General features: G+C 69.8%; 59 protein-coding genes and 1 pseudogene (1 of these 60 only partly in view). 32 read left to right on the top strand and 28 right to left on the bottom strand.

Annotated features, from left to right (window positions below):
* The 4 genes from serS to LP52_RS18155 form a co-directional block, all read right to left on the bottom strand.
* Nucleotides 1-532, bottom strand: the start of a protein-coding gene (gene serS / locus LP52_RS18170; protein ID WP_040275236.1) for a serine--tRNA ligase. Its footprint begins 761 nt before the window's first position; 532 of the gene's 1,293 nt are visible here — the first part of the coding sequence; it begins with the start codon at nt 530-532; the stop codon falls past the left edge of the window.
* Nucleotides 533-661: 129 nt separating this feature from the next.
* Nucleotides 662-1,588, bottom strand: coding sequence for an aminoglycoside phosphotransferase family protein (locus LP52_RS18165; RefSeq protein ID WP_040275235.1), 927 nt, complete (start codon nt 1,586-1,588; stop codon nt 662-664).
* On the bottom strand, nt 1,588-2,763 hold the full coding sequence (locus tag LP52_RS18160; RefSeq protein WP_202966137.1) for a methionine adenosyltransferase: 1,176 nt from the start codon (nt 2,761-2,763) through the stop codon (nt 1,588-1,590). The genes LP52_RS18165 and LP52_RS18160 overlap by 1 nt, the downstream gene beginning before the upstream one ends.
* A 95-nt stretch (nt 2,764-2,858) precedes the next feature.
* Entirely contained in the window at nt 2,859-3,755 is an 897-nt protein-coding gene (locus LP52_RS18155; protein WP_157036379.1) for a phosphotransferase, read from the bottom strand.
* Nucleotides 3,756-4,292: 537 nt separating this feature from the next.
* Here LP52_RS18155 and LP52_RS27400 point away from each other — a divergent pair.
* The 3 genes from LP52_RS27400 (at nt 4,293) to LP52_RS18145 (ending at nt 5,802) form a co-directional block, all read left to right on the top strand.
* Nucleotides 4,293-4,520, top strand: coding sequence for a hypothetical protein (locus LP52_RS27400; protein ID WP_157036378.1), 228 nt, complete (start codon nt 4,293-4,295; stop codon nt 4,518-4,520).
* A 182-nt stretch (nt 4,521-4,702) separates the two neighbouring features.
* Nucleotides 4,703-5,203, top strand: a complete 501-nt coding sequence (locus LP52_RS18150; RefSeq protein WP_040275232.1) for a hypothetical protein — start codon at nt 4,703-4,705, stop codon at nt 5,201-5,203.
* Nucleotides 5,200-5,802 carry a hypothetical protein gene (locus LP52_RS18145; RefSeq protein ID WP_157036377.1) on the top strand — a complete coding sequence of 201 codons (603 nt, stop codon included), beginning with the start codon at nt 5,200-5,202 and terminating at the stop codon, nt 5,800-5,802. The genes LP52_RS18150 and LP52_RS18145 overlap by 4 nt, the downstream gene beginning before the upstream one ends.
* A gap of 434 nt (nt 5,803-6,236) precedes the next feature.
* On the opposite strand, the gene LP52_RS27395 is transcribed toward LP52_RS18145, so the two are convergent.
* Nucleotides 6,237-6,965 carry a hypothetical protein gene (locus LP52_RS27395; protein WP_169775383.1) on the bottom strand — a complete coding sequence of 243 codons (729 nt, stop codon included), beginning with the start codon at nt 6,963-6,965 and terminating at the stop codon, nt 6,237-6,239.
* 99 nt (nt 6,966-7,064) lie between these two features.
* On the opposite strand from LP52_RS27395, the pseudogene LP52_RS29110 reads away from it, so the two are divergent.
* Nucleotides 7,065-7,475: pseudogene (locus LP52_RS29110) on the top strand (phage terminase small subunit); the annotation flags it as partial.
* Nucleotides 7,476-7,774: 299 nt separating this feature from the next.
* Nucleotides 7,775-8,794, top strand: a complete 1,020-nt coding sequence (locus LP52_RS18130; protein ID WP_238580975.1) for a phosphotransferase family protein — start codon at nt 7,775-7,777, stop codon at nt 8,792-8,794.
* Between the two features lie 25 nt (nt 8,795-8,819).
* Here the strand turns inward: LP52_RS18130 and LP52_RS25880 are convergent, their stop codons facing one another.
* The 13 genes from LP52_RS25880 to LP52_RS18065 all read right to left on the bottom strand — a co-directional run bounded on the left by LP52_RS25880 (nt 8,820) and on the right by LP52_RS18065 (nt 24,194).
* Complete coding sequence (locus LP52_RS25880) at nt 8,820-9,605, bottom strand: class I SAM-dependent methyltransferase (RefSeq protein ID WP_052809998.1); 786 nt, start codon at nt 9,603-9,605, stop codon at nt 8,820-8,822.
* Nucleotides 9,602-10,870 carry an ATP-grasp domain-containing protein gene (locus tag LP52_RS18120; protein ID WP_040275227.1) on the bottom strand — a complete coding sequence of 423 codons (1,269 nt, stop codon included), beginning with the start codon at nt 10,868-10,870 and terminating at the stop codon, nt 9,602-9,604. Before LP52_RS18120 ends, LP52_RS25880 begins: the two co-directional genes overlap by 4 nt.
* Complete coding sequence (locus tag LP52_RS18115; protein ID WP_040275226.1) at nt 10,867-12,009, bottom strand: hypothetical protein; 1,143 nt, start codon at nt 12,007-12,009, stop codon at nt 10,867-10,869. Before LP52_RS18115 ends, LP52_RS18120 begins: the two co-directional genes overlap by 4 nt.
* 11 nt (nt 12,010-12,020) lie before the next feature.
* A complete protein-coding gene (locus tag LP52_RS18110; RefSeq protein ID WP_040275224.1) occupies nt 12,021-12,992 on the bottom strand; it encodes an aspartyl/asparaginyl beta-hydroxylase domain-containing protein in 972 nt (323 codons plus the stop codon).
* A 16-nt stretch (nt 12,993-13,008) separates the two neighbouring features.
* On the bottom strand, nt 13,009-14,379 hold the full coding sequence (locus LP52_RS27810) for a preATP grasp domain-containing protein (protein ID WP_040275223.1): 1,371 nt from the start codon (nt 14,377-14,379) through the stop codon (nt 13,009-13,011).
* On the bottom strand, nt 14,376-15,494 hold the full coding sequence (locus tag LP52_RS18100; protein WP_052809996.1) for a cytochrome P450: 1,119 nt from the start codon (nt 15,492-15,494) through the stop codon (nt 14,376-14,378). The genes LP52_RS27810 and LP52_RS18100 overlap by 4 nt, the downstream gene beginning before the upstream one ends.
* Before the next feature lie 229 nt (nt 15,495-15,723).
* On the bottom strand, nt 15,724-17,664 hold the full coding sequence (locus tag LP52_RS18095) for an ABC transporter ATP-binding protein (RefSeq protein ID WP_040275221.1): 1,941 nt from the start codon (nt 17,662-17,664) through the stop codon (nt 15,724-15,726).
* 55 nt (nt 17,665-17,719) lie between these two features.
* Nucleotides 17,720-18,529 (bottom strand): endonuclease/exonuclease/phosphatase family protein, encoded by an 810-nt coding sequence (locus tag LP52_RS18090; RefSeq protein WP_169775382.1) that lies wholly within the window; start codon nt 18,527-18,529, stop codon nt 17,720-17,722.
* Nucleotides 18,530-18,605: 76 nt separating this feature from the next.
* Complete coding sequence (locus tag LP52_RS18085) at nt 18,606-19,436, bottom strand: SAM-dependent methyltransferase (RefSeq protein WP_040275219.1); 831 nt, start codon at nt 19,434-19,436, stop codon at nt 18,606-18,608.
* Between the two features lie 133 nt (nt 19,437-19,569).
* Nucleotides 19,570-20,688 (bottom strand): cytochrome P450, encoded by a 1,119-nt coding sequence (locus LP52_RS18080; protein ID WP_157036375.1) that lies wholly within the window; start codon nt 20,686-20,688, stop codon nt 19,570-19,572.
* Nucleotides 20,670-22,010: a cytochrome P450 family protein gene (locus LP52_RS18075; RefSeq protein ID WP_052809994.1), complete on the bottom strand. Its 1,341-nt coding sequence runs from the start codon at nt 22,008-22,010 to the stop codon at nt 20,670-20,672. Before LP52_RS18075 ends, LP52_RS18080 begins: the two co-directional genes overlap by 19 nt.
* Before the next feature lie 75 nt (nt 22,011-22,085).
* Nucleotides 22,086-22,637 (bottom strand): hypothetical protein, encoded by a 552-nt coding sequence (locus LP52_RS18070; RefSeq protein ID WP_040275218.1) that lies wholly within the window; start codon nt 22,635-22,637, stop codon nt 22,086-22,088.
* Nucleotides 22,638-22,985: 348 nt separating this feature from the next.
* Entirely contained in the window at nt 22,986-24,194 is a 1,209-nt protein-coding gene (locus LP52_RS18065; RefSeq protein ID WP_052809993.1) for a helix-turn-helix domain-containing protein, read from the bottom strand.
* Nucleotides 24,195-24,277: 83 nt separating this feature from the next.
* Here LP52_RS18065 and LP52_RS18060 point away from each other — a divergent pair, with 83 nt between their 5' ends.
* The gene (locus tag LP52_RS18060; protein WP_040275217.1) at nt 24,278-25,000 is read left to right on the top strand and encodes an HAD family hydrolase; all 723 of its coding nucleotides are present in this window, start codon (nt 24,278-24,280) and stop codon (nt 24,998-25,000) included.
* A gap of 71 nt (nt 25,001-25,071) precedes the next feature.
* On the opposite strand, the gene LP52_RS26750 is transcribed toward LP52_RS18060, so the two are convergent.
* Nucleotides 25,072-25,281, bottom strand: a complete 210-nt coding sequence (locus tag LP52_RS26750; RefSeq protein WP_084723299.1) for a DUF397 domain-containing protein — start codon at nt 25,279-25,281, stop codon at nt 25,072-25,074.
* Nucleotides 25,278-26,147 carry a helix-turn-helix domain-containing protein gene (locus LP52_RS18055; protein ID WP_238580974.1) on the bottom strand — a complete coding sequence of 290 codons (870 nt, stop codon included), beginning with the start codon at nt 26,145-26,147 and terminating at the stop codon, nt 25,278-25,280. The genes LP52_RS26750 and LP52_RS18055 overlap by 4 nt, the downstream gene beginning before the upstream one ends.
* Before the next feature lie 246 nt (nt 26,148-26,393).
* On the opposite strand from LP52_RS18055, the gene LP52_RS25875 reads away from it, so the two are divergent.
* From LP52_RS25875 to LP52_RS17925, 26 genes are all read left to right on the top strand, one after another.
* A complete protein-coding gene (locus LP52_RS25875; protein ID WP_052809992.1) occupies nt 26,394-26,975 on the top strand; it encodes an ATP-binding protein in 582 nt (193 codons plus the stop codon).
* A complete protein-coding gene (locus LP52_RS27805) occupies nt 26,972-27,382 on the top strand; it encodes a hypothetical protein (protein ID WP_169775381.1) in 411 nt (136 codons plus the stop codon). Before LP52_RS25875 ends, LP52_RS27805 begins: the two co-directional genes overlap by 4 nt.
* Nucleotides 27,379-27,621, top strand: a complete 243-nt coding sequence (locus LP52_RS18045) for a hypothetical protein (RefSeq protein WP_238580973.1) — start codon at nt 27,379-27,381, stop codon at nt 27,619-27,621. Before LP52_RS27805 ends, LP52_RS18045 begins: the two co-directional genes overlap by 4 nt.
* 541 nt (nt 27,622-28,162) lie before the next feature.
* Nucleotides 28,163-28,711 carry a P-loop NTPase family protein gene (locus LP52_RS18035; RefSeq protein WP_040275215.1) on the top strand — a complete coding sequence of 183 codons (549 nt, stop codon included), beginning with the start codon at nt 28,163-28,165 and terminating at the stop codon, nt 28,709-28,711.
* A gap of 290 nt (nt 28,712-29,001) precedes the next feature.
* The gene (locus LP52_RS18030) at nt 29,002-29,529 is read left to right on the top strand and encodes a hypothetical protein (RefSeq protein WP_157036374.1); all 528 of its coding nucleotides are present in this window, start codon (nt 29,002-29,004) and stop codon (nt 29,527-29,529) included.
* Nucleotides 29,530-29,564: 35 nt separating this feature from the next.
* Nucleotides 29,565-30,347: a hypothetical protein gene (locus LP52_RS28465; protein WP_238580972.1), complete on the top strand. Its 783-nt coding sequence runs from the start codon at nt 29,565-29,567 to the stop codon at nt 30,345-30,347.
* A gap of 24 nt (nt 30,348-30,371) precedes the next feature.
* Nucleotides 30,372-31,091, top strand: a complete 720-nt coding sequence (locus tag LP52_RS18020) for an SAF domain-containing protein (RefSeq protein WP_040275212.1) — start codon at nt 30,372-30,374, stop codon at nt 31,089-31,091.
* On the top strand, nt 31,091-31,834 hold the full coding sequence (locus tag LP52_RS27390) for a hypothetical protein (protein ID WP_052809991.1): 744 nt from the start codon (nt 31,091-31,093) through the stop codon (nt 31,832-31,834). Before LP52_RS18020 ends, LP52_RS27390 begins: the two co-directional genes overlap by 1 nt.
* Entirely contained in the window at nt 31,831-33,180 is a 1,350-nt protein-coding gene (locus LP52_RS18010) for a CpaF family protein (protein ID WP_052809990.1), read from the top strand. Before LP52_RS27390 ends, LP52_RS18010 begins: the two co-directional genes overlap by 4 nt.
* On the top strand, nt 33,177-34,028 hold the full coding sequence (locus tag LP52_RS18005) for a type II secretion system F family protein (RefSeq protein WP_040275211.1): 852 nt from the start codon (nt 33,177-33,179) through the stop codon (nt 34,026-34,028). Before LP52_RS18010 ends, LP52_RS18005 begins: the two co-directional genes overlap by 4 nt.
* On the top strand, nt 34,025-34,912 hold the full coding sequence (locus LP52_RS18000; protein WP_084723298.1) for a type II secretion system F family protein: 888 nt from the start codon (nt 34,025-34,027) through the stop codon (nt 34,910-34,912). The genes LP52_RS18005 and LP52_RS18000 overlap by 4 nt, the downstream gene beginning before the upstream one ends.
* Before the next feature lie 41 nt (nt 34,913-34,953).
* A complete protein-coding gene (locus LP52_RS17995; protein ID WP_040275209.1) occupies nt 34,954-35,142 on the top strand; it encodes a hypothetical protein in 189 nt (62 codons plus the stop codon).
* 2 nt (nt 35,143-35,144) lie between these two features.
* Nucleotides 35,145-35,546 (top strand): TadE/TadG family type IV pilus assembly protein, encoded by a 402-nt coding sequence (locus LP52_RS17990; RefSeq protein WP_052809989.1) that lies wholly within the window; start codon nt 35,145-35,147, stop codon nt 35,544-35,546.
* On the top strand, nt 35,543-35,953 hold the full coding sequence (locus LP52_RS17985) for a TadE/TadG family type IV pilus assembly protein (RefSeq protein WP_040275208.1): 411 nt from the start codon (nt 35,543-35,545) through the stop codon (nt 35,951-35,953). Before LP52_RS17990 ends, LP52_RS17985 begins: the two co-directional genes overlap by 4 nt.
* Nucleotides 35,950-36,351, top strand: coding sequence for a pilus assembly protein TadG-related protein (locus tag LP52_RS17980; protein WP_040275206.1), 402 nt, complete (start codon nt 35,950-35,952; stop codon nt 36,349-36,351). The genes LP52_RS17985 and LP52_RS17980 overlap by 4 nt, the downstream gene beginning before the upstream one ends.
* Before the next feature lie 48 nt (nt 36,352-36,399).
* Nucleotides 36,400-38,823 (top strand): OmpA family protein, encoded by a 2,424-nt coding sequence (locus tag LP52_RS17975; RefSeq protein ID WP_157036373.1) that lies wholly within the window; start codon nt 36,400-36,402, stop codon nt 38,821-38,823.
* Between the two features lie 712 nt (nt 38,824-39,535).
* A complete protein-coding gene (locus LP52_RS17970) occupies nt 39,536-39,835 on the top strand; it encodes a hypothetical protein (RefSeq protein ID WP_040275202.1) in 300 nt (99 codons plus the stop codon).
* A gap of 106 nt (nt 39,836-39,941) precedes the next feature.
* Entirely contained in the window at nt 39,942-40,304 is a 363-nt protein-coding gene (locus LP52_RS17965) for a hypothetical protein (RefSeq protein ID WP_040275201.1), read from the top strand.
* A gap of 97 nt (nt 40,305-40,401) precedes the next feature.
* Nucleotides 40,402-40,680 (top strand): hypothetical protein, encoded by a 279-nt coding sequence (locus LP52_RS17960; RefSeq protein ID WP_040275200.1) that lies wholly within the window; start codon nt 40,402-40,404, stop codon nt 40,678-40,680.
* Nucleotides 40,681-40,738: 58 nt separating this feature from the next.
* Complete coding sequence (locus tag LP52_RS17955) at nt 40,739-41,008, top strand: hypothetical protein (protein ID WP_040275198.1); 270 nt, start codon at nt 40,739-40,741, stop codon at nt 41,006-41,008.
* 116 nt (nt 41,009-41,124) lie between these two features.
* On the top strand, nt 41,125-42,342 hold the full coding sequence (locus tag LP52_RS17950) for a DNA polymerase III subunit beta (protein WP_040275197.1): 1,218 nt from the start codon (nt 41,125-41,127) through the stop codon (nt 42,340-42,342).
* Nucleotides 42,343-42,429: 87 nt separating this feature from the next.
* Entirely contained in the window at nt 42,430-43,311 is an 882-nt protein-coding gene (locus LP52_RS17945; protein ID WP_052809988.1) for an ArdC-like ssDNA-binding domain-containing protein, read from the top strand.
* Nucleotides 43,312-43,386: 75 nt separating this feature from the next.
* Nucleotides 43,387-43,719, top strand: coding sequence for a hypothetical protein (locus LP52_RS17940; protein ID WP_040275195.1), 333 nt, complete (start codon nt 43,387-43,389; stop codon nt 43,717-43,719).
* A gap of 76 nt (nt 43,720-43,795) precedes the next feature.
* Entirely contained in the window at nt 43,796-44,311 is a 516-nt protein-coding gene (locus LP52_RS17935) for a hypothetical protein (protein ID WP_040275194.1), read from the top strand.
* 157 nt (nt 44,312-44,468) lie between these two features.
* A complete protein-coding gene (locus LP52_RS17930) occupies nt 44,469-44,666 on the top strand; it encodes a hypothetical protein (protein ID WP_040275191.1) in 198 nt (65 codons plus the stop codon).
* Nucleotides 44,663-45,256, top strand: a complete 594-nt coding sequence (locus LP52_RS17925) for a hypothetical protein (protein WP_040275190.1) — start codon at nt 44,663-44,665, stop codon at nt 45,254-45,256. The genes LP52_RS17930 and LP52_RS17925 overlap by 4 nt, the downstream gene beginning before the upstream one ends.
* Nucleotides 45,257-45,740: 484 nt before the next feature.
* On the opposite strand, the gene LP52_RS17920 is transcribed toward LP52_RS17925, so the two are convergent.
* The 8 genes from LP52_RS17920 to LP52_RS27800 form a co-directional block, all read right to left on the bottom strand.
* Nucleotides 45,741-46,577: an SAM-dependent methyltransferase gene (locus tag LP52_RS17920; RefSeq protein ID WP_040275188.1), complete on the bottom strand. Its 837-nt coding sequence runs from the start codon at nt 46,575-46,577 to the stop codon at nt 45,741-45,743.
* A gap of 146 nt (nt 46,578-46,723) precedes the next feature.
* Nucleotides 46,724-47,791 carry a C40 family peptidase gene (locus LP52_RS17915; RefSeq protein ID WP_040275187.1) on the bottom strand — a complete coding sequence of 356 codons (1,068 nt, stop codon included), beginning with the start codon at nt 47,789-47,791 and terminating at the stop codon, nt 46,724-46,726.
* The gene (locus tag LP52_RS17910; protein ID WP_238580977.1) at nt 47,784-48,671 is read right to left on the bottom strand and encodes a replication-relaxation family protein; all 888 of its coding nucleotides are present in this window, start codon (nt 48,669-48,671) and stop codon (nt 47,784-47,786) included. Before LP52_RS17910 ends, LP52_RS17915 begins: the two co-directional genes overlap by 8 nt.
* A gap of 44 nt (nt 48,672-48,715) precedes the next feature.
* Entirely contained in the window at nt 48,716-51,028 is a 2,313-nt protein-coding gene (locus LP52_RS17905; protein ID WP_052809987.1) for a type IV secretory system conjugative DNA transfer family protein, read from the bottom strand.
* Complete coding sequence (locus tag LP52_RS17900; RefSeq protein WP_052809986.1) at nt 51,025-52,830, bottom strand: VirB4 family type IV secretion system protein; 1,806 nt, start codon at nt 52,828-52,830, stop codon at nt 51,025-51,027. Before LP52_RS17900 ends, LP52_RS17905 begins: the two co-directional genes overlap by 4 nt.
* A 3-nt stretch (nt 52,831-52,833) precedes the next feature.
* Nucleotides 52,834-53,772, bottom strand: a complete 939-nt coding sequence (locus LP52_RS17895; protein ID WP_040275185.1) for a PrgI family protein — start codon at nt 53,770-53,772, stop codon at nt 52,834-52,836.
* Nucleotides 53,772-55,640, bottom strand: coding sequence for a hypothetical protein (locus LP52_RS25870; RefSeq protein ID WP_052809985.1), 1,869 nt, complete (start codon nt 55,638-55,640; stop codon nt 53,772-53,774). Before LP52_RS25870 ends, LP52_RS17895 begins: the two co-directional genes overlap by 1 nt.
* Before the next feature lie 2 nt (nt 55,641-55,642).
* Nucleotides 55,643-55,786, bottom strand: a complete 144-nt coding sequence (locus tag LP52_RS27800; RefSeq protein ID WP_274518825.1) for a hypothetical protein — start codon at nt 55,784-55,786, stop codon at nt 55,643-55,645.
* Nucleotides 55,787-55,797 lie beyond the last annotated feature (11 nt).

The following is a 55,797-nucleotide window of genomic DNA, read 5'->3' as shown; positions in this document are numbered from 1 at the left end:
TGGCCAGGGCGCGTTCCAGCGCGGCGCCGATACCGCGGGCGACGCTGAAGCGGGGGCCGGAGAGCTTGGTGGCGCGGGCGAAGTCGAGGATGCCCATGGCCTCGCCGAGATCGACGTGATCCTTCGCTGCGAAGTCGAAGGCCGGCGGGGTTCCGACCTTGCGCAGTTCGACGGCGAAGTCTTCGGAGTCGCCCTCGGGGGCCGCATCCAGCGGGATGTTGGGGATTTGGAGCAGGAAATCGCGCAGTTCGCGGTCGAGGTCCTCCTGGGCGGTCTCTAGATCCCGGATCTCCTCCTTGAGCCTGCGGGCGCGCTCCTTTAGCTCGCCGGCATCGCCGCCCGAACGGGCGGTCTCGCCGACCTGCTTAGCCACCTGCTTGGATTCGGCGCGCAGTTCGTCGGCGGTGTGGATGCTGTGGTTGCGGCGGGACTGGAGGCTCTCCAATGCAGACAGATCCAGCTTGTAGCCGCGGCGGGCGAGCTTCTGGACGGCGTCTTCACCCATGTCGATCAGCGCGCGGGCATCATGCATCGGATTCGTTCTCCTCCAGTGGTGTGGGCACCGGCCCGACGAGCAGCAGAGCGGTGCGGTCGCTCTCCGACGATAGCGCCGCCGCCGCTGTAGCTTCCGCACAATGGTGGCTGCGGACCTCCCCGGAGCTCACTGCTGTCGCTCTCCGTTCTCCAGCAGCTCCAACACCTCGGCGATGATCGGGGCGCGCGCGTCTTTGGTGTCCACGTAGTAGAGGAGCCCGTCCAGGCACAGCATCCGACACCACGGCAGCAAGTCGGCGGTGTCGATGCCGGCTGTTGTTACCGCCAACTGCAAGCGCTCAATGGTGCCAGCGCCGAGGGTGTAGTAGACGACCCAGAAAGCCCAGTCGAAGACGGCGTCGCCCACCGTCGGCAGCGGATCGATGAACACCGGTTCAGCTCGGTCATCAATGAGGGTGTTCTCCTGATACAGGTCGGCGTGCAGGAGTGTCACACGCTGTTCCTCCTGGCGCACGTATGGCAGCGCTGCCTCGCCGGCCCACAGATGCCAGCGGTATCCATGCTTGCCCGCGAGATCGCGGCGTCGGTGGATGCGCGGGCGGACGACGCCGGCGATGTAGTCGCTGAGTGTGGCGAATTCCGCGAGTTGGTCCTGCAGCCGACCGACGCTGTGCACGCGATGCAGAGCCGCCGCGACCCGCGGAAGCTCACAGCTCTGGGCCGGGCGTGTATTCCCGCCTGGTCGGCCTCCGACCTGGGCCAGGGCGGCCACCGCTATGTCGTCGGCGGTGGCGACGGTGTCCACTGCCGGAGCGTCGTCCCACAAGGCCAGCGCGGCGGTTTCCGCGCGATAGCGGGCGACCTCGGGCCAGGCCTTGAGGACCACCCGCTGGCCATCGGCCGCGGTGCCAGTGGCGATCAGCGAGGCGTGGCCGGCGTCGTGGTAGCCGAGCACAGTCAGACCCCACCGTCGTGCCGCCTTTGCCAGCAGTTCGGGGGCCGCATCCAGCCAGCCGGTGACCGCGCCCCCATAGTGGTTGCGCAGCCGCGTCCGGGCCCCAGCAGGAGCAGGGGGAAGAGAATCCGGGGCCATCAGCTCAGCTCGACTCCGTCGGTGACGAGTTCCTCGGTCAGCGCAGGAAAGCCCTCCAGCATCTCGGTGACCAATGCCTGGATCTTGTCGTGCTGGGCGTGTGCTGAGGCCAAGCGGACGAGGATACGGGGACGGTCCAGGCGCTGGCCGGTGGTACTGACCAGGTGGACTTCGGCGTAGTCGCCGGTCTCCTCATGCAGTCGGCGGGCCAGACGGGTGGCGGCCAGATTGTAGAGCTTACCCACGTGGTAGACGGGGTTCTTGCCGTTGGCGCCTTCGATGTTCATCGGCCGTAGTGGGGTGATCAGTCCGTTCACTCGGTTGCCGCGGCCCACCACGCCTTCGTCGCCGGATTCGATCGAGCTGCCGGTGTAGGTGAGGTAGAGCTCGTCGCGTTCGGGGAGGTCGCGGGCGTTGAGGCGGATGTCGAGGGGGACCTCAGGCATGCGCAGTCGCGCCAGGCGATGGCACTCGGCCAGCACGGCTTCCGTGTTGGCCAGGTAGGCGGCGCGGCTGTCCACGTACGGGGACTTCTGCGGGACGCACAGGACGATGTCGCCCGCGGCCCCGTCGAAGTAGCCCATCACCTTCACGTCGCTGCCGCACCAGGGATGGGCACTGGCGAACCTGCCAGCCTCGGAGAAGGTGTCGGCCAACAGGCGGACCAGACCTTCCATGTCTGCCTCGGGTGCCCAGCCGGTTCCCAGCGAGGTGTCGTTGGCCAGCAGGGTGCGACGCTCGCGCAGATCGTCAGTGCTGCGTGGGGCGAACCACCGTCCGCGCTCACAATCGCCGTCGTCGGTGATGACCGCGCCGGGGCTGGGGTTCTCCGTGATGTTGAAGACGATGCGCAGATGCTGGGCAAGAGCCGGCAGGCGTTCGTCGAAGAATCGGCGCACCACGGATTCGACCAGTTCCTCGACTGCGATGGCCTCGCGCCCGCAGGAGTGGGCCGCACGGCCGTTGACTAGAACGGTCACCGGTGCGGTCATGCGTCCCGAGCCGTAGCGGACCTCGCTGGCGCCGCCGAGCAGCGCCAGTTTGTCGAAGTTGTGGTGCAGCACGGCGCCGAACCGGCGGAGAGTGTGGGCGCTGTAGGTGCGGGAGAGTTCTTCGGCGAGGTGATCGGCGAGGGTGTCGGGATGGCCGCGGCCCTTGCGCTCCACAATGCTCATCAGGCCCGGTTGGGGGACTGCCTTTTCGATGGCAAGGCGACTGGTGCCGAGCCCTGTGTCGACGCGGTGCACTCCTGCTGTTCCTCTCGCCGGGGTCATCGGGGTACACCGCCGTCCCGCGCGGTGACGACGATGTTCAACGCGCGGCGAAGCGCCGATTCGGCGTCGGGGGCGCTGACGATGTTGGAAAGGTCGTGTGCGGTGATCCGCATGAGATCGCCGGGGCGGCGACGGTCGAGCCATAGGGCGATGCGCCACGCCAGAACCGCTGTGGTGGTTGGTAGGCGGGCCAGGACCGAGAAGGGGACAGACTTGCCGGAGTGCGTGTAGGCGAGGTCCCGTAATGCGTGGAAGGCGGCATCGGCGAAGTCGACGGCCGCCGGCCCCCTGGCGCACGCCTCCCAGTCGACAACGGCGACGCGGTCGGGCCCTGCCAAGAAGTGCTCCGGTTTCACATCGCCATGGAGATAGGCGCTTCGGCGCGAGTCGACCGTCCGCAACTCCGCCGCGAGGAAGCTCCACCACGGAAGTAAGCGCGCCTGCGCCGACAGTTGGCCCATGAGGAAGGTGCTGTGCGACCTCCCGGTGCCGTGCTCATCCATCCACCCCTGTCCTGATGCGAAGGGCCTGGTCGCTGAGTCAAGTGACTGGCGCAGCGCAAGAACCCGCTCGACGAACTCCATGAGCTCGTGGGGGTTCCGAAGCGTCCCTGGTAGTCCGGCGACGCGCTCGAAGATCGTCCACGCGCCAGAGGCGTCGGTTCCGGTAGCGATGACCCGCGAGGTTTCGATCCCGAGCGACCGGGCCGCTGTCACTGCATGAGCTTCGCGAAGGCGGCGCTCTCCAGGGACGATCCTCCGGTAAACCTTGAGAAAGCGGGTGCCATCGGCAGACGCACACGTATAGGAGAAGCGCTTGCTGCTCACCGGGATGAAGGACGGGTGCCTGTACGGGATCGGCGCTGGTGAATCGGTAATTCGAAGGCGGTCCATGCGGGTCACCGCCAAACCGACACCCCCGTGTAAAGCCGTATCTCCACTTGAAGCAACCTGGAATCTATATGAATGCCCCAACGTGTGTCTATACGTCCCATGCTGCGCATAAGGCGGAAACCGCACGTCAGGAGGAGCAAGGGCGCAGGGCCAGCGGAATCTTTGGCTGGTGCCCGAGGAGCCGCCCCCGAGGGCAAACCGAGCAGGCGACGCTGACCAGGGATGGATAGAGCTAAACGATCAATGTCAGTTTCGCCCCCTGCGGATGCCCCGTCGCCTTCTCCACCACCACCGGCGGAGAACACACCGTCGCCACCGAAGAACAGGCCTGGCGCGTATTCTGCACCCGCCAGCGCGACATCGACCGGGCGAAACGAAGCGGCTACCGGATGGAACTCGTGACCCACCAACGGTGGGCCGACGAGCTTCTCCACCAGCGCCTGGCCGTCTGCCCTCACCAGGACATCCCATGACCACCGACCCCGACTCAACCCCGCCCACGTCCCCGCCGCGGTTCGAGGCCGGGGCCTGCGTGGAATGCGACCACCCGGCCCGGCTGCACATCAACAGCAGCCCTTCGCCTGCCCCCACCGCACCGACGACGGCCGGGTGTTCGCCCGCGTCACCCCGGGCCGCGTCCCGCCGGACGATGACGGGTTCTACGGATGGCTGCGGTGGCACCTGCCCGACGGGCATATGGAGCTGCTCGAGCCGGACGAGGGCGGCGAGGACGCCGGCCTCGACCTGCTCGACGTGCACCACTGAGCGGCCTGGGCGGTGGCCCCGGTCCGGTCGACGTTCCCGATCCCCGTGGGTTGTCCTGAGCGCGGGTTCCCGAGTCTGTTGCGGCGGGGTGGGGAGGAGTCGGCGAGGTGTGCTTATGTTGTACCTCCGGAGGAGTATCAGGACCTGCAGCGTGAGTGCCTCGGCGAAGGAAGAATGGCGTCATGACCCCCACCGATGACACCCACGACAACCGGCTCGAACTCGCCCTGTCCGGGTTTAATGGAGCCGTCGTCCGCTACAGGGAAGAGGTATCCAAGCACGACGGCACCGATGTAGGTGCGCTTGTCCCCGTCACGGAGGCCCTTTGGTGGGCGATCAGCGTCGATGAGGAGTACCGCAAGGAATACGCCGACTGGTACAAGTCCCGGCGAGACCAGGACCGGGACGGTCGATTGATGCTCGGCGTGCGCTACGCGCGGAACCGGTGTGGCCACCAACGGGCCATAGCGATCAACCGACACAACGGCATGGCATGGCCGGCGCACTGGCCGTCCCGGTGGGGAGCAGTCACCTGGAAGCAGGAACTGCCACCAGCGGATAACCCAAACCAAGAGCACGGCAAGGACGTGTACTGGGAACATCTTGCTGGCCGCGACGTGGGGAACACATTGGTCGCGGTGGAGAACTGGTTCGCCAGGTTCGGGAAGCGGGTGGCGGCGTGAGCGTGTGGGGGACAGTGCCGGACTGGGCAGCAGCGATCGGCACAGTGGGAACGTTCACTGCCGGGCTACTGCTGCTGAGGAAGCAAGGTCACGCGTTGACTTTGCAGAACCGGGTTTTGAAGAAGGAACTTGAGCGGTTCTACGAATCGGAGATCCGAGAGATGCGGGCGCAGGCCGAAACAGTCGCGTTCCACAAGCTTCCTGGCGTCCCCGCGGACGATTACAGACCGTTCCATAGTGCGCGGTTGTTGGGGGACGTGAGGAGCCGGTGGCGCCCCGATCTCGTGTTTGAGCTATCGAACAAGAGCGGCGAGCGAATCAGGGATATCGGAGCGGCGGCCGGGAAGACAGGCGTATTTTGTTTTGTCCGCGACGGAGACACCGAGGTGGGAGAGGGGGCGTCCCGGTACTCCCTCCGGGGCAGGCTGTTCGGTTCTACTGGTGGGATCATCAGGGAGATCTTCCGGAGAACGATGTCTGCGTATATTTCAGGGACGCCAATTGGTTCCTGTGGGGCGTCCATAACGAGGACGGATTGTTTGCTCCGGACGATCCCGATGCGTGATATACGGGTGCATCTGGTGGGGGAGGCTCGGTGAGTGGGCGGGATGTGTCCGTGGTGTCGCTGGTGGTGGGCGACACCGCGGAGCTGGCGGTCGAGGCCGAGGGTCGGGAGTGGACGGCCGGGGCCCGTTGGAGGTGCCGGCGGACATGTTGTGCCGTGCGGCCGGTGTCGGGGTGGAGGGATTGGCGGGGCGGCGGTTCGTGTCGTCGACGGCCGCCCGCCCCACCCCGGAAACCGTTGTCGTCACCCTCGACGACGACCTCCGCCACGCCTACGGGGCGTACGACGCCGGGGAACCCCGCACACGGGGTTTACGCCGACCGCACGTCGCGCGACGCCGACAGGCGGAACTCCTAGAGTTCTACCGCTAACAATCTGGTAGGGCGCGGCGCCGCTTTGGTGGAGCCGCCTCCACCGTCGGCGCGAAGTGGCCACCGTCCCCGCGGTGTCCTTACCCCTCACACAATGTCATGGCCGCTCGGACTCTGTACGGGTTTTGGAGTTCGGGGACGTGCCCAGGCGGATGTAGCGACGCTCTTCGGCCTGGTAGATGGTGTCGCGGGGCGTCTTCCGGCCAGTGACCCAGGTTCCCTTTCTCGTGCTCCTTCGCACGGTCCAAAGCTTCAGCCACCGCCACCTTCCTTTTGCCGTCAAGCGGAGAGGAGCCGGCCACCAGTGCCATCGCCACGTCTCGTATTCTTCAGTGCTTAGGTTCAGACGTTGTCCGTGGTGCCGCAGCGGGCGTCGGGTGGCCCAGAGAACTTCGACATAGCTTTGCTGCTGCTCGGCGTCAGGGATCGCTAAGAGGCAGGTGACCGGCGAGGATCCACGGGTCATGATGTTTTGCTTAAGGTTGCTGCTGCCTTCGAGTAACTCCGCCCCCTTGATCCGGACATGGACGCTGCGCATTAGCGCTGTTCCCTCGGCGAAGACATCGACCATGACTAGTTGCTCATCGCGAGTGCTGATTAACTCCTCCACCCTCACCTTCGAGGATTCGCTCGTCCGTTCCCGCCAGTGGTCGCGGTCGACGTCGAAACGCCACACAGCACGTGGCCTATCGGCCCAGGCGTATCGGACTGCCAGAGCGGCGACTATGAGAGCGACGATCGACGCGACAGACGCTGCCGCATCGATAACGAGCCCCCACCAGTCGAGAGCCGTGGGAGGGGTGGCGGCTTCTTCTGCACGACGCATGAGGTGAACTTAGCGGTAGGAGGTGGTCGCTGTGTCCGGACAGCGCGGACCTGTCCCGAAACGGTCGGCCCAACGCCGCCGCCGTAACAAAGACCACGACGAAACCACCACGGCCGAAACCGACACCCCACTCCCGTCGAGCCCCCGGACGCTGAAGACGAGTGGCACCGGGTCGCCAAGCGCTGGTACGAGGCCCTCGCGCAATCCGGCCAGTCCCGGTTCTAATAACCTTCCGACTGGGCGTTGGCGTGCATGATCGCGGAATCCACGTCCCGCGACCTGTGCCCCCAGGTGGTCGGCACCACCGACGACGGCGAGATCCTGCGGGACGCCATCCCGCTGAAGGGCGCGTCCTTGTCGGCCTACCTAAAAGCGATGACCTCCCTCCTGGTGGGAGAGGGGGACCGGCGGCGCGCCCGCGTGGAGCTGCCACGCGGCAAGACCACAGACGAGGACGAAGAAGCGGCGGTGGTGGCTCTCGATGAGTACCAGCGTCGCTTCACCAGCTAGCCGCCTCGACATCATGCCTACCGGGTTGCCCCAGTACACGTTGGGGTGGCACGTCATCGCCCACGCCACCAAGTACTTCCGCCACCCCAACGGGTCTGGTGACAACTGGAGGCCCGATCCGCGTATTGCAGTTTCGGCTGCATCAGCGGAAGCCCCATCTGGCCACCGGTGGGAAAGATAGATGGGACACTCTCAGGTGTCATCGAACTTGTGGCAAGGGTGCGCCCTGCGCGCTCGATCGAGAAGATCATTTGATCGCGGCGACATCGGGCGCTGAGCCATGTCACAAGAGGAGAAGTGTGGACCGCGGACATGTGGCGATGGGAGAACTCGATATGGAATTTCGGGCAATTGAACGCGATTCCTCCGGCTTCCAACGCCCTGTGACCGCCGATGATGTCCACCACATCGTGCACCGTGCGTTCGGTCCGGACGTCCGGGCGAATGCCGCTGTCGAGCTGGGCGGTGGCATGTACAACACCACCTACCGCCTCGAAACGGACGGCACGGCACCGGTGATCCTCCGGGTGGCTCCGGAACCTGCGCGTCAGAACCGCAGCGAGCGCCGGCTGATGCGTAACGAATACGCCAGCCTCCCGTTCTTGGCACCGATCGCCCATCTGATGCCACAGGTGGTCGCCGCGGATTTCACCCATGAGCTTGTGGCGCGCGACTACCTGCTGCAGACCGTGGTACCCGGCGTTCCGGCTCCCGAGCATTTGGGGACGTACCCCCGGGAGCAGTGGTCGGCCTTGTTCGCGCAGATGGGTGAGATCGCGCGCCGCATCCACGACGTCTGCGGAGCACACTTCGGACCCGTGGGCGGTCCCGGCTTCGCCAACTGGAGCGAAGCGTTCCTTGCGGCCTTGGAGGACGCGGCCGCCGACATCGACGACGCCGGTCTCGACTCGGCCGATCTTCGCCGGGTCATCGCAGTTACCGATAAGCACCGTGCGGTGCTGGACGAGGTGACTCAGCCGCGCCTGCTCCACGGCGACCTGTGGACCGTGAACGTCATGTTGGATCCCGACGCTGCGGAACCCCAGATCACCGGGGTGTTCGACTGCGACCGAACCTTGTGGGGCGACCCGGCTGCCGACTGGACGATCTACATGGCCACGCGCCGGCGCGGGGGCGAGCGCGAGGCCTTCTGGCAGACCTACGGGCAGCTTCCGGACACGCCCGCGTCCCGGTGGAGGCAGCTCGTCTACACCGCTCGCCACATCAGCGCGATCCGGTTGGAGCGCCACCGCACCGGTCACGGGGATGTGGACCAGACCTATGCCCTCATGCGGCAGATCGCCGACGACCTGGGCTGAGGTGCCGGGCGCGGTACAGCGGTCTTCAGCGTGCCGTTGCTGTCACGGCGACGCGTTGCAGGAGATGGGCGGTGGGCAAGCGCTGTTGGGCCTCCTGCTGCAGGCCCTGCAGCGCGGTGTCGGAACCGGGGTCGCCGTGTTCGAGGGCGAGACGGTACATGGCCTGGTAGGCGCTGTCCCAGGCAGGTCGCGTGGTCACCGTTATGTGCGTGAATCCCTCACGGTGCAGGGTGGCAGGCCAGTCGGTGTGGCGATGGCGTGGCGGCAGCCGTGCATCGCCGGGTCGGTGAGGGTGCCACCCCGTGAGGACGAGTCGTCCGCCGGGGCGCAGGATGCGATGGGCTTCGGCTGCGGCGGCGCGGCGATCGCCCGGGTATTGCAGCGCGTCGATGGATAGGGCGGCGTCGGTGCTGGCGTCGGGCAGGCTGGTGGCGGCCAGATCGGCCAGGACGAAGCGGGCGCGATGGCCGCAGGCGAAGTCCGTCGTGCGCCGCGTCGCCTGGGTCAGGGCGGCTGCGGAGAAGTCGATACCGATCAGGCGGACGTTGGAGTGGTCGGCCAGCCACATCCCGGGGCCGCCGTTGCCGCAGCCCAGATCGGCCAACACGTGCCCAGGTCGCAGCGCCAAGGCCTGGGCGATGTGCTTCAGCAGGTCGGACGTCAGAAATGAGCAGGGCGCGATCGTTGGCGGGAGTGTCGGGTCGGCCAGATGCGCGATGCGGGCAAAGCCCGTCGCGGTCTGGTCTCCGGGGAAGAGCGGGTCAAAGCTCTGCGCGGTGGGTTCCCGGGAGGTGCTCGCGGGCGTCCTCATGTGTACTGCACTCCCGTCTCCGGGGGCGGGGTCGCCGCGTTTGATGCGAGACGGACGCGGATGGTGCCCAACAGTTCGTCGGCGCGCCGCGACAGCGCCTCCGAGGTGCTGCCGACGGTGATGAAGCTGCCTAAGCGTGTGCTGTTGCCGCTGGTCGGTTCCATCCGCTCGCCCACGGCCGCGCGGAGGTGGATCTCGGGAACGTCGGGTTCGGTGGTGGGGAGATGGTCCAGACCCTGCAGGGTCCCGTGGCGCGAGCTGGTGAGGAAACGTATGGCGGCGTGGCGGCTGCGTGTGGCAGAGAGCTCGACCGGGCAGGCAAGGCTGGTGTCGATGCAGGCTTGCCACCAGTCGATACCCAGCGCGTAGCCGATCAGAAAGCCGATGCGGCCGGCGCCGGTGCGGGCGCCGACTTCGATGATGCGGCAGCGCCCGGAGGGCTCCACGATGACCTCGGTGTGCGAGGCGGAGTTGCAGACGCCCAGCGCCGCGAGTGCCTTGTCGGTCTCGGCGAGAATCCGGCGGCGGGTGTGGGGCGGCAGGAGCTCCGGCAGGTCATGCCCGGTTTCGATACCGGCGACGGTGTGCTTGCGGGTGATGCACACATGATGGCTGCGTCCTTGGGCGGTGATCGATTCGACGCTGTACTCGGTACCGGCTACCAGCGGCTGCACGAGCGCGCGGGTATCCAAAGACAGGCCGTAGGTGCTTTCGTAGGCGAGACGCCGGGCGCGGCGGTAGCCCTCGACCGCCTGGTCGGTGTCATGGGCGATGGTGACGCCGTGGGATCCGGCCTGTTCGGCGGGTTTGACGACGCACGGCAGCCCGCCGGGTCGGCGGGTCAGGGCCGCGGCCGCATCGGCGCTGTGGGGGACCGACGTCGGTGGGGCATCGACGCCGCAGCGGTCAAAGCGGGCGGCCATGGTCACCTTGTTGCGCGCTGCCTCAGCGGCGCCGAGGTCGTTTCCGGGCAGTCCCAATGCTGCGCATGCGCGGGCGGCCAGTGGGGTGAGGTATTCGCTGGCGGTCAGGACGGCGTCGATCCGGTTGCTGCGGGCGAAGGCGGTGATCTCGGCCAGTGCGCGGTCGGGGGTGGTGAAGTCGGTGGCGAGCCAATCGGTCAGTATTTCGCGCAGCCAGGGCGGGTAATCGCTGTAGCGCGCGGGGTGGGTGGCGGCGTAGACGGCGAAGTTCTGGCGCGCTGCGGTGCGGGCCAGCGCGCCCGACTCGGGGCCGGCGGCCTCCAAGAGCAGAATGCGGGTCACTGGCGGTAATCCTCCAGACCGCTTTCGCGCACGGTGTCGAGGGTGAAGCAGTGGAACCCGCCGCCGAAGAGGCGCCGGTGGCGGTGGCGGACCGGGATGGCGGTGAAGCCTTCCTTGTCCAGCGTCGTGGCGAGCTCGGGGCAGTCGGCGTTGACCAGCACGGTTTCCGTGTCGATGGACAGCACGTTCAGGTCGATGTAGGGGCTGGTCAGCAGCAGATCGCCGTCGTCGTAGACGGGGAAGTTCCCTTCGGCGGGTTCGGGAGGGACGATCACCTTCCAGGTGTCGAACGGTGCGGGCAGCTGGTCGCGCAGGTCGGCGTGGCGGGCCAGGAAGACGCCGGGGCGTAGTGCCAGCAGCATGGAGTCGATGTGGTTGTCGGCTATGCGGTCGATGCGGTGGATCCGGTAGCGGCCCCGAAGGTGGCGCTCCAGCCAGTCGCAGCCGCGGCGGTGGTTCTCGGTGGCGATGTTGACCAGCAGGTCGCGACCCAAGCGCAGGCATTGGGCGCCGTCGAGCAGCATTTCGAAGCCGACGTCGTAGGGCGAGGGCGCGGGCTCGTCGATGGGCTCGGTGGGCCCCCCGAGGGCGGTGGTCGTATCGCGTGCATACGACAGGTCGAAGGAGGCGTCCGTCAGCAGGGGGCGCGGCATGGTCGTCCAGGTCGCGCCGCGGTCGTAGTAGTGCTGGAACACCGGGGCGAGCAGACGGGTCTCCAGGTAGCGCGAGCGGATCGTCGGCGGGGTTTCGATGATCTCGCTGTCGAGGATGAGCGTGTTGTCGCGGATGTTGAGCGCGGGAGTGGGTGGTGCCTGCCAGCCCAGACCGGCGATGGGGGCGGCGTCGGGCGGCAGCGGGATGGGGCGGTGGACGGTGACGCCGAGGCCGACCAGCAGTTGAGCGAGGTCTTCCACGTCTTCGTGGAGCTCGTCGACGTAGCGCTGCTTGAGGTGCCATTGCCGTCCTTCGACGGGCCCGCGCGCCGTGTGCAGGCGGGGATAGGCCCAATCGGAGCGGAACAGGTTCTCGTGGTGGAAGAGGTCGAAGGAGACCTCCCGGTCGTGGGAGGTGTAGTTCTGGGCCGAGCCGACGACGATCTCTTTCAGCGGCGCCCATTCGTTGTGGCTGTTGAGTCGCATACCGAGGCCTTTCAGTGTTCGTTGGGACGTGCCGGGATCGGCATCGGGTGGCTGGACGTGGGGGTGCGGGTGCGCAGCAGCACGTCGCTTTCACGGATCTGGAGTGTGCGCTGCTCGCTCCAGCCGCAGAAGCGGAACTCCCCCTCCCCGAGGTGGACCAGGGCGAAGACGCGGCCGTCGGCTACGGTCAGCCGCCACTGATCCCAAGCCGGTTCCACACGCGCCTCGATGGCGGGCTCGTCGGGGGCGGGCATGGAGTCGCCCCCGCCGGTGGGGGCGAAGTCGAGGAAGGACGCGGGCAGGCGCACGGTGGTCGCTGGTGAGGAGTCCAAAGCGGCGGCGGGCCGGTTCATCAGGGCGGCGCCTGCGTGCATGGCCTCGGCCCAGTCGCGGGGGAACCATGTGGCGAGTTCGGCGGTCAGCAGGGCGTCGATGACCAGGTGGACGCGGGTCGTGGCGCCGTCGTTGCGGACCAGGTGGGGGCGAGCGAACTCGCCGAACCACAGCTGGCCCGGCTGCCAGCGGTAGGCGGTGCCGTCCAAGACGAGGACCGCGTCGGGGTTGGTGGAAAGTACAAGGTGGATCCGTGCCAGGCCGCGGGTCAGGGCGTACTTGGGGTCGCAGTGTTCGGCTGATACCGCACCGGGCGCGAGCGCCATCAGGCGGGCCGCGTTCACCGGCGCCGGGAGGGTGGCCAGGACTTCGGCGAGGTAGGGGGCGTGGTGGGTCCATTCGGTGGGGGCGAAACCGTCGGGGCCGGGGCCGCCGGGGTCCGTGCGCTCGGGGACCCCGCCGGGGCTGCGCAGCGGGAGCACGCGCCAGTCGACGTCGGTTTCGGCGCCGACTCCGGAGGCGTTGTGGATGCGCTGCTTGGCCCAGCGGTGTCGCCTCAGCCGGGCCAGGTCGTGGACTAGCCGGTCGGGGGCGAACCTGGGGCGCAACTGTGTCGCCGGCGCCGGCCATGTCGGGCAAGGGGAATGCATCGACGCTCCTTCTGTCTCATTCGCTCGGTGCTGGGGACGCCTCCGCGGCTGCGGGGCCGGTCGCGGCCGATGCGGATGGGGTGGTGAAGCGCTCGTCCAGAAGCGCGTAGACGTGGCGGCGATGGGCCTCGGTCGCATAGGCGATGCAGAACACGAAGCGTGCCGCCCCCGGTTCCAGCGCGATGACGGGCATCGACACGATCACTCCGGTTCGGGTACGCGGGTCGTAGGCGACGTCCAGCTCGTCGAGCGCCTGCAGGAACTCCTCGAACCCGGACACGTTCCATCGGGGCGGTACGTGGTGCTCCACGACGAGGCGCTGGGGCGGGGTATCGGCCTGCACGATGGCGTGGGCGATCACCTGGTAGATGTGCAGCGATCCGGAGACTTGTGCATTGACTTCGGTGAAGAGGATGCCTCCGCCGTCTTCCAGAAGGGCGTCGGCGCTAAGTGGGCCCCGATAGCCCAGGCGCTGATAGGCCTGCGCCAATGGTGCCGCGGCACCCACCAGCCGCTGCCGGTGCTCGGAGCGCAGCGGGACGATCTGGTGGCTCAACCGCCCCTGCGCGTAGTAGAGCGCCCCGGCCTCGGTCGGACGGACACCGTCGTCGCCGGCGTAGAACTCGGCATAGACCGAAGTGGCGCCGGGCCGGAATTCCTCGACGACGACGGGGAACCGGTCGGCGGCTGAGGCCCATGCCCAGTGCTGCTCCCAGTAGGCTTCGACGGCTCCTGCACCGGGCGGCAGTTGATGGTGGTGCCGGGCCCCGGCATGGCCGGTGGCCACCGCGGGGTCCTCGGTCACGACCTGATTGCCCACGCCGGCGCCGTTGTGGGCCTGTTTGACCACCACCGCAGTGGTGGTTTTGAGTAGCGCGTGGGTCGCCGCCGCGGCCTCGGCTTGACTGCGGCACACCGCCCCCGCGGGGGTCGCGGCACCGGCGCCGGCGGCCAGGGCGCGGAAGGTCGCTTTGTTGTTGGCCACCTCTCCGCCGCCTTGGGCGAAGAACTTGGCTCCGGGGAAGCGGTCGGCGACGCCGAGCGCTTCGGCCAGGCGAGTCACCTGCGCCGAGGGCCAGAGGGCGAATACCTCCTCGACGTCGCCGAGGTCGGCGGCCACGGCGGCGACGAACGCGGGCGCGGTGAGGCTGAGCGGGTCCAAGCTGGCGCGGCCGTAACGGCCGCCTGGGGGACTATGGAAGCGCAGCGTGGTGGAGTCGACGCCGGTCAGCGCGGTCGCATAGGCCACGAAGCGGCTGTCGGGGTGGTCGGGGAGCACGATCAGGTCGCCGTCGCGGGCGAACCAGACGATGCGCTGGGTCCAGGCGCGTGTCTCGGGCCGTAGGCGGATCGAGTCGTCGATGTGGTTGCCGATGAGTAGTCTCACGGGTGCCTCCCGGACGGGGCTGTGCAGGCCGCGGGGATGAAAGCGGCGGGCAGGTGTTGCCAGCCGCGCATGGTGGCGGTGCGGCGCCGCACGAAGGCCCCCGCCGCACAAAGCCGAGGGCGCGCGGCCAGGGCTTCGACCACCGCGTGCAGGGCGATCTGGGCCGGTAGCGTGCCCGCGCAGGCATGGGGACCCCAGCCGAACCCCAGGTGAGGGTTGGGGGACCGGTCGAGCAGGAGTTCGTCGGGCCGGGGGAATTGGTCGGGATCGTGGTTGGCGGCCGCATGCAGCACGAGCACGGTCTGTCCGGCCTCGATGCGGGTGCCGCCGATGGTCACCGCCCGGGTAGCGGTGCGGCTTGTGCCCTGCACGGGTCCGTCGTAGCGGATCAGTTCGTCCACCCCGGTGGTGCGGGTCTCGGGCTCGCTCAGGTGCTCCAGTAGGCCCGGGTATTGCATGAGCTGGGCGGTTACGTTGCCGATGGCGGCTACCATGGTGCTGTAGCCGCCTTGGAACAGCACCCGGGCGGTGTTGCGCACATAGGTCTCGGGGACTCCGGCGGCTGGGGCGCCGCGCCGCATCTCCGCGAGCAGACCCGGCGCGTCCGACTCGGCGAACCAGGAGGCCACCAGTGCACTCAGCTGCTGGCGTGCACGGCGCCCCGGCTCGGCGGTCTCCGGCAGCAGGCCGGCGTCCATGCTGCGCATGATCGCGTCGGAGGCTTCGGCGAAGGATCCCCGCTCGGGTCGATCCACGCCCAGCAGGTCGCAGATGACATCGAGCGAGAGCGGGGACGCGAAGTCCTCCACGACGTCGAACGTTGTCTGGGTGGCCAGAGCCGACAGCAGTGCGTCGGACCGTTCGCGAGTGCGTTGGGCGAGGCCGTTCAGGTCGCAGGTGTGTACGGCGTTCATCAGGAGGCGGCGCAGCGGCCCCAGCTCGGGGGGATCGAGGGACTGCACGCTGAGACTGGGCTCGGGGATCGCTTCGCCCACACGCCGCGGGTCGCGCGCGAAGGTGTCGTGGTCGCGCAGGACGGCCACGCAGTCGGCGTAGCGGGAGAGCACCCAGCAGCCCATGCGGTCGTGCCAAAGCACGGGGGCGTGCTCGCGCATGAGCGCATAGGCCGGGTACGGGTCACGGAGGGTTTCTGGATTCAGCGGATCGTATCCGGGAGTTGGCATAGCGAGCCTGACCTCTTCGCTGTCCGGTGGGGTGCGGCGGCCGGGCGCATTCGTTAGGGCCCGGCCGCCGGGTGGGCATCAGTGGTCGTAGCGCATGACTGCCCCCTTCCGTGGACTGGACGCGGGCGGACGGATCGGAATCGGACTCACCGGCGTGCGGCTACGGGACTTCTTCGGTGTGCCGGTTCGGGGTGGCTCCGTTGTAGGCGGCCGCCTGGATGCCGTACAGCTCGGCATACAGCCCGCCGTGGGTGATCAGGTCGGTGTGGGTGCCCTGTTCGACGACGTGGCCGTGGTCGAGGACGTAGATCCAGTCGGCGCTGCGGGTGCTGGCCAACCGGTGGGTGATCAGCAACACCGCGGCCCCGTCGGCGGCAGCCTGGAAGGTGGAGAACAGCCGCTCCTCGGCGCGGGCGTCCAGGGCGGCGGTGGGCTCGTCGGCGATGACCAGATCAGCCTGGGGATAGAGGCCGCGGGCGGCGGCGATGCGCTGGCGCTGCCCGCCGGAGAGATCCTCGCCGTCTTTGAACCGGGTATCCAGCGGCGTGTCCAACCCGTGGGCGAGGTCCTCGACCACCTGGTCGGCGCCGCTGAGGCGCAAGGCCCGACCCAGCCGGTCGGGCTCGGCGGCGCCGGGGGCGGCCATGGTGATGTTGCGTTCGGCGGAGAAGGGCCACTGGTGGTACTGCTGGCGGATCAGCCCGATCCGTGCGTGCAGCTCGCCGGGGGCCAGGTCGGCGATGCCGGTGCCGTTCCAGGTGATGGTCCCGGCATCGGGCACGTACAGCCCGGAGATGAGGGTGGCCAGGGTGGATTTGCCCGATCCGTTCTCGCCGACCAGGGCCACGACCCGGCCGCGTTCGACGGTGATGCTGACTCCGGTGAGCGCGTTGGCCTCCGTGGCGGGGTAGGCGAAGTCCACGCCCTGCACCCGCAGCTCCTTCAACGGGCCCGGGGAGGTTCCGCCGGTGGCGGGCGGGGTGCGGCGGCGGGCGTGGTCGAAGGCCTCCAGCAGGTCCGACAGATACAGCCCGGATTCGTAGCAGGAGTTGACGGCGCTCATGAGCCGATCCAGGGCGGCTTTGCCCTGGCCCAGGGCGAGGTAGGCGGCCCCGGCCACCGCCAGCGGCATCAGCCCGGCCAGCAGCAGCGCCACCAGGGCGGCGTAGGTGGCCAGGGTTGCGATGCCGCCCAGCACGTCGCCCACAGCGCGGGTGGTGGTCTGGCGCCCGACCACGGCCAGGAGGGCGTCGCGCACATGGTCGGAGATGCGGGCGAATTCGGCCAGCAGCATGGGGCGCATCGCGTAGGCGCGCAGCTCGGCCGCGGCCTCGCGCTCGGTCATGGCGTGGGTGTACATATACAGCAGCCGGTTGGAGGTGCTCAGCGCCCGCATCCGCGCATACCGCATCCGCGCCGAGCGGATCGCGGCCCAGCCGACCGGGGCCACGGTCAGCGCCAGCAGCGGCAGCAGCACGGGATGCAGGACGGTGACGACGGTGGCCACGGCCAGCAGGCTGACCAGCTCGGTGGCGATGTCGGCGGCGTAGCCGGTGATGCGTCCGGCTTCGTAGACGCCCAGGGTGCGGGCGCGGTGGATCTGGTCGCACCAGTCGGAGTCGTCGAAGGCCTCCAGGCGGGTGGCCGTGGTCAGCGAGACGAGTTCGACCTCCACGACCCGCTCGACCATCGGGGTGAGCCGGCCTTGGGCCCAGATCGCTGCGGAGCGCAGCGCGGCCCGGGTGAGGGCGGCGGCCCCGGCCAGCAGCAGCGAGGGCAGGGCGGCCTGCAGCCGCTCGGGGGTGGGACCCTCGGCGAACAGGCCCTGCAGGATGCCCACCACCGCGGTGAGCACGATCGCGGAGAAGGCGCCGGCGGCGACGTTGAGCCCGACAGTGAGCAAGGTGTCGCGGGGGCTGGCTTTCCAGCTCCAGCGCAGGGCGGTGGCGATGAGGGCGGGCAGGCGGGTGAGCATGCGCCACAGCGACAGGCGCTGCAGGTCGCCGAACCAGGGGTGGAAGCGGCTGGTGGCCAGTTCGGGCAGTCCTGCGGGCGTGGCCGGGGCAGGGCGGCGTGGGCGGCGTGGGCGGCGCCGGTTCATACAACTCCAGAGCACGTCGGGACAGCGATCACGGGCAGCGGCTGCGGGCCATGGGTCAGGCAGCAGCCGATGCGGCTGGGCCGGCATCGGGGCGGTCGAGCGTGATGGCGATGGCGTCGTGGTCGCTGGCGGTGGAGATGCGCGTGTAGCCGCTCAGGAGCGGGACCAGGGGCAGGGTCAGCAGGGCCCGGTCCACCCGGATCTTTCCCGTGCCCGTCGGCGCGTAGTGGTCGGTGTTGTGTGTCCGGGCGGCCAGGTGGGCGGCCGCATCGGTAAGCCCGGCGCGGTGCAGGCGGCGCGCCACGCGCCGGTCGGGCTGGTCGGCCTCGTCGTAGCGGCAGGTGCGGTCCAGCGGCTTGATGCCGGCCGGATCCGGGAACCGGCCGCCGTCCAACAGCGGGTGGGCGTTGATGTCGCCGATCATCACCCCGTAGCCGCCGTAGCGGGTGACGCGGTCGGCGACCCGCATGGCCTCCTCGACCTGCTGCTCGGCGGTGGTGGTGCTCAGATGCGTGCTGACCACGGCCAACCGCTCGGGCACCCCCTCGACCGCGAAGAGCGCGACGCCCAGGCCGGTGTAGAGCTCGCGGGCGTAGGCCTCGGCCCACCCGCACTGGGCGACGGCGCCGGGCCGGTAGAAGACGGCGTTGCCGCCGACGGCGCGGCCGCCGACGAGTCCGGCCAGGCGCATGTCCAGGTCCCGCTCGGCCCGGTAGACCTGGTGGTGGAGGTGGTCGGTCCAGCCGTGGCATTCCTGCAGGCAGAGGATGTCGGGTGAGGCGGCGTTGATGGTGGCGGCCAGCTCGGGCCACCGGTCGTCGGGGCGGCCGTCGCCGGTCTGGATGCCGCCGTGTTGGAGATTCAAAGACATGATCGTCAACCACGCCACTGGGCGAATCCTCTTCCTGCTTGTCGGGGTGGGGTGGGTGAGGGGGCGGGCGTCAGCCCCGGATCGGTGTGGGCGGGAGGGAGGTGACACGGGCCAGGCCGCCGTCGCCCCAGGCCTGTTCGGGTGGCCAGTAGGGCTCGGTGGGGTCGCGGCGCCATTCGGAGATGGGGACTACGCCGGGCTCGACGAGTTTCAGCCCGGTGAAGAGCCGGTGGATCTCGGCGTGGCTGCGCCCTTGCAGCGTCGCGGAGCTGCGGGCGTAGACCTGTTCCATGAACGCCGCCCGCTCGGGGCTGGTCTCGTTCTCCAGGTGGGAGATGGCGATGTAGGAGCCCGGGCACAGCTCCTCGCGCAGGGCGGCCACCACGTCGTTGGGGGCGTCGTCGTCGGTGAGGAAGTGCAGGACGGCGATCATCAGCACGGCGACCGGTTGGGTGAAGTCGATCATCCGCTGGCTCTCGGGGTGGGCGATGATGCCGGCCGGGTCGCGCAGGTCGGCGTTGGCGACCGCGGTGGTGGATGGGTCGTCGGCCAGGAGCGCGTGTGCGTGGGCGAGCACGATGGGGTCGTTGTCGACGTAGACGACGCGGGCGCCGGGGTTGTGGCGCTGGGCGACTTGGTGGACGTTGTCCTGGGTGGGTAGCCCGGAGCCGATGTCGAGGAATTGGCGCACCCCGGCTTCGGTGGCCAGATGGCGCACGACGCGGCGCAGGAAGTATCGGTTGGCGTGGGCGGTGCTGCGCAGCTCGGGGATGCGCTGCAGGAGTTGGGTGCCGGCGTCGCGGTCGGCGGCGTAGTTATCCTTGCCGCCCAGGTAGAAGTCGTAGAGGCGGGCGGCGCTGGGGGTATAGGGGTCGACACCTGTGGGGGCGTGGTCGGACATGGTGATGCACCTGTCGTGAACAGAGGCGGATTGCAGCGTGAGAGCGGGCACGCCGATGGGTCCGTTGGCAGCGCGGGACGTTCCACCATCGTTAGGCCCTCGGATGCGACGGCCACACGGGAAGGGGCGACGGTCAGGCGGCGTGGACGGCGCCCGAGCCCAGATTCACCGGCAGGCTGGCGGGGCGGCGGATCATGAAGCTGGGCAGCGGCGGGACGGGTCCCGCCAGTTCAAGGTGGGGGAAGCGGGTCAACAGGCCCGACAGGGCCGTTTCGAGTTCCAGGCGGGCGAGGTGGGCGCCCAGGCACAGGTGCGGGCCGTGGCCGAAGGCCAGGTGGCCGCGGGGATTGCGGGTGACGTCGAAGACCTCCGGGTCCTGCCACCGGTGGGGGTCGAGTCCGGCGGCGGCGATGCCCAGCAGCACCCCGGCCCCGGCGGGCAGCTCGGTGCCGCACAGCTCGACGTCGCGGGTGGTGAAGACAATCGGGAGGGTGGCCACGGAGCTATAGCGGCGCAGACACTCCTCGACCGCCGGCGCCCACGCCACCCGCCCGGACAGGACCAAGTCGCGTTGGTCGGGGTGAGTGAGCAGGGCGTGGGCGGAATTCAGCAGAGCCCCGAGGGTGGTGTCGAAACCCGCAACGATCAGCAGGTAGCAGGTGTCGACGGCGTCGGCGCGCGACACGTCGCCCTCGCGCTGGGCCGCGGCCAGCAGCGAGATCAGGTCGCCCTCGGCCTCAGGCGAGCGGCGGTCGAGCAGGTCGGCGATATAGGCGCGGGCTTCCTCATGCACGCCCGGGTCACTCAATGCGAAGGCGCGGGTGGTGATGTCGGTGAGTGTCGCGGCGTGCTCGGCACCGAGCCCGAACAGGTCGAGGAACACCTCCACGGTCAACTCCCAGGCGTAATCCAGCAGGTCCACCCGAGGGCCAGCCTGCTCCATCCCATCGAGCAGCCTCTCGGTGATGGCCTCGATCTGGCTGCGGCGCTGTTTCACAGCGGCCGGGGTGAACGCGGGCCGCAGTAGGCGGCGGATCTGTTCGTGCTCGGTGCCGTTGAGGGCGAGGAGGCTGCGCAGGTCGCCCACCAGCGCCACCAGCGGATGGGCGCGGTCCAACTCGCCGCGTTGCAGGGCGGGCCAGTTCTCGGCGCCGCGCAGGAACGTGCCGCTGGTGTCGCCTTGGACGGTGCGCAGGGCCTCGTCCCCGCAGGCGGCCCACAGGCCCAGGCCGGCTAGATCAACCGCAGCCACCGGGCCAGCCGCTCGAAGGCGCTGCGTGTTGGTGGCGGGGTCGTCGAGTGCGAGGCGGATGCGCGCTGCGGGGCGGGGGACGGCGTCCACGGGTCCTCCTGGTGGGTTTCGGGGGGTGTGAGCGGGCGGGCGGGGGTGAACGTGACAGGCAGGGCGCGGCGTCCGGCGATGACCGTCGAGGCGCGCCGCGGGGTGTCGTTCTCGCGCAGGCGTAGGTCGGGCAGGCGCTGCTGGAGGCGTTCCACCCCGGTTTGGGCGGTGGCCAGGGCGATGTCGCGGCCCAGGCGGGGGCAGCCGTGCGGTCCCATGCCGAAGACCGGATAGGCCCGGTTGGAGGGGCTGGGCGGGGCGGTGCGCAGCTGGTGGCGCTGGGCGGCGCCGAAGCCCATGACCAGGCAGTCGCCCCGAGCCAGCCGGTAGCCGCCCAGCTCGAGGCCGTCGACGGTGGGGAAGCGGCCCACCAGGGTCTCCAGGGGCGGGTGGTGCCAGATCCCGTGGTTGAGGGTTTCGCTGATCAGCCAGGTGGAGCCGACCATGTGCAGCCGGGATGTCTGCAAGAGGTCGGCGAGGGTGTTGGTGATGGCGTGGGCGATGGGGTCGTGGGCGGCGGCCATGATCAGCGCGAGCTGGTCGCGGATCTCCTCGTCGTCCAGGCCGCGGGTGATCATGCCGGTGGTGATGTCGCGGCCCGGCTGGGTGCGGCGGTGGGCGGCGTGGCCCAGCAGGAGGTCTTGGAGTTGGTGGTGGGCGTGGGCGGCGTCGGCCTGGCCGTCCCAGAGGCGCTGCATGGCCATGCCGACCCGCAGCCCGGCGTGCTGGTCCATGCCGAACAGGCGGCACAGCACCAGCAGCGGGAGCACGGAGGCGTACTCGGAGACGACGTCGGCTTCGCCGCGGGTGCAGAACCAGTCGATGATCACGTCGGCGGTCTGGCTCACCTCGTGGGTGACGTGGTGGAGCGCGACCTCCTCCAGCGCGCCGGTCAGTGCGGCGCGCAGCCGGGTGTGTTCGGCGCCGTCGACCGACAGCGCGTTCCTGCGAGGCGGATACAGCGCGTGGAGGGGGCTGGTGTCGGGGATGGTGCCGTTGCCCAGGTCGCGCCAAGCGCGGGGGTCGCGGGCGTAGTACCGCTCGTCTTTGAGGACGTGCTGGAGGCAATACAGGGTGATCATGAGCCAGGCGGACACACCCTTCTCCAACTCGACGGGCACTAGCCCCCGCTGGAAGTGCTCCGGGTGGAGATCGTCGAGGGCGGCGGGTAGGTCCAGGGCGGGATCGTCCAGCCGCAGGAGCGGCGGCGGGGGGTCAGGGGCCAGCGGCATAACGGTCGCTTTCACACAGGAGGGGCGGGTGAGGGCGGGAATCCGGCATGGATCGGGCACTGCGGCGGCGCGGCTTCAGGTGCCGTCGGCGGTGCGGTGCAGCAACGCTTCGCAGCCGGCGATCAGGTCGGCGGCGTCCTCGGCCAGATCGTCGTGAGGGGCGAGGGCCAGGGTGATGGCGTCCGCGCCGGCGGCCAGGGCGTCCTGGTAGGCCAAGCGGTGCGCCAGCTCGGTGGCGTCGTCGGCGGTCACGGTTTCCAGCAACCCCAGAGCGGCCTGTGCCGGGGTCAGGGACCGGGTGGCCACCAACCGGCCATCGCCGGGGTCGGTCTCGTAGCGGATCCGCCAATGCGGGTGCTGTCCCTGAAGCCCGGCCACGGCCTCCTCATCTGTGGCGAGCGCCCTCGTGCCCGTGTTTGCGGCCTCGGAGATGTGGCGCGCCACGCGGTCATGGATTTCCAACTGCTGAAGGAGTCCTTCCTCGCTGGAAGCCGCTGCGGTCAGAACTCCTCTGAGGCACTCGGGAGCCGGCGCGATGCTGGCCACGAACACTCCGCGTTCGGGCAGCGAGGTGGCGGCGTAGTATCGGATGTCCCAGTGGGGGTAACGCCAGCGCAGGCGGGCCAAAGCTCCAGTGGTATCGTCGCCTGCCCTACTCAAGACTCACCTGCCTGATTGGCCGGTGTGTGCTCATGGTCCGACCGCCCGCCGAGGTGGCCGAGGGCTAGTGTTCTCCAGAAGGTGCTGCGGCCGAGGAAGCCGGGCCTTTGCTCAGCCCCGCCGTGTCCATCGGCAATCACTGGGTTGTGGCCTCGCTTCGCCCGCGCTACCGCGGACGCGCATGTGGCCAAGCCGAAAAGCGCTCGGTAGTCGGCCATTCCTTGTCTCCTCGCAGCGTGATGGATCATGCAGCGAGGACGAATTTAGGGAAGGATTCAGCGCGGCCTACTGGCGCTGAAACGTCCTAGCGCAGGGCTAGGAAAGTGCGTGACCGGTGGCGATCTCGTCTTCGATGCCGACACGCTGGGCGAGTGCGGTGAGCTGCTTGCGTAGCGAGGGCCGGGCGCGCTGGAACACCCGGCGCACGGTGTCGTGTGCCATGGGGTTGTAGCGCAGTTCCTCGGCGCTGCTCTGTTCTGCTTCCAGCAGATGCAGCAGGGCGGCACCTGGATCGCAGCGCAGGGCGTGACTGCGGGCTAGATCGAGCGCCAAGGTAGTGCGGCGCTCACGTGATTGCAGCGGAGCCGGGTCGATTCCGTCGGCGATAGCCAGCGCGTTAGCGGTGTGACCGTCTTCGAGTTCGATACTGACCATGTGCAGGGCGACGTTGGTCGGGCCGAAGGCGGTCCGGCCCACATTGGTTTCCCCGGTCTTTTCCGCGAGAGGACGAGCGTGCTCATTGATGCGCTCGATGGCCGCGAATCTTCGTTGACTACGCGCGGCGGCTACAGCGGCGGCGAGCCACAGCGCGCCGCTGATCGCTGCGGCCTCTTGGGTGTCATGCCGTTTGAGATCGGCGATGGCTGCTAAGGCAATTTCTTCGGCGGTTTCGGGCTCCTGCTGGCCCAACAGCGCATGCGCGAGGTTCCAGTTCGCCCTTGCCAGGCGGACAGCGTTCTCTGTTTGCTCCGCAGCTCGCCGCTCACGGTCGGCGGCTACCAGCGCCAGGTCGGGGCGCCCGATGCGCCGAGCCACAGTCCGTAAGAGGGCGTAGGCGTCGGCTGCCACTCGGCGCTCAAGGAGGGGATCTGTAGCTCCGGCGCCGCCGATCGCGGCGACGTCACCGATCAGGTCGGGGACCAGAGCGGCCAGACGGCTGTAGCGGTCTGCGGCCCCCTGCCAGAGGCGCCAGGCGTGCTCGACCGCTTCCTGTAACTCGCCGACACTGCGGTCTGAGGAGGCCATCTGCTGGAGGAGAAGCGAGCGGTGCAGATCAGACGCCAAGAGAACATCGGGGGCGGGCGGCGGGCGCTCACCGCTCTCGGTTACCAGCTCAGGCACGGAAATTCCGAGGGCGTCGGCGACAGCCTCGACGACATCCAGTGACGGGATCCGGTATCCACGCTCGATCTGTCCGAGGTACTCGGCGTTGATGCCTGCGAGCCCCGCGACCACCGCCTGGGACTTACCCTGCCGAGTGCGATGCCACCGCACGCGTTGTGCGAAGACCTGACCCAGCGACATGATCCCGCCCTCCTGGCTGGAACGCCGTCCGTGGGGGTACATGGTAAATGGCCCGCCCCCGATTCTCTGTGTTGGAGCCGCCGATGCTGCCCCGCTGCCTGGTCCTGTGGGACGTCGACCACACATTGATCGAGACCCGCGGTGTGGGCAGCGCTGTCTTCCGAGAAGCGTTCGAGAAGGCGACGGGGATGACGATGAGCGCCGGCATGGCCACTGCACACGGGCACACCGAACCAGTGCTGTTGGAAAAGACTCTGGAGATCAACGGCATCCAGCACCGCGACGACGGCCTATTCGAGCGTTTCGCCGCCGCACAGGCGGACGGATACCGCGCCCGGGTGGACGAACTCCGTAAGCGGGGGCGGGCACTGCCCGGCGTCGAGGAGGCGGTTGGTGCCCTGGCGACTGAACCCGACGTCGTGCAGAGCGTGTTGACGGGTAACACCAGGCGAGCGGCGCAGGTCAAGCTGAGCGTGTTCGGTCTGGAGCGCTATTTGAACTTGGACACAGGAGCCTACGGTGACGACGATGCCTACCGGCCGCGGCTGGTCGAGTTCGCCATGGCGCGAGCTGCGGAACGAGTGGGCGCGCCGGTGCCGAGCGAGAGCACCGTCCTTATCGGAGACACCCCCAAGGACATCGCAGCGGCGCGAGAGGCCGGAGTGGGCGTCATCGCAGTCGCCTCCGGGACCAGCTCCGTCGACGACCTAACGGGAGCGGGAGCGGACCTGGTCCTGGGTACGTTGGAGTCGGTGGACATCCGTGACCTTGTTGGCCGTGTTCTCACTGTTCGTGCTGGAGAGTGAATCCCCCATAGGGTGACGCGAACAGTCATGGCGGAAGGCGCCACATGCCTGGGGAAGCAGGCGGACCAGTCCTACAGATTCTCGCGCCGAGCCGAGGCGAGGAACGCTGTCCACTCCCGAGCTGAGAATTCCAGAACGCCCGCTTCCGGCTGTTTGCTGTCGCGGATCAGACGTTGGTCGGTACCAGATGTGACCTCGACGCAGTTGCCGCCCGCGCCGCCGGAGTAGCTGGACTTGCGCCAGCGCGGTCCAGGGCTTTCGTTGGTCGCCTCGTGCCTCATGGTGCGTATCTCTCCTGCAGCAGGTGGCGGATACGTCGCCGGGACTCCTCAGGGGTCAGCGCGGTTTCCCGCAGACGCTGGAAGACCCGGGAGAAGGAGGCGGTTTCGGACTCCTCTTCCAGGTAGAGCGCGCCGATGCGGGATTCCACCAGCACCACGTCGCCGGCGGCGACGTCGTCGAGGATGCCGGGAAACTGCATGATGACGAAGGAGCCTTCGCTGCCGGTGTGGGCGCCGGCCTCGAACGGCAGGATCCTGAGGTCGACGTTGGGCAAGTCGGCGCGATCCAGCAGCGTCTGGAGCTGCTCGCGCATGACTGCGGTGCCGTCGACGACGCGGTAGAGGGCGGCTTCGTTGATGACCGCGTTGAACGCCAGTGGTGCTTCATCGGTGAGCCGATCTTGGCGGCGTGTGCGGATCTCGACTTGGGCGGCGATCTGGTCGTGTGAGCCGGCGTCGATGTCTGCGGTGAGGACGGCCGTGGCGTAATCGGCGGTCTGCAGCAGGCCGGGGACGGTGCCGTCCTCGTAGTTGTGGAGGGTGTGGGCCTCCTGCTCGAGTCCGAGGTAGGGCTCGAACCAGGCCGGGACGCTGTCGCCGTGGCGCTGCCACCAGCCGGGCTCGCGCTGGCGGGCGAGGCCGACGATGCGGTCGCGGTCGTCGGTGGAGAGTCCGTAGTACTCGGCCAGCAGGTGCACGACCGAGACGGGCCAGGGGTTCTCGGCCTTCTCGTACTTGGTCAGGGTTCCGGGCGCGATGCCGGCGTGGTGCGCGGCGATTCCGGATTTGATGCCCGCCCGCACGCGGGCCTGGCGCATGACGCGGGCGATCGTGCGCCGCGCGACGCCTGCCGGGCTCTGGCCCACTCGACACCTCCCAGTTCGCAGCTCCAGTTTGGCGCATCGGACATCACCGAACCAACTTACCGCAATCCATGCTAGAGAAAATTTCCTCAGTATGGATTGCGTGTGTGTGGGTTGATCGTGATACTGAGAGTTCGGAACAGCCCTTCATCCGGCCAGGGGAGACGCAGGGCGCCGACTCGCCCCATCAGTGGCGACCGCGACGGCGTCCCGGACCTGTGGCCCCGGATCCCTCGAGGAGGCCTGCTGATGCCCCCCGAACAACCGTGCTGGCTCCCCGGCACCCCCGAAGTCGCCGGCATCGCTCGGCCCCGAGTCACCGCCACCCTCGGCCCGAGCCATCCGTTGCTTTTCGAGGCCCAGCTCATCGTCTCGGAGCTCGTCACCAACGCGTACAGGCACACGCGAAGCGGACTGCCCGACGGCAGGATCGGACTGACCGTCGCACCCCTGGTATGCGGGTGCCTCCTCGAAGTCGCCGATGGCGGCCCGCGCCCCGTCACACCGACCGTCCCCCGTCTGCGCACCCCCAGTGGGGAGGAGACCGAAGGCCGCGGCCTCCTGCTGATCGAGTCCACCGCCCACGCCTGGGGAACCACCGACCATGCCGAAGGCGGCCGCTCGGTATGGGCACTGCTCGTCTACGACGCGGGTCCGCCGGACGCAACTGCGGCGCGGGATGAAGTGAGCCCGGCCCACCGGAGTCCAGGTGCACAACACCCGGGCGTCGCGCTCCAGCCCACCGGCGCGCACCCCGGCCCGCAGGAAGCCGACGACCTCGAGGCGCTCGACCAAATCACCGCCGACGTTCCCGGCAGGTGGTCACCATGACCCGCCCCCACGCGCCCGCGGCTGCAGCGTCGGGCGCGAACACGTCCGGATGCCCGTGGTGGTGCCGCAGACACCCCGAACGGTCCATCCGCGGACAGGCATGGTGGTGCATCCACGAAAACACCACCTACCGCGGTACCCACGGCACCGTCGCCCTGACCGTCGCCGCGGTCTGGCACCAGCGCATCGGCGGCCGCGCCCCCTACACGCAACTGGAAGCGCCGCACGTCGAACTGCGGATGCGCACCCCCATCGGCAGCGGCGCCTACACCGCCCGGATCACTCCCGCCCAGGCGCGCTCGCTCGCCGAAGTGGTGGAGGGCGTACAGCACGGCGACCCGGAGTTGGCCGAGGGGATGCGCACCGCCGCTCACCGGGCCGCTTCCACATCCCAGGAGGAATCGTGACTGCACGCTGGGGACGCACCCCTCGCTACGCCGCCGAGCACACCGCCGCCGCCAACCTGCAGGCCGCCCATCCGGGTCTGATCGTCTGGTTCGGCGAGCGCAGCGGCCACTTCTACCTGATGGACACCGAAGGACTGCACGAACGCGACAGCATCGACGCCCTCACACTGCTGGCCTGGTGGCGCACCCACCGGCCGAGGCCGCGCGGCAGCCGGTCGGTTCCGGCCATGCGTTCCTGATTCCGCCATGGGCCACTGTGCCCACCTGGCCATAATGCGGCACCGCGCGCTGTCAGAGAGCCCCCGCCGAACTGGTGGGGGCTGTTCAGAGCTCCTCAGGAGAGGGCTCTCAGGTTCGATTCAGTGCGGGAACCGCGTCAGCAGCCGAAGAGGCCGATAGACCCATCCAGGACGAGACCCACCACGGCCGTTCCCGCATGGAAGGCGACGGTCACGACGAACGCTCAGATGGCGACCGTGCTCTCCTCGCGCACGACGCCGAGGGTCGTGGAGGCCATGTCGATACGCTGTTTCCATGTCCGGCGAGGGACCGTCCAGCCGAATCGGGTTCGCGCGTCGGGTGACAGATGGGCAAGAGTATTCAACGCGCACAACACCTGCCACAACCGGCCAGCGACCTCCTTACTGACCGGGGCGACCAACCGGGCCAGCATGCTCCCCCTGGGAAGCGCACTCCGTGCTGGCGCAGCCCTCTGAGCTGTCCTCTGACGGGATGACGGACACCGGAGATGCGCCAAGCTCCCTGAGCTAGCGTTGTGCTATGCCTTTTCCCACCGGGACCGCCGAGACCCGGCTGGTCGTGCTCCGGGGCAATTCTGCCGCCGGCAAGAGCAGCGTCGCAGGGGCGCTACGTGAGCGCTATGGGTACGGGATCGCCCTCGTGGCACAGGACAATCTGCGCCGTGTCGTGCTGCGCGAGAAGGACGTTCCCGGAGGGATCAACATCGGGTTGATCGACGCCACAGCCCGCTACGCGCTCGATCACGGATACCACGTGATCGTCGAGGGCATCCTGTACGCGGCCCGCTACGGGGTCATGCTGCGACAGCTGCGAGCCGACCATCGCGGCGTCACCGGCTGCTACTACCTCGACGTGGGTTTCGAGGAAAGCCTCAAGCGCCATGCCAGCCGTCCGCAGGCCGCCGAGTTCGGCGAAGCCGAGATGCGTTCCTGGTTCACACCGGAGGATCTCGTCACCGGGTTGGATGAGACCGTGCTCGGCAACGAGAGCACGTTCGACGCCGTGGTCGAGCGGATCTGGGACGAGACCGGTTTGCTCAGCGTGCCAAGGTCGAGGCATCGCGCATAGCAAGACACCGGCGCAGACCTGAGGAATGCCTCGCAGGTCACGAGCGACCTTTCCGGTCTCGGTCGCATGGACAGGCAGTGCTCCACACCAGGGAAACGATCACCAGACACGAGGCCGGCCTCTGTTTCCTTTGCGTGCAAGGGCTTACCTCTCCGTGAGGATCCGGTTATCCATCGCTTCCGCCGGAGAACTCCCTTCAATGAGAGTGACGGTCGTATTACTCTCGGGAGTCGGATTTCGGTCGTGAACGCGGTCAAGTCATGGGGTGTCCGATGGCTCGTGCGCGCTGTGTGGCGCTGGTAAGCGGCGTTGTGCTGGCGGTTTTCGTAGCCGCAGGATGCACATCGTCGAACGACGGTCCTGCCGCGCCTACGGCATCTCCCTCGCAGGCGAAAACGTCTTCTCCACCGTCGGTCGCCGACGAAGCGATGGGTGCGTACACCGGCCTGTGGGGCGCGATCACCAAACAGTCCCGCAGTACCGAGCCCGACCTGACAGCGCTTGAGCGCTACGCCACCGGCCAGGCTCTGGAGTATGCCCGCGACAACCTGAGAGGGCGGGCCGAGGACGGCGTCGTCGCCAAGGGCGCACCCTCCCACTCTGCTGAGATTGCAGAGATCGATGCCGAGGCCGGCACGGCCGAAATCCACGACTGCATGGACTCCACCGAATGGCTGCAGCACGACGCCGAAACCGGCGAACTGATTGAGGAAAAGCCCGACGAACCCATCCACCGGCAGGTCGAAGCCACCGTCCATCAGAACGGGCTCACCTGGAAAGTCTCAGATCTCCTGCTGGGCCAGATCGGCTCATGCTGACCGCGGCACGGCGCTTGACCATTGGAGGCGTAACCGTGACGGCACTGCTCATCGGAGCCTCCACCGCCTGGGCCGATCCCGACTATTTCGAGGGCAACGCCCACTGTGACGCCTCCGGATGCGAAGCCAACGCGGAGTCCGGTCAGAACGCGCCCGGCTCGGCGTCACAAGGCGGCGAGGACGCCGGTGACGCCCCGGGTAGGGGAGCCGGCGAACGTCCGCAGGGTGGCGGTGAAGTCGAGGCCGACTGCGAGGAAGTCGCTCCCGGGCAGCAGGAGTGCGAGACCACGCTGACCGAGGAAGACCTGGGCGCCGAGGACGTGATCGTGTCACCGGCTGCGGTGGCCGACGCCGCCCGCGACGCGTTGGAACTGCCGCAACCGGAGATCGCGACCTCGCCGGCGTTGGAGCAGCCGGTGCTGGTGCAGGTGCCGGTGTGGTTGTGGATCGACGAACAGGCCTGGAACCCCCACTCGGCGGAGGCGGAGGTGCCTGGGGGAGCGGTTTCGGTGACGGCTACCCCGGATCGGGCGCGGTGGTCGATGGGCGACGGCGCCACGGTCATTTGCGAAGGGCGGGGCGTGGCGTATGTGGCCGGGCGCCACGATCCCGCGGCGGCGTCGCCGGAGTGCGGCCACACCTACACCCGCGCATCCACCACCCAGCGCGGCGGCGCCTATGACCTGGGGGTGAATGTCGTCTGGGAGGTGTCCTGGGAATCGAGCGAAGGCGGCGGCGAGCTGGATCCGCTGGTGACCACGGCCGAGGCCGATGCGGAGGTCGTGGAGTCCCACGGGTTGGTGGAGCCGACCGGATAAGCGCGAAGTGCAGCGGGAGGCCGCATGGCCGCAGTAGCAGGAAGGACCGAGCACAAGCAGGACCAGGGCGCGGCGCCGCAGCGGCTGCTGGGAACGGGACCGCGGCGGTGGCGGTGGCTGGCGATCGGCGCCGCGCTGATGGCGATGGGAGCAACGGCGGTGGCCGCCGCGCTAGGCCAGGTCGATGAGCGCAGCGGGGTGGTGGCCGCCACGCGGGACCTTCCGGGCGGCCATGTGGTGGCCGAAGGCGACCTGCAGGTCGTCGAGATCGCCGGGGGTGAGCGGCTGGCGGCCATCCCGTCCGCGCGGATCGACGGGATGATCGGGCAGACGGTCCTGTCTCCCATCAGCAAGAACGCGCTCATCGCTCCCGCGGAACTCGGTGGCGACACGGACTATCCGGCCGAAGACGAAGCCGTTGTCGGCGCGAGTCTCGCCGACAACCAAGTGCCCATCTCACTACAGGCCGGGGCCCAGGTCGCTCTGGTGATCACTGCCCCGCCTTCCGGGGAGAGTGGTGAGGCCACCTCGCAGGAGGATCCCGCCGCTACAGCGGCGACCTCGCCGCCGCCTGAGGAGGCGATCGCGGGTCGGGTGCAGTCGGTCGACCGGCCCGACGACGCCAGCGGCGGACAGACCACACGGGTGGAGCTGGTGGTGGATGCCGCCGACGCCGCGGCAGTAGCGCGAGCGGCCTCAGCTGATGCGCTGACCGCGGTGGAAGTCGCCGAGGGACAGAACTGATGCCCATGATCGTCGCGTTCTCCCTCAGCGGTGCCCCGGGCGTAACCACACTCGCCCTTGCTCTGGCCGCGGCCTGGCCTGAGCCGCTCCCCAGCGTGCTGGTGGAGGCCGACGCCTCCGGCGGCGACCTGGCCGCATGGCGACGCATGCCGACCTCCCCCGGAGTGGCGGAGCTGGCTGCCACCGCCCGCACCGACGAGACCGCGACCGCAGCCGCGGCACCGGTGCTGGGATGCGCCCAGGTGCTGGCGGGCGGCCAGCGGGTGTGCCTGGCCCCGGCCACCGCCGATCGGGCCGCGGGTGCCATCGATCTGCTGGCCCGCCACCCCGAAGTCCTGCGCGCACACGGCGCGGTGGGGGTGGTCGATGCCGGCCGGTTGGCGCCGCGCTCGCCCGCGGCCCACCTGGCCGCCGCCGCTGATGTGGCGCTGCTGGTGGTGGCCGATGACCTGGCTCAGCTCAAACGCGCCCAGGCGGCCCTGCCCGCCCTGCGCACCGGCGTGGAGAAGCTCGGCCTGGTGGTGACCGGGGCCCGCACCAGCGACGCACAGGTGCAGGAGGCACTGGGGATGCCGGTGTTGCAGCGCATCCCCACCGACCCACGCTCGGCGGCCTTTCTGCGGGGCGATAGCAGCCCGGCGCGCCCCCATCGGCGGCCGCTTCTGCGCTCGGCCCGCCGCCTCGTCGACGAACTGGCGAGCACAGCGCCGCAGGCATCGTCGGTGGAGGTGAGCCGCGGATGAGTCGGCCGCACCAGGAATCCGTCACCGTCAACGCCTCGGCCGAGGCCGCGCTCGCCGAGTGGGTGCGCTTTGTCTCCGGGGAGGCCACCCGCCGGCTCAGCGCCGCCATCGCAGACGAGGACGCTTCGCTGGCGGGGGAGGAGTATCGGCGCCGCGCGGAGCAGATCGTGCGCCAAGTCCTCGACGAAGCTGCTCAGCGCCTGCTGTCCCAAGGGCATCCGGTGCTCGATGCAAGCAGCGAGCAGGAGGTCACCCGGCGGGCGGTGGCCCAGGTGTGCGGGCTGGGGCCGCTGCAGGATCTGTTGGATGAGCCCGAGATCGAAAACATCAACCTCACCGGCACCGACGTGTGGGTGCGCTACGCCGACGGGCGCCGCGAACGCCACCCGCCCTTGGTCTCCGGCGGAGAGGAACTCGTCGCGCTGGTGCGCCGCATCGCCGCCGAGTCACCGGCCGGCGAGCGGCGCTTCGACCCGGCCGCGCCCATCCTGGACATGCCCCTGCCGGATGGCTCCCGGTTGAACGCTGTGATGGACATCGCCCACGCCCCGGCCGTCTCGATCCGGCGCCACCGCTACCGCACCACCACCCTGGCCGAGCTGCGGTCGCTGGGCACGCTGGACGACACGCTGACGAAGTTGCTGTCCGCGGCGGTGCGGGCCCGGCGCAACATCGTCATCTCCGGCGGAACCAACGCCGGCAAGACCACATTGCTGCGGGCGCTGGCGGCCGATACCCCCGACACAGAGCGGGTGGTCACCGTCGAGGACGTGGCCGAACTCGGCCTGCACCGCGACCGCGAGCGCCATCCGGACGCGGTGGCGCTGTATGCCCGCCCGCCCAACGTGGAGGGTGCCGGGGAGATCACGGTGGCCGATCTGGTGCGCGCGGCCCTGCGCATGTCGCCGGACCGGGTGATCGTGGGTGAGACCCGCGGGTCGGAGACGGTGCCGTTGCTCAACGCCATGAGCCAGGGCAACGACGGCTCCCTGACCACCCTGCACGCCGCGAGCTCCGACGGCGCCTTCACCAAGCTCGGCGCCTATGCCGCCCAGTCGTCCGAGCGGCTGCCTTTGGAAGCGACCGCGCTGCTGATCGCCGCGGCGGTGCACCTGGTCGTGCACCTCTCGGCCACCCCGACCGGCGATCGGGTGGTCACCAGCGTGCGTGAAGTCGTCGGTGCCGAGGGCCAGCGGGTGGTCTCCAACGAGATCTACCGCCGCAGCCGCAGCGGGGAGGCGCTGCCGGCCGCCCCACCCAGCCCCGACACCATCGACGACCTGGCCGAGCACGGCTTCGACATCACCCACCTGCTCGGCAGCAACCCCGGGGGGTGGACCGCATGAGCACCGCGGCGGCCATCCTCGGCGTTGCCGGTGGCCTGGCGCTGGGCGCCGGGGTGTGGCTCGTACTGCTGACCATTCTGCAGGCGCGCCGGCCGGCGATCTCCTGGCGCCTCACTCGGCAGCACGGGCTGCGCCTGGCTGCAGCGGCCACGGGGGGAGTGCTGGCGTGGGTGTTGACCGGGTGGCCCGTGGCCGCCGTGCTGGCCGCAGCCGGGCTGTGGTGGTTGCCCCGGCTGCTGGGGCCCGATCGGGCGCATGCGGTCCGGGTGGCGCGGATCGAAGCGGTGGCGTCCTGGACCGAGCAGGTCCGCGATCTGATGGCCGGCGCTTCCGGGCTGCAGCAGGCCATCACCGCCACCGCCCCCATCGCCCCGGCCCCGATCCGAGCGCAGGTGCAACGCCTGGCCGAGCAGCTGCGCAGCGCCCGTGACCCCCAGCACGCGCTCGCGGAGTTCGCTCACGCGGTGGACACGCCCACCGCCGACCTGGTCGCCGCCGCCTTGTCCAGCGCGGCCGGGCGCCACGCCGCCGATCTGGGTTCCCTGCTGTCCAGCTTGGCCGAGGCCGCTCGGGAACAGGCGGCGATGCTCGTGCGCGTGGCCGCCAGCCGCGCCCGGGTGCGCACCGCGATGCGCATCATCATCACCGTCACCCTCGCCCTCGCCTGCGGGCTGCTCGTGTTCAACGCCTCCTACCTCCAGCCCTACGACAGCCTGCTGGGCCAGGCGGTGCTGGCGCTCATCGGCGGCCTGTGGGCCATGGCCCTGGTGTGGCTGTCGCGCCTGGCCCACCACGACCTGGGCCCCCGCGTCCTCGCCCCCACCGGGTCGCAGGCGGGTGCCGCATGAGCCCGCTCGTCCTCGGCATCGCCGGCGGCGCCGTCGTCGCCGCCGGGCTGTGGCTGCTGCTCCTGGTGCGCTTGGCCCGCCCCCGGCTCGTCGAGCTGCTGGCCGAACCGCCCCCACCCACCCCGCCGGGCGACCGGCCGGGCGGCTGGAGCGCGCGCCTGGGCACCTCCGGCATCCCGGTCCTGGCCGCCCTGGGCCTGCCCACCGCGCGCACCCGCACCCGCCTGGCCGTCTGCGAACGCGACGCCGCCGCCTACCTGCCCGAGAAGACCACCACCGGCCTGCTGGGCCTGGCCGTCCCACCGCTGTTGGGCGCCCTCCTGCTGGCCGCCGGGACCGACGTCGCCGGCGCCTACGGGCTGATCATCTGGGCGATCCTCGCCCTGGTGCTGTGGCTGGCCCCTGACCTCGCCTTGGGCGACGAGGCCGCCAAGCGCCGCCGGCAGATGCGCCACACCGTGGCCGCCTTCGCCGACCTCGCCGTCGTCGCCCTAGCGGGCGGCGCCGGCGTCACCAGCGCCCTGGACGATGCCGCCAACGCCAGCACGGCACCGGCCATGCGCCGCATCCGCACCGCACTGCGCGCCGCCGCCGTACGCCGCCACCCCCCATGGGACGCGCTCCGCGACCTCGGACAGCGCTACGACCTCGACGAATTCGCCGAACTGGCCGCCAGCCTGCAACTGGCCGGCGCCGACGGCGCCCGCGTGCGCGCCTCCCTGGCCGCCAAAGCCAAATCCCTGCGCACCCAGCACCTGGCCGCCATGGACGCCGACGCCCAAGCCGCCACCGAACGCATGAGCCTGCCCGTCGTCCTCCTGTTCGCCGGATTCCTGATCCTCATCGGATACCCGGCGCTGAGCCTGATCCTCTCCGGCCTGTAGAAACCCGATGAGTTCGCCCATCCCCTCGTGAGGAGGCTTCGATGCTCAATCGCCTCACCGCCCACCTCGCCACCCGCATCACCAACCGCCTGCGGCCGCCGCGCTCGGATGCCGGCTATTCCACCGAAGCCGTCATCGTCATCGCCCTGCTGGCCACCCTCGCCCTGGCGGCGTTGGCGCTGATCTCCAACGCCGTGATGGACCGGGCCGAATCCATCACCCTGCAATAGCCGTGGCCGAGCGACGGCGCCAGACCCGCGGGGATCGGGGCAGCACCGAACTCGCGATCGCCACCCCGCTGCTCCTGCTGCTGGTGATGCTGGTCGTACAGACCGCGCTGTGGGCCCACGCCGGCCACACCGCCGAAACCATCGCCCGCCACAGCCTGGCCGCCACCCGCGCGGCCGGGGCGAGCGAGGCCGACGGCCACGCCGCCGCGCACCAGGCCGCCATCCAGCTCGGCGGCTCGGTGCTGACCGACGTCGACGTCCGCATCGAGCGGGGTGCGACCACCGCCCGGGTAGCCGTCCAGGCCGAGGTGCCCTCGCTGATCCCCGGACTGTCCTGGCCGATCACCCAAGAGCAGCAGGCCCCGGTCGAACGGATCGTTCCAGCACAGGGGGAGCAGGGATGAAGGGGCGCGAACGGGGGAGCGCGTCGGTGGAGCTGGCGGTGCTCACGCCGCTGCTCCTCCTGCTCGCGCTGCTCACCGTGCTGGCCTACCGCATGGTCTCGGCCGAGATGACCGCCAACACCCTCGCCCACGCCGCAGCCCGCGCCGCCACCCTGCAGCGCACCCCCGCGGCCGCCGAGCAGGCCGCCCGCACGACGGCTGCGAACGCACTGCGTACGCACGATCTCGACTGCGCCGCCTACACCCTGGAACTGGATATCGCCGGCTTGGAGCCCGGCGCCACGGTGGAGGCGGCGCTGACTTGCCACGTGGATCTGGCTGGCCTCTCCGGCCTCGGCGTTCCCCTCACCTCGGAGGTCCACGGTGAGGCGAGCGCGGTCGTCGACGTGTACCGGAGCGGCCCATGACCCCCACGGCCGTGCGTGAGGACCGAGGGCAGGTGACGGCCTTCGTCGTCATCATCGCCCTCGCCCTCGTCCTGCTGTTCGCCCTGGTGGCCGAGGGCGGCGCCGCGTTGAGCACGCGCAGCCGTGCGCTGTCGCTGGCCCAGGAGGCCGCGCGCGCTGGCGCCCAACAGCTCGACCTGGCCGCCTACCGGGCGGGCGAGACTGCGGCGCTGAACGCTCTGGCTGCAGAGCAGGCCGCCCAGGCCTTCTTGCGCCGTTCCGGCGCCGACGGCCAAGCCCGCGTGGACGGCGCGACCGTCACGGTCACCGCCCGCCTCGACCACACCTTCACGCTGCTGCCCCTGGGCACCCGCCCCATGGCCGCCACCGCCACCGCCGGCCCGAACACGACCGCCTGACCCGTGATCCCTTGTGAGGTCGCCGTGCTCCTCCGCCGAATCACCGCCGTGACCGTCAGCGCCCTGCTGCTGGTGGGCCTGCCGTATGCGGCGCTGGTGGTGCTGGACTGGCCCAGGCTGGACCTGTCGATCACGGTGGTGCTTGCCCACCTGCGCGGCGGGGCGCTCCCGCCTGGCCTCGGCGCCGCCGCGCTCATCCTCGCGTTGTGGGCGGTCTGGGGCCTCTACCTTCTAGCGCTTGCCGCCGAAGTCCGTGCGTGGGGGAGCGGACGGGGGCCGCGGCTGCGTCCGCTGGGGCCGCTGCAGGTGCTGGCCGCCACCACCATCGGCGCCTCGCTGACCACGCCCGCGGCCGCCTACGCCGCCGCCCCGGCGGACTCCGCCGTGGCGGCGCCACCGACGGCGGAGCCGCAGCCATCGGTGCAGCCCGGGGGCAGCGAAGGTGACGATCGGCCCGCTGGCCCGCAAGGCGTGATCCAGCGGGAACGTGTCCTCGACGGTTTCGGCTACGACTCCGCCGACCTCACCGCGGCCATGAAAGCCGATCTCGCGCCGGTGGTGACGATGATCGACAACCACACGGGCGCGGACCAGCCCGTTCAGGTCACAGGCCACACCGACGCCGCCGGCGACGCGACCTACAACCAGCAGCTCTCCCAACGCCGCGCCGACGCGGCCGCGACCTTTCTGCGCGAACAGCTGGGCGAGACGGCACCGCCCATAGAAACCCGCGGAGCAGGAGAAACCGAGCTGCTGGAAGGCGCCGATGCGGAGGCCCAGCGCCGCGTCGAGATCACCTATACCGTCACCCCACAGCCCCAGGACGGTACTGGCCCCGAAGCACCCGGGGAGCAGACACAGCAGGGGCAGCCACAGGAGACGCCCTCGCCGACGGCGTCGGAGGGGTCAGCGGAGTCGGAGACCGAGCCCGCCCCGGCCGCCGGCGAGGACCAGGCCGTGATCGTGCTCAAGCTCCCCGGCGGATTCCTGCTGACCTCGATGGCCGTCAGCGGAGTCGCCGGTGGATTCGCCCTGGGGCGCCGCCACGGTAACCGGCACCCGGCCCCCGCCCCAGCCGAGCAGGCACCCCCTACGGGCCCAACGCCGGCGGAGCCCGCCTCGGAAACCGCCCCAGAGGCGAGAGCTCAGGACGCCCCTTCCGAGGTCGATACCGCCACGGTGCTCGACCTGAGCGTCGGCGGTCTGGGCATCACCGGCCCCGGCGCCCCCGCCACGACCCGCAGTCTGCTCGCCGCAGCCGTGACCACCGACGAGGAATCCCCGCTGCAGGTGGTGATGCCCCACGAGGACGCCGAAACCGTGCTTGGGGCGGAAACGGCCAGCCTGTTGGCTGAGCGCGCGACCTCGACCGTCACCGTCACCGTCACCCCCGGCCTGAGCGAGGCCCTCACCCTGCTGCACACCGAGCTTCTGACCCGCCCCGGCGACGACGAGGACGCCGACGCCACGACGGACGCGCAGCCGCCACGGCCCCTCCTACTCGTGGCACGTCCCGACGACGACCACCGTGCCGAACTCCACGCGCTACTCGCCCAGGGACGCCACAGCGGCATCGCAGCCCTCCTGCTCGGCGCCTGGCCCGAGGGCACCTGCACCATCGCCGACAACGGCGCCCTCACCACCACCGACCCCTCCCTCGAGCACCTCACCGGCGCCCACTGGCCCGGCACCGACACCGGCACACTCGCCGACCTCATCTCGAGCCTGCCCACCACGACCAGCCGCGCACAGGACCGTGTCGAGCTGCGCGTCCTCGGCCGCGTGAGCCTGGCCATCGGCACTGAACCGGTAGCCCTGCGCCGCCACGCCGCCTACGAAACGGCCGCCTACCTCGCCGCCCACCCCGACGGCGTGACGCTGGAACGCGCCACCGAAGACATGTGGCCCCACGACAACCCCCACCGCGCCGCCCGCCGCTTCCACGACGCCACCAGCGCCCTACGCAGAGCCCAGCGCAGCACCGGCTCCGGCACCGACGACAAGCCGCTCGTCGTCCACGAGAACAGCCGATACCGGCTCAACCCCGCCATCGTGACCGTCGACCTCTGGGACCTGGAAGCCGTTCTCGCCGCAGTGGAGCACAACGACACCGCCGATGCGCAGGCACGCCGACGCCTGCAGCATGCCGTGGCCGGCTACGCCGACTTCGCCGCCGAGACCGACTACGCCTGGGCCGAGCACCACCGCCTGCACCTGCGCCGGCGCGTCCTCAACGCGCTACTGCGCTTGGCCTCCGAGAGCGACCGCGACACCGCGCGCGACCTGCTCGCCCAGGCAGTGGCCGTAGACGCTTACAGCGAGGAGGCCCACCATGCCCTCATTCGCCTGTATCTGGAGCAGGACGATACGCGGGGCGCCGCCGAGACCTACCGCCAGTACGAATCCGCGCTGCGCGAGATCGACGCCGAACCCGACGCGAGGATCCGCACTCTCATCACCGACGTGAAATAGGGAGATGCCGCGGATTAATTCCGGCTCGAAGGTCGAAGCGTGCCCACATCTCAGCCGTCTCTGATTTTCCAGGTTGATATGGCGAAACAATAACCCTGGAACGGCTGCCTCATGTCAAGTCGGTCTCGTGGCGCGTCTGCGTGACGCCCGGTAAGTGGGATGCTCTGGCAAGTCCAGTCCAAGCGCATTTCCAAAAATGAGACCGCGATTTATTCGTGTATTCCTTGGCGACTATTTCGTCCTCCGGTGGTCTTTATTGAGCCTCCTGAAGATGCCATGTCCCTAGCCGCATCCCTCGCCCTCCTGGCTGGCGGGGACGGGAAGTGTAGAAGTCCCAGGCCATAAGCAGCACTGTCCTGGTCGGCGCCTCCCCGAACTAGTGCCGCAAGCGCGGGTACAAATTTCTGTAGGCGACGGGTTTTTGCTTGGGACTTCGATGGCAGTACCTGGAGCCTAAGTCAGCTACACTTTATTTTCATTCGTGCTGGATGCGACCCTCTCGTATTCTCTTTCAAGGTCGTGGTTACGTTTTTCCGATGGCGTTTGCCTCGAGTTTGGGTCTGTGGATCCCGTGCCTTTATATGGGTCCTTGCGGTAGAACTCCGGTAGCTGCGCGCCGATCAAAAAAGTGGCACCGATTCGTCTTGATGGCGTTTATGATGCGGCGCCTTTTGGGTATCCTAGTAAGTGACTAGGCGAAAAGGATGATCGTATGACACTCGTATCTATCCGGAGTGATGCCCGTCGGCTTTTGTCGGCGCGCAAACCGTTCCAAACCCACGGCGCACTGTACGCTGACGACTTCCCCCGTTCCGAGACTGGCAGGATGCCGCAGGAATGGGCTGAAGCCTACCGGTCCGACAGAGAAGACCCCGGCATCTCCTACGCCGTCTACTCCTATGCGACCCCGATTGCGTGGGTCCGCTGCGACGGCGTCCCCGTTATCCCCGAAGTGGGCTACTCGGTGACCACAACGCGGCATCAAAACCTGTGCCGCGCCTGGCTCGAGTAGCCGCGTTCGCCGGCTCTGGTGTCCGGGGCATCACGCGACGCGTTACCGCGCGCGTGGTGCCCACTGCAGGGCTAGGCACACACGAGGGGTTGACGAGAGGAGCATCATGAACCGCGTTCGATACGTCGGAGTCCTCCACGATCGCAACCGGGCATCGATCGGGGACCTTGAAAGCGACAATGAAGCGTTCTTTTCGCTTCGCTACGCCATACAGGTCATGCGTGCACGGGCGCGATTCTCGAGCTGGGTCACGTCCACTGTGCTTCACCCGGTCTGGTGCGACGGCATGGTCGCTACACACATGTACACGACCGAAACCGGGGTCTTTCTCGAAGCGACGGAAGACGCTTACCTCGACCTTTATCCGCTGGCGCCCGTCGCTGCACACAAAGGCTGGTCGATGGTCGGTGATCCGGCCTACCGGATCACTCTGGGAACGCGCCTCGGTATCCACTGCGATCGGCACTAGGAAGCGCTGCGGAGCCGGTTGCTAGCGCGTTTGGTGACGCTCCCATCGGGAGCGTCCGCCATGCCCGCTAGAAAACGTCCAGCAGAGGAGCATCGGGATGGCGGTCGGTTCGCTGTACGGACGCATTGCCAAGGTCGACGACTTCGAGGTCACCCAAGTCATTCACATCTACGCGCGCGGAACGCGCACGTGGGGCGACCGGCGCCGCGGCTCGGTGGTGCGCGTCGACAACGACGGATTGTGCGACATCTACGAAGTCGCTTTCGACGGCAAGGTGATCGGCGAGATCGAAGCCTACGACAACCGGATCCTGTGGTGCCCCGATTTCGACGGGGTCGCAGACGACGTGTTCCGCGCGGTCCGGGATCTCGTGTAGCCGGACCTAAACAACGATTTCGGGAGTACGGACTACCGAAAAGCGAAGGAGAAGACAAATGGACGCATTGATGCGGCACGACGTGTTGGCCAACCCGCACGTCAGCGAACGTGAGATTTTCCGGATGCTGGATCGGATCCAGCGAGAGAACGAAACGCGCCGGCTTGGTGACGTCGAGCGTGAGCTCGAGGAGAACAGCAAGCACTTGAACCGCGCCACCGACGTCTTCGAGTGGCAGGTGCGCAAGTACTACCACATGGACCTGTGCGCGCTGCGTCTGCGCTTGCTGGATTCCGAACGATCGGTGCCTTCCCAACGCATTCCGTGACGGTTTCACCCGTGGTCGCGTTTGTGGGTCGCAGGCGGTCGGCCTGTGGTCCGCAATCGAGACCACGACCGTGGTCTCGATCGTGTCCGCATTGGACGCTTCGGTTGGAGGATTCCATGACCACCGTTGCCGAGACTGCTCCCACCACAACAGGCGCGGCGCTGTTCGCCGCTTCCCGCGCAGAACTGGCCGCTGCGCTGACCACCGTAGGCATGGCGGTTTCCCCACGTCCCGCGGTTCCCGTGCTGGCCGGCGTGCTGCTGGAGTCCGACGGCACCGACCTGATGGTGCGCGGCTACGACTTCGAGACAGCCGTCAGCGTCCGCCTGGAGGGTGCCGCGGTTGCGCCCGGGCGGCTGCTGGTGAACCACGCCGAGCTGAGCAAACTGCTCAAGGCGCTGGTGAAAGGGCTGAGCAAGCGTGAAGCCGACCGCGCCCGGGTGCGTGTGCGCGCCGAGGATGCCGCATCCGCCACCGTCGAGGTCGCCGGTACGACGGTGCCGCTGGAGCTGCTGCCGTTGGAGGACTACCCGGACCTGCCGGCCGAACCGCCGCTGTTGGCGCGTGCCGACCGCACCCACCTTGCCGGCGAGTGCCAACGCGTGCTGCGCGCGTGCGGCAGTGACGACACCCTTCCGATGCTCGCCGGAGTGAAGCTCGACCCCGGACCCGACGGGCTCACGCTGGCAACCACCGACCGCTACCGCATCGCCGTGGGACATGTCGGCGCCCACGTCGAGGAGGAGCGCATCCCCGCCGACGGGGTCCTGGCGCCGGGCCGACTGGTCGGCAGGGTGCTGGCCAAACTCGACGCTGACCAGGTGCGCATCGGCCACGCCGCGGAAGGGCTCACCGAGGTGGTCTCGCTGGCCGCGGGAGCGGTGACGGTGGTGATGCGCACGATCCCCGCGGAGTTCCCTGCCTACAGCCGATTCCTGCCCCACAGCGCCGCGGCCACGGTCGTGGCCGACCGGGCCGCGCTGCTGGCCCAGATCACCCGGGCTGCGGCCGTGCTGGAGGCCAAGGGCCATCGCGCCAACCCCGTCATGGTCACCGTCGCCGACGGAGCGGTCACCGCCGCGCCGCAGCTGGCGGAGGGCACCGACCGCGTGCGCACGCCCGCGCTCGAGGCCGACGTCACCGGCATCGACGAGCCGCTCTGTGTGGGTCTGGGCCCGCGGTTCGTGGTCGATGCCCTGGAGAGCTTCACCGGCCAAACCGTGACGCTGCACCTGCAGGCGCCCACCAAGCCCGTGCTGCTCACCGACACCCCCAAAGGCATCAGCGACCCCACGGCGTTTCGCCACCTGCTGATGCCTATCCGCCTGAGCTGACCACCGCGCCCGGGCCCGTGCCCCGCCGGCACGGGCCCGGGCCGCCGCACTGCCGTTTCCCACCGCGCATGCTGCGAGGTATCCGCCATGCCCACCAGTCCCAAGCGGCGCGGACTCAGCCCGGAACAGCGCCGCGAACGTCTCAACCACGCCCACGAACAACTGCAGTCGGCCGTGGAGAACCTGACCAGCAGCCACGGATGGCACGCCATGCTGAGCGCGCGGGCGTGGCTGCGCCGCTACTCGCTCAACAACCTGCTGCTGATCATGGAGCAGTACCCCGAGGCCACCGACGTGCGCCCCCTCAAGCAGTGGAACCAGGTCGGCCGTCGGGTCCGCAAAGGAGAAAAGACGATCCGGATCCTGGCGCCGCTGCGCTACCGGAGCGAGGCCAGCGACCCCGACGCCTCCGACGACGCCGACACCAACACGAAACCGCGCTTTGAAGTGCGGGGATTCACCACCGCCGGCGTCTTCGACGTTGCCCAAACCGAAGGCACCGAACTCCCCGACGCCTCCGCGGCCGATCCCCAAGAGCTGCGCGGCCTGGCACCCGCGGCGCTATGGGGCCAGGTGGCCACACAGATCACCCGCCGCGGCTACGGGATCGAACGCGGCGACTGCGGCCCGGCCTACGGCCACGTTGACTTCACCGCACGCACCGTGCGCGTGCGTGAAGGCGTGGAGGAGGCTCAAGCGGTCAAGACCCTCACCCACGAGCTCGCCCACATCGTCTGCGAGCACGACACCCGCCCCGAGGCCAGCCGCGAACGCAGGGAAGTCGAAGCCGAATCCGTGGCCTGCCTGGTTGCCAACCTCGCCGGGCTGGACTCCTTGCCCTACTCGGTGCCCTACGTCGCCGGCTGGGCCGGCGATGCCGCCACCGCCCACGCCAGCGCCGAACGCGTCATGGCCGCAGCCGATGAGATCACCGCCGCGCTGCAGCACGCGGCCCCATCCGCGACCTGACCCCGCACCGGCGCGGGAGCCGGGCGCCTGGCACCCGGCTCCCGCCCCTCTCCCTGCGTGCAAAGGAGCCCACCGATGGCTGTGCTCACCGTCGAAGTCTTCGCCCTGGCCGACGAGGACGCCACACCCCTGACCCAGCCCCAGCAGTACGGCGTGAGCAAACGCCTCGCCCCCGCCATGGCGCCGCTGCGCCGGCGCTGTGGCACCGACCTCGTCGTCCTGAGCTGCACCCTCACCCCCTACGACGACGGCGTCTTCGTCCACGCCCTCTGCGTGGCCCCCTCCGCCAGCACCGCAACCGAGGCCATCGCCCACGAACTCAGCGTCGCCATGGCCGCCGAACCGGCCTTCTTCGACACCTGGGCGCTGTATACGGGCCAGACCTGCATCCACTCCAGCGACAACTAACCGGCACCCCCGACGCCGGAACCGCTACCGACACCGCGTCGCCCCGCCAGCTGCTCAACCACGCGAGGAGATACACATGATCACCCTCGTCCACACCGGCGTGCAGGTGCCCCACACCCGCATCCGGGTCACCGAACTCCACCAGCTCGAAACCCCCACCGGCGTCGCCTGGACGGCACCCCTGTGCGAGCAGGACCGGCGGCTCGGCACCATCACCGGCCACCCCAACGGCGGAGCCATCCACTTCCAACCCCGCGACCGCCAGGCACGCGACCTGGTCGAGGACTTCATCGCCCAATGCCGCAACCGCGAGAACCAGCTCCTCGACGAGGACGCCGTCCTCACCGCCCTGACCGATGAGTACGACTACGGCGCGGTCACGGCCCGCGCCGACGCCGACCACATCCACCTCGTGCGCAGCTTCGACCAGTACGGCATCCCCGAGCTCTTCGAGCTTCAGACCATGCCGGGCGTGCCTTTCGACTACCGGCTGGCCCGCGCCAGCGCACCCCAGCTTGACCTGGGACCGCGGATCGTGCGCGCCGAACTGTGGATGGGCGACCGATGGGAGGAGTTCTACCGCTCCCCGTGAAACCGCCGATCCAGGCGCCCGAGGGGAACGGACACGCCGCTGACTCAGCGGGCCCAAACAAACGGTCATCCGGGGCCGACCTGATTACGGCAGGTCGACCCCGGCCTCGCCCCAGCCGTCTCTGACACGGCCCACGTGCAGGAACCGGAGACACAGCATGTCGAATCCGCCCCCGCCACCCGCCGTAGGCGCGGCGGTGCAACCGGCCACCGGCCAGGTCATGGCCTGGATCGCCCCGGCCGGCCAACTCGCCCACCTCGTCCCGCTGCCGCCCGCACGAGCCCGGGACCTTGCGTCCCAACTCCTGGCCGCCGCTGAGGCCGCCGAACAGATCGAGGACGGTGATCACCAGTGAGTACACGCGGAGCCATCGCCCTGCCCACTCCTGAAAGCGGCTGGTGGGGCCGCTACCACCACACCGACAGCTACCCCGCCGGCCTGGGGCGCGAGCTGTACCGGCTCTATCACCACACCTTCGAGCGCGACCACACCGCGATGGCGCAAACGCTGATCGCCGATCACCCGGCCGGCTGGTCATGCCTGCTCTATCTCGGCGACGACGCCTCGGGACCGTTCACTCGCGCCGACTTCGACCTCAGCGGCTTCGTCGGCGCCTCCTCGCCGATCCGAGGGCACTACCCGGCTTGCTATTGCCACGGCCAGCGCAACGAGCCGGCCCAGCGCCTGACGTGCCGCTGCCCCCGCGACCAAAACGGCTGCGGCCCCATCGACATCGAGTGGGCCTACGTACTCACCGCGGAGGGGATGTGGGTGATCACCTCCCACACGGCCGACCACCACCGACCCGTGCACCGGTTCGTGGACCGCGTGATCTGGGAGGAGGCCGAACCGGACTGGCGCCGCATGGAACAGGACGTGCGCACCGGAGCCCTCCCCGCTGGCGATGACGTCGCATCGCCCAGCCGGCAGGCCTCATCCGACTGACGCTCGACGATCTGGGGCATCCGCAGGGAGGCAGGAGTGCGTACGCACGAGGCGCCTCGTGCGTACGCACCGGCCACGGAGAGCCGCGGCGCGGTTCCGGATGGGTCCACAGAGACGCGTCACAGACGCTCTCAATCACGGAAACGCCAAGACAGCGAATCAGGGGCCACCCTGCAGCGCAACACGACGCCATCTCCAGCGCGGCGCCACAGCGGCGTCCGCAGACCTGGGATGGGGAGGCGGAAACGAAGAAACCCGACAGGGCAAGCTGTAGAACATGGCTCGGCCCAAAAGAAGGAGTGGCCGGTCGGAACCGGCCACTCCCTGGTCACTACCAATGTTGACTAGACGAAAGGTGAGATGACCAGCTCCAATCTTAGCGCTTACGGCCTGCCTGTATAGCCGGTGAAGAACCGGTAGCGCCTGCTGCCGACCCGGGAGGTCGGCACGGTGATCGAGCATGACCGGCGCCCGGGCTCGCGGGTCACGCTCGGGCGGTGGTATCCGTGGTCTCCAGGCGGGCGAGGGCGCCGACCATCCACACCTGCTCCGAGCTGTAGTACGGCTCGTCGCTGCGTGGGCGCCAGTCGCCCAGATGCACCAGGCCGGGCTCCAGCAGTGTGGTGCCGGAGAAGAATCGCCGGATTTCGGAGAGGGAACGGGACTGGCCGGGCGAGCTCGTGGACTCGTAGACCCGCTGCAGGTACCGGGCGCGCTCGGGATGGGTGTCGTGCTCGATGTGGCTGATCGCCACACAGGAGCCGGCCGGCAGATGATCCAGGTAGCGCCGCATGAGGGCGTAGGGCTGCTGGTCGTCGGTGAGGAAGTGCAGCATCGACACCAGCAGGAGCCCGACCGGGCGCCCGAGGTCCAAACGTCCGGTCAGTTCGGGGTGGGCGAAGATCGTCTCCGGTTCGCGCATGTCGGCCTCGACGACCCCGGTGATGTCGGGCCTCTCAGCCAGCAGTGCCTCGGCGTGCACGCGCACCACCGGGTCGTGGTCCACGTAGACCGCGCGGGTGTCGGGGTGGCGGCGTCGGGCGACCTCGTGGACGGGGCTCTGGGCCGGCAGCCCGGCGCCGATGTCCAGGAACTGATCAACTCCGAGCTCGCCCATGGCGTCCACGGCCCGGCCCATGAAGGCGCGGTTGGCGTGGGCGAGCATGCGGGTCTCGGGCACAGCCTGCAGGATCTGCTCGCCGGTCTGGCGGTCGACGGTGTAGTTGTTCTTGCCGCCCAGCATGTAGTCGTAGATCCGCGCCGAGCTGGCCGTGGTGGGATCCACCCCCGGCGGTACGTCGGGCCCGGTGGATTCGTTCACGGAGGGCTCCTAGCGATCGGTGGGGTGAGGGGAGTAGCGCTGTGGGGCCTGCCCCGTGTCGGCGCGCGGTAGAGCCCCGACAGCCGTATACACCGTAAGCGGATCGTGGGGATGCGGATCTGCCTGTGTGATGGCCGGAATCGGCCCTATTCGGATGGGCGGACGGCGCCCATGAATCGCGGGCTGTAGAAGTCGTCCTGCACGGGTTGGGTGCGCACGGTTTGCCCTGGAGACGGGGCGTTGACCATCTTCCCGTCGCCGATGTACATCGTGACGTGGCTGGGGGCGGGGCCGGGGGCGCCGGCGTCGGTGGTGTCGTAGAACAGCAGGTCCCCGGGCTGGAGCCGTTGCGGGCTGACGCGGCGGCCAGCTTGATATTGGTCGGTGGTGACGCGGGGGATGTCCACGCCCGCCTGCTGCCATGCCCGCATGGTCAGCCCGGAGCAGTCGAAGGCGGCCGGTCCTTCGGCGGCCCAGACGTAGGGTTTGCCGACCTGGCGAAGCGCCCACTCGGCTGCCGCCTGACCGTGCGAACTGCCGGCGCCGCTTCCCGCGGACACCGGGATGGCGTCGAAGTCGTCGATGGCTTTCAGCACGTCATCGACGTAGGCCTGGCTGTGGTTGTAGCGGTACAGCGCGTCGGCGAGCGCCTCGCGGTCGGTGAAGTCGACGCCGTCCTGGCCGGCGCTCAGGCACAGTTCCCGCGCGCTGGCCAGCGCCGAGTCGTAGGCGTTGTGCGGGTCTTTGACGCCGTCGCCGTTGCCGTCGGCGCCGTAGGTGTCCCAGCCCGAGGGCAGGTGTTGATTGGGGCCTACCGCGCGGTCGTATTCGGTGTCGCCGTCCCATGTGCCGTTGTCGGTGTCGTAGTGCGGGGTCAGATTGCCGCCGACGCCGGAGCCGTCCAGCCGGGGTCCGATCATGGGCGGGGACACGTCGCCGTTGTCGGCGATGTCGTGGCCGGCCAGCAGTGAGGACTCGATCTTGCCGATGCCGGCGAGGATCTGCCACCGCATCCCCGAGCACTGCGGCTGGGTCGCGTGCAGCCTGGCCGCGGCGCCGGCGTAGGCGTCCAGCAGCGTGTCCGGCACTCCTGCGACCTCCTCGGGCGCTGCTGTGGTGGTGGGGGAGGAGACGGCGGTGAGGGCGGAGACGGCCACGGCGGGAACGAGCAGGGCTGCGGCGCCCAAAGCGACGCCGCAGCCGAGGCTATCCAACGGCCTCCTCCTCGTCGTCCCAGGCGGGCAGCATCGGCTGCTCGGCGGTGTGGTCGGAGACCAAGTCGACGAGGCGGCGCGGGTGCATATGAGGGTCGTCGGCGCGCACCCACACCGCCTCGGCCGGGTGGGCGTCGTGGGTGGCGGTGGCCACCGCCACGGCGGGGCGGGATCCGAGGGCGCGGCGCAGGTGGGCTTCGCGGCGCCGGCTGGGCAGGTAAAACAGCACGACGGGGGTGGTGGCGGTGGCCTGGGCGAGTTCGCCGTAGGCGGCGACTTTGTCGACGAGGCGGCGCAGGCGTTCGGTGCCGGTGTCGTATTCGAGGAAGAAGCCCGCACTGCGGCCGGCGGTGGTCCAGGTGCCGGCGCCGTCGGGGCGGACGATGTCGCCGTAGAGGTCGGCGCACTCGGCTTCGGTCCACCAGTCCAGGTGGGGGTCGTTGGTCCCGGTGCGGGTGTGGGCGTAGAGGTCGACGAAGACCTGGTTGAGGCCGCGCAGGTGGCCCAGTGCGGCGGAGGTGGCCGGGGCCAGGGCGCGGTCGCGCCGGTAGCCGAACTCGCGCAGGTTCATGCCGTGTTCGGCGGCGAGGATTTCGGCGCCGGGGGTGTCGAGGACGTAGTGCCAGGGGGCGCCGCCGCGGGGGTTCCAGGGGCGGATCCGGTCGAGGGCGCGTAGGCGGTGCAGGGTGGCCAGGCGCTGTTTGGCGGTGTTGTAGGAGTTCCAGCCCAGGGCGGTGAGCTGGTCGGTGGTTAGGACCTTGTGGCGCCAGACCAGGCGCATGATGTGGCGGTCGCGCTCGGTCAGGCGAGCCGCGAGCGTCTTGATGACCTCGGGCGAGCTGCGGGGGCGGATGGGGGCGTGGTGGTCGGGGCGCAGCACAACGGACAACGGGTTCGCCTCCTTCGCACAGCGGGATGTACGGGCTACTGGGGTTGGTGGGTGTGGTTGGTGCGGGCGGCTTTGCGCACGGCGGTGGCCCGCCCGCGGGTGGGTGCGGGCAGGGGGCGGGTGCGCAGGGTGAAAGCCGGTGTCAGGGCGCCGTGGGCGACCAGGCGGGTGGCGGCCTGAAACTTCGCCAAGTGGGACAGGTCGTGTTCGCCGAGTTCGGGCTGGACGTGGCGGGCCAGGGCGCGGGCGTCTTCGGGGGAGACGTCGAAGAAGATCTTGGAGCGGGCGTTGGTGGAGGTGGCCTCGCGCAGTTCGCGGGGCAGTTGGGCCAGGTCCTGGTGGGCGATGGTGAGCCCGGCGCGGTAGGCGCGGGCTTCGGCGAGCATGTCGCCCAGCCCGTAGGGCAGGGTCAGGAAGTTGTGTGCCTCGTCTAGATAGAGGTTGATGTCGCGGCGTTGGGCTTCGCGCTGGCCGGCCCGGGCCAGGACCCCTTGCCATACCTGGGCCAGCACGAGCGAACCCAGCAGGGAGCTGGTGTCTTCGCCGAGCACGCCTTTGGGCAGGCGGGCGATGATGATCGCGTCCTCATCCAGCAGGGGTGCCAGGTTCAGGCTGCGCTGCGGGCGGGCGGCCAGCAGGTTGCGGGCGAAGTCGCGCAGCAGCACCGCGCGGAGTTTGTTCATCAGCGGCGCGGTGGCATGGGCGCGGGCCGGCTCGGACAGGCCTTCGTACCAGGACCAGAACCCGGCCAGTACCGAGGTGGCCTCCAGGTGGGCGGTGGCGCGGCGGCGGAAGCTGCTGTTGTCGAGGAGCTTGGGGATGTTGGCCAAGCTGGCCTGCGGGGTTCCGGCGAGGGTGAGTACGGCCGAGCGCAGGATGTCGTCGGTGCGCGGTCCCCAGGAGTCGGCGAAGATGCGCTGGAACACCCCGGTGATGGTGTCGGCGGTGCGCACCGGATCATCACCGGCTAGCACGTTGAGCGCGGGCGGGGCCGCGTCGTCGTCGGGGTCGATCAGCACGACCCGGCCCATCGCGTGTTCGGGGATGCGGGGAAGCAGGAGGTCGGATTCGCCCTTGGGTTCGATCATCACCAGCCCGCGGCCTTTGGCGATGTCGTTCAGGGCCATGTTCATCAGCAGGGTGGTTTTTCCGGTGCCGGTTCCGCCGATGATGTGGGTGTGCTGGCGCGCATCGGCGGCGTGTTGGGCGATGGTGCGCCGCTCGGACTGCTCGACCACCCCCAGCAGCCGCGCCTGCGGGCCGTCGGCAGCCACCTGGGGCGGGGGCGGAACCGGGCGGGCCGGCGCGCGCTGCAGCCCCGGCACGGTCTCATCGAGCGGCAGGTGCGCCACGGCGGCCAGTTCGGCGGCGGTGAGCAGGTCGCCGTGGCCCATGAAGCGCACCGACGCCAGCCACCGCGGGGCCAGCAGCATCCGGCGGCGCTGGTAGTGGTTGTAGCCGCTGAAGACCGCGAAGGCCGCGGCCAAGGCGTGGGAGCGGCCGCGGCGCGCCTGGCGAGCCTGCTCACCGTCGCCGGAGGAGGAGATGAGGTAGCGGACGTGGGTCTCCAGCCGCGGCTGGGTGGCCTTGTGCACGATCGCGCGGATCTCGCTGGAGGCCTCCGGCGAGGGCCCGTGCCGGCGCGGCCGGTGGCCGGGGGCAAAAGGGTCGGCGGTTTCCGGGGTGGTCTGGCGCAGCCGGTGGGCGGCGCGGCCTGCGCGGCGCAGCCGGGCCCCGGTGATGGGGCGCACGGCGACCTGCACGAGGATCTCCTCGTCGCCGACGAGGTCGCCGGCCGCGCCGATCAGCGCGCGCACCGGGTCTTCGTCGTAGCCGGTCTCGATGGGGTAGTGGTCGGGGCGCGCGAGCCGGACCCGGCCGCCCCGCACGTGCTGGTCGGTCTCGGGCGGGGGGACGGGGCGGGTGGTGACCGCGGCGCCGGGCCAGGAGGACGTGATCGCGCGCTCGACCAGACCGGGCGGGGTGGGGCCGGGGATCCACATGCGGATGCGCATCCCGCTGGTGGTCATGGCGTATTCCCACACCACGTGGGGTTGGCCCAGCAGCAGCCGTTTCCAGGCGGGGCGCAGGGTGCCCAGCATCTGGCGCCACAAGTGCACCGCGCCGGCCATGTCGCTTTCGGGCGGGGGCAGGATCTCGATGAGGCGGGCATCGCGAGCCCAGCGACGGTGCCGCAGCCATGCGGCCCCGGATCGCAGGGCCAGCAGCGCCGAGACTGCAGCCAGGCCCGTCGTCAGCAGCAACCAGCCGTAGGTCGAGACGGCGAATATCAGGAGCTCGGCCAGCACGGCGGGCAGGCGACCCAGCTCGGCGAGGTGGCCAGTCACAGCAGGTCGTCCTCCTCGGCGGTGTCGACGTCCAGTTCTGCGGCGCCCTCGTCGGGGCGGACGGGATAGGCGAACTCGGCCGGATTGGTCGTGACGAGCTGGTGTTCGGCTTGGCTGGCGACCACGCGGAAGGCCACCCGGCGCTGGCCGCTGCACAGCAACGCATCCCCAGGTGAAGCGGTGAGCAGGTGCTGGCGTTCGCCCTCGGACAGGGCGAAGGATTCGGCGATCTGGTCGATGGCCTGGGGCGCCTGGCGCATCAGGATCTGGGTGGCGGAGTTGGCGACGACGGCTTTGCCCAGCTCGGAGCCGAGTACGTCGGCGGCGTCCTGGGTGGCGACGGTGAGCCCCACCCACCTTTTGCGCGCTGCTTTGGCCAGGCGGAACAGGAACTTCGCGCCCTCGGGTTCGGACATGAGCAGCCAGCCTTCATCCACCAGCACCATGCGGGGGTGGTCGGGGGTGGAATCGGCGACGGTGCGCCAGATCGCATCCAGCGCCAGCAGGGTTCCGGTGGCCTTGAGCTCGTCGGGCAGATCCCGCAGCGACCACGACACGAGATGGCCGGAAGGCCGCTGGGTCGTGGGGGAGCGAAACAGCTCGCTGTAGGAGCCGGATACGTAGGGTGCGAGTTGGACGGCGAGGTCCTGGCCGTGCTCGTCGCCCTCGTTCTCCAGGGTGGCGACCAGGTCGGCCAGCAGCGGGGCGGGACGGTTCCAGGTGCGCTCGTCGGCGGTGATTCCCGCTGCCCGGTAGGTGGCGATCAGCGCCTGGTCCAGGGCGGCGCGCTGGCGCGGGCCCAGGGGACCGCCGAGCATGACCGCGAGCAGGGTGTGCAGGAACAACGCCCGCCGGGACAGCGCGTCGCGCTGGGCGTTGGCATCCAGTGCCAGGTCCAGGGGGTTGAGGTGCACCCCGGGTTCGCCCAGGCCGATGGTGGTGCCGCCGACTGCGTCGGTCAGGCGGGTGTATTCGTCCTCGGGGTCGATGACCGCGGCCGTGATCCCGGCGTACATGCTGCGCAGCAGATCGAGTTTGCAGAAGTAGGATTTGCCGGCGCCGGAGCGGGCCAACACGACGGTGTTGTAGGTGTCCAGCGCCCACCGGTCCCAGACCACCACCCCGGAGGAGTCGGCGTTGAGGCCGTAGAGGACCGCGGTGGGCGAGGTCTCGACCGCCAGGTCGGGGGAGGCGAACGGATAGGCGGCCGAGAGCGCGTGGGTGTCCATGCTGCGGCGCTGGCCCAGTAGATCCACGCCCGCCGGCAGCGCCGTGACCCACCCCTGGAGTTGGCGGTAGGAGGCGGGGCGGGCGTCGATCAGCATGGAGGAGGCCAGCGACTGGACGTGGCCGACCTCCTCCTCCAGCTCCTCCTCGGAGGCGGCGTGGACGGTGACCGACAACCCGACGCGAAACAGCTTGCCGTCGCCGCGGGCCAGGGAGGCGGCCATGTCGCGGGCGTCGGCGGCGGCCACTTCGGACTCGAAGTCCTCCAGCTTGCCCTGCTCGGCCCCGGTCTGGTTGGAGGATTCCAGCCGGGCCATCTGGCGGCGCAGCCGGTCGGCGGCCACCTTCGGCGGCACCGGTTCCACATGTAGGGACACATCCAGGCGGCCGGGGTAGGTCAGCAGCGGCTCCAGCCAGGCGTGGCCCACCTCGGCCGGATAGCCGGTCACGACGAAGGAGGCCGCGGCGCCCTCGCCCAGGAGCATGCGGCGCGGTCCGATCTCGACCTCAGCGTCAACGGGGCCCGACCTGGTCGCCGACCGGTGCGCCCGCCGCGGTCGGAACAGTCGCCGCATGGCTTAGCCCTCCTCCTGTTGTTCGGTTTCAGGGCCGGCGATCACGGCATCGGGGGAGGCGAGATCCTCCGGGGCGACACCGCCGGTGCGGGTGGGGTCGGCCGCTGCGGCGAGCACCGCGGCAGCCGCGCCTCCGTCAAGGGGCGTGGCGGTGCTGCCGGCACCAGCCAGCGCCCGGGCGGCATCATCGGCCCGGCGCTTGAGCGTTGCCGCCTGCTGCCGGGCAGTGCCGGAGGCCTCCCGCAGCACCAGCAGCACCCGGCGATACAGCAGGGTGTGGGAGGCGGCCAGGTCGCTGAGGTAGTCGGCGTGTTCGCGGGCGGCCTGTTCCAGTGCCGGATGCGGCAAATCGGGTGCCGTGGCATCGAGGGCGGCAACCAGGGGGTCCAGCCGTACCGATTCGGCCCGCACCAGGATCTGCACCGGGGTGGCCAGGGAGTTGAGGTAGGAGGCGAACCCGGCCACCAGGGCGGCGCGTTCTTCCTCAGTGCGCAGCCCGACGTTGACCGTCGAGCAGTCGAGGATGAGGGCGGCGCCGTGCTCGCCCAGGTCAATGACGCCGTCGTCGCCAATCGCCGCCACCGGCAACTCCAAGGGTGCGGGCAGCGGCCCGGGGCGGGCACTGATCCAGGAGGGCACCTCGGCGGCGGCAGGGGCGGTGGTCGAGCGCCGCTTGGGGGAGCGCAGGAAACCCACCGCGGCCACCAGGAGGCGGTCGAGGCTGAGTCCGTCGCGGCGCACCAGGGCGGCTACCACCGCAGCGCCCATCACCGGCACCGCGACCGCCCCCACCACCGGGAGCGCAACGAGATCACCCACCGCGCTCCACAGCCCCCATAGGGCCAGGGCGGGGGTGGCGATGATCAGCAGTTGGCGCGCGGTCAGGTTGGCCAGCAGGGTGTCCTCGCGCTCGATGTCGGCGGGCATGCGTGCACGCACCATCAGTCGTCTCCTGCTTCGTTGTTTCGGCGGCTGGGGCGAGGGCGCGGGCGCACCGGGCGCGACCGGCGCCCCCGCGGCGGTTGCTGCGGGGGGAGGCGGACGTTTTCGGGGCGAATCGGCCGATAGCGGGCCGGATCAGGTGGCGGCGGGTGCGGGCCGGGCGGGCGGGGCCGGTGGGCGCGGATCCCGCCGGAGTACGCCCGCCCTGGGCCGGCCGATGCCGATCCCGGGCCTTGCCGGGGGCCGCGCCCGTCGGTGGTCGTGTCGCCAGCGCCCGAGCCCGGACCGGCCCCGGGCCGGCTTCCTCCGGCAGTTCCGCCGGCCGCGGAGGAGCGTGCAGGGGAAGCGCCTGGGCCGCCGCGGGGACGGTTCTGTTGCCGGCCGTTGCCGCCGGGCGGGTGGACGGTGCCGCGCAGCGGCCCCGCCGCATTGCCCGTGCCGCTGCGGCGGCGCGCGCCCCCGGTGCCGGCCGCCCCGCCCGGCTGAGCTTGGGTGCCCCTACTACCCGGGGCGCCCGCGGGGCGAGAGGAGCCGCTCTGGGCGCCGGATCCGCCTGAGGCAGCACGCCCACGCCCCGGGCCGCCCGCATTCGGACCGCCGCCTCCACCCCGGGGCGCGCCGCGGCCCCGGAGCCCACTCCCGCCTGTGCCCCCGGCTGAGGCCCCGCCCCGCGCGGCGGCAACCGCCCGTCCGATGTTGCGAAAGACCAGCAGGCTCACCGCAAGCTTGGCGCCCTTGACCACCGGCGAGGCTTGCAGATTGAACACCTGCTTGAACGCCCAGTACGGAATGCGCACCAGCACATACAGGCAGCAGATCAACAGCGCCACATCGGCCAGGGAGCCCACGGTGCCGCCCGGATCGAGAGTCTGCATCTGCTCGCGGTTGAGGAACACGGTCACCGCGATGCGCAGCACCAGGGCCTGGGCCACCTGAATGATCAGCAGCGCCGACATCGCCCGCCACCACAGCCGGGCCAGCCCATCGGTCTGGGGCAGGGCGTGGCAGGCCAGCGCGATGGGCGCGATCGCCGTCAACAGCAGCCACAGCACGATGCGGATCAGCACGGCGAAGTACAGGAACACCGCCAGGAGATTGGCCACCAGGAAGAGCAGCACGATGATGAACAGCTCGCCCTCGGGGTTGGCGATGACGCGCCCCACCGCGTGGGCGACGCTCTCGGGGTTGGCGGTCTCGCTGACCAGCCCCAGGGCGGCCCCGTTGCCGACATCGGCCATCAGCGAGCACAGGAACCAGCTGGCATTGGCGCCGATGAAGCCCAGCAGCAGCCGCGGCAGGACCTCCTTGAGGCCGGCCGAGGTCTGCACGCTCGGGTTGGTCATCACCAGCACCCCGGCCACGGTGACCACCAGCACATACACCGTGCTGGTCACCTGCTGCGAGATCCGCCAGGCGTCCTCGATGCCGGAGGTGGGCGGCGGGGTGGAGATCATCCCGACCGCGGCGGTGACCAGGCCGGCGTTGGCCATGTCGGTCACCGTCGAGATCAGCCACGTGTTGAGGGCCTCGGTGACCTTGCAGGCGTAGTCGAACGCGCCGCACTCTTGGCCAGTGGGCGGGCCCTCTTGTCCCTCGCCGTCGCCGCTGCTACCGGTGTCCTCGGGCGGGCCGGGCTCGACCCCAGGTGCGGGAGAGGGAGCAGGCGAGGCCTCAGGAGGGGAAGACGGCGCTGAGGGCTCCGGTGGTTCCGGCTCGGCACCGGGGGCGGGCTCAGGGGGTGCCGCGGCGGCAACCGCGGCATCGGCCGGTGCCGCACCCACGGCCGGGCCCACAAGCGCGGCAACCGGTGCCAGCACGACCAGCGCCGCAGCGGAGAGAACGAGCCGGGCGCGGTGGCGGGTGCGCATCCTCAGCCCAGCCCGACGAAGCCGCGCAGGATCTCCACCAGGATCGGAGCGAGGATCGCCACCCCATAGCCCAGCGCGGAGTACTTCAGCGTGTCCTTGGCCTTGCTGACCTCGCCGGGATCACCGCCGGCCAGCAGGTAGCGCAGCCCGCCGATGG

Source organism: Streptomonospora alba (assembly GCF_000826685.1).
GTDB classification, from domain to species: Bacteria; Actinomycetota; Actinomycetes; order Streptosporangiales; family Streptosporangiaceae; genus Streptomonospora; species Streptomonospora alba.
This window is presented reverse-complemented; position numbering and strand designations above follow the sequence as displayed.

Excerpts from the sequence above, each read along its gene's own strand:
- LP52_RS18165 (WP_040275235.1), bottom strand. The coding sequence starts at position 1,588 with ATGGCCCCGGATTCTCTTCCCCCTGCTCCTGCTGGGGCCCGGACGCGG.
- LP52_RS18160 (WP_202966137.1), bottom strand. The coding sequence starts at position 2,763 with ATGAGCATTGTGGAGCGCAAGGGCCGCGGCCATCCCGACACCCTCGCC.
- LP52_RS18155 (WP_157036379.1), bottom strand. The coding sequence starts at position 3,755 with ATGGACCGCCTTCGAATTACCGATTCACCAGCGCCGATCCCGTACAGG.
- LP52_RS27400 (WP_157036378.1), top strand. The coding sequence starts at position 4,293 with ATGCGACCACCCGGCCCGGCTGCACATCAACAGCAGCCCTTCGCCTGC.
- LP52_RS18150 (WP_040275232.1), top strand. The coding sequence starts at position 4,703 with ATGACCCCCACCGATGACACCCACGACAACCGGCTCGAACTCGCCCTG.
- LP52_RS27395 (WP_169775383.1), bottom strand. The coding sequence starts at position 6,965 with ATGCGTCGTGCAGAAGAAGCCGCCACCCCTCCCACGGCTCTCGACTGG.
- LP52_RS25880 (WP_052809998.1), bottom strand. The coding sequence starts at position 9,605 with ATGAGGACGCCCGCGAGCACCTCCCGGGAACCCACCGCGCAGAGCTTT.
- LP52_RS18115 (WP_040275226.1), bottom strand. The coding sequence starts at position 12,009 with ATGCGACTCAACAGCCACAACGAATGGGCGCCGCTGAAAGAGATCGTC.
- LP52_RS18110 (WP_040275224.1), bottom strand. The coding sequence starts at position 12,992 with ATGCATTCCCCTTGCCCGACATGGCCGGCGCCGGCGACACAGTTGCGC.
- LP52_RS18100 (WP_052809996.1), bottom strand. The coding sequence starts at position 15,494 with ATGCGCGAGCACGCCCCCGTGCTTTGGCACGACCGCATGGGCTGCTGG.
- LP52_RS18095 (WP_040275221.1), bottom strand. The coding sequence starts at position 17,664 with ATGAACCGGCGCCGCCCACGCCGCCCACGCCGCCCTGCCCCGGCCACG.
- LP52_RS18085 (WP_040275219.1), bottom strand. The coding sequence starts at position 19,436 with ATGTCCGACCACGCCCCCACAGGTGTCGACCCCTATACCCCCAGCGCC.
- LP52_RS18075 (WP_052809994.1), bottom strand. The coding sequence starts at position 22,010 with ATGCCGCTGGCCCCTGACCCCCCGCCGCCGCTCCTGCGGCTGGACGAT.
- LP52_RS18065 (WP_052809993.1), bottom strand. The coding sequence starts at position 24,194 with ATGTCGCTGGGTCAGGTCTTCGCACAACGCGTGCGGTGGCATCGCACT.
- LP52_RS18060 (WP_040275217.1), top strand. The coding sequence starts at position 24,278 with ATGCTGCCCCGCTGCCTGGTCCTGTGGGACGTCGACCACACATTGATC.
- LP52_RS26750 (WP_084723299.1), bottom strand. The coding sequence starts at position 25,281 with ATGAGGCACGAGGCGACCAACGAAAGCCCTGGACCGCGCTGGCGCAAG.
- LP52_RS25875 (WP_052809992.1), top strand. The coding sequence starts at position 26,394 with ATGCCCCCCGAACAACCGTGCTGGCTCCCCGGCACCCCCGAAGTCGCC.
- LP52_RS27805 (WP_169775381.1), top strand. The coding sequence starts at position 26,972 with ATGACCCGCCCCCACGCGCCCGCGGCTGCAGCGTCGGGCGCGAACACG.
- LP52_RS18035 (WP_040275215.1), top strand. The coding sequence starts at position 28,163 with ATGCCTTTTCCCACCGGGACCGCCGAGACCCGGCTGGTCGTGCTCCGG.
- LP52_RS18020 (WP_040275212.1), top strand. The coding sequence starts at position 30,372 with ATGGCCGCAGTAGCAGGAAGGACCGAGCACAAGCAGGACCAGGGCGCG.
- LP52_RS27390 (WP_052809991.1), top strand. The coding sequence starts at position 31,091 with ATGCCCATGATCGTCGCGTTCTCCCTCAGCGGTGCCCCGGGCGTAACC.
- LP52_RS18010 (WP_052809990.1), top strand. The coding sequence starts at position 31,831 with ATGAGTCGGCCGCACCAGGAATCCGTCACCGTCAACGCCTCGGCCGAG.
- LP52_RS18005 (WP_040275211.1), top strand. The coding sequence starts at position 33,177 with ATGAGCACCGCGGCGGCCATCCTCGGCGTTGCCGGTGGCCTGGCGCTG.
- LP52_RS18000 (WP_084723298.1), top strand. The coding sequence starts at position 34,025 with ATGAGCCCGCTCGTCCTCGGCATCGCCGGCGGCGCCGTCGTCGCCGCC.
- LP52_RS17995 (WP_040275209.1), top strand. The coding sequence starts at position 34,954 with ATGCTCAATCGCCTCACCGCCCACCTCGCCACCCGCATCACCAACCGC.
- LP52_RS17985 (WP_040275208.1), top strand. The coding sequence starts at position 35,543 with ATGAAGGGGCGCGAACGGGGGAGCGCGTCGGTGGAGCTGGCGGTGCTC.
- LP52_RS17980 (WP_040275206.1), top strand. The coding sequence starts at position 35,950 with ATGACCCCCACGGCCGTGCGTGAGGACCGAGGGCAGGTGACGGCCTTC.
- LP52_RS17970 (WP_040275202.1), top strand. The coding sequence starts at position 39,536 with ATGACACTCGTATCTATCCGGAGTGATGCCCGTCGGCTTTTGTCGGCG.
- LP52_RS17965 (WP_040275201.1), top strand. The coding sequence starts at position 39,942 with ATGAACCGCGTTCGATACGTCGGAGTCCTCCACGATCGCAACCGGGCA.
- LP52_RS17960 (WP_040275200.1), top strand. The coding sequence starts at position 40,402 with ATGGCGGTCGGTTCGCTGTACGGACGCATTGCCAAGGTCGACGACTTC.
- LP52_RS17955 (WP_040275198.1), top strand. The coding sequence starts at position 40,739 with ATGGACGCATTGATGCGGCACGACGTGTTGGCCAACCCGCACGTCAGC.
- LP52_RS17950 (WP_040275197.1), top strand. The coding sequence starts at position 41,125 with ATGACCACCGTTGCCGAGACTGCTCCCACCACAACAGGCGCGGCGCTG.
- LP52_RS17945 (WP_052809988.1), top strand. The coding sequence starts at position 42,430 with ATGCCCACCAGTCCCAAGCGGCGCGGACTCAGCCCGGAACAGCGCCGC.
- LP52_RS17940 (WP_040275195.1), top strand. The coding sequence starts at position 43,387 with ATGGCTGTGCTCACCGTCGAAGTCTTCGCCCTGGCCGACGAGGACGCC.
- LP52_RS17935 (WP_040275194.1), top strand. The coding sequence starts at position 43,796 with ATGATCACCCTCGTCCACACCGGCGTGCAGGTGCCCCACACCCGCATC.
- LP52_RS17930 (WP_040275191.1), top strand. The coding sequence starts at position 44,469 with ATGTCGAATCCGCCCCCGCCACCCGCCGTAGGCGCGGCGGTGCAACCG.
- LP52_RS17900 (WP_052809986.1), bottom strand. The coding sequence starts at position 52,830 with ATGCGGCGACTGTTCCGACCGCGGCGGGCGCACCGGTCGGCGACCAGG.
- LP52_RS17895 (WP_040275185.1), bottom strand. The coding sequence starts at position 53,772 with ATGGTGCGTGCACGCATGCCCGCCGACATCGAGCGCGAGGACACCCTG.
- LP52_RS25870 (WP_052809985.1), bottom strand. The coding sequence starts at position 55,640 with ATGCGCACCCGCCACCGCGCCCGGCTCGTTCTCTCCGCTGCGGCGCTG.